Origin of the sequence: Vibrio ouci, from assembly GCF_004551525.1 — a bacterium.
GTDB lineage: Bacteria > Pseudomonadota > Gammaproteobacteria > Enterobacterales > Vibrionaceae > Vibrio > Vibrio ouci.
This window is the reverse complement of sequence record NZ_SATR01000028.1, coordinates 1-57671: the sequence shown is the minus strand read 5'-3', so window position 1 is coordinate 57671 and position 57671 is coordinate 1. Positions and strand designations below refer to the sequence as shown.

Here is a 57671-nt window from a genome sequence, read left to right as displayed (position 1 = left end):
CAGACCCATCTTGTGAGCAGAAAGCGAAAAGCTGCCATTGATCGTGCCGCTATATAGCTCTTCACGCCACTCACCCGGCAGTTCTTGAAAATCATAAACAAACTCCCCGTCATCCGTTCTACGATAGGTAGCTTGCTCAACCAAACTGATATGGTAAGTCAATGAGCGTAGCTGACGAGTGTGGCTATCCACAATGAACTCAAGCTGATCACCAGGCTTAATCGTATCAAGCTGCAAGTGCTCTAGATCTGCAGCAAGCACCTTATGCAGCGTTGTGTAGGGTATGTTCCATGAAGAAAAGATATCACTTAGCGTATCGCCAACTTTGACGAAATAGTGCACGCGTATGACAGAGTCTTTCAGCGGCGCTTCAGGGGCAGGCGTGACGACAATTTTTGGTGGTGGAGTCTGCTCATCGAAGGTTGGTAGGAAGAACGCAGCAGAAAGCGCAACCCCTGCAATGGCAGATAATACTATTCTAAAATGTTTCATCAAATCAGCTAAACTTATAAACAACCGATACGTTATAACATAACATAAATGGCAATTTGTACTATTTAGCTGAAAATTGACTTAAAGGCACTGACATCTTTGCCGGACTAAGCCAGTTATTGTTCACCGTACAGGCTCTTAAGCGTTTCTCTTAGCCATGTAATCTTCGGGTTCTGGTTATTGCGTTTATGCCAAATCATGGTGAAAGGAATCAACAACTTGTATTGATGTTCTTCCGCTATCGGAATTGGCAGAGCAACCAAATTCAGGTGCAACTGCTGACAATAGCTTTGGCAATATTTAGGCGCTGTGGTCAACATGTCATGTCCCGGTTTTTCAGCAATAAATAGAGCTTGCTCAAAGCTGGCCATGGTCGATCTCACATTACGTCGATAACCTTGTTCAATCAGTATCTCATCCAGTGCCCAATCTTCGCTTTTCTCCCAAGTCACGTTGATATGGGCATAGCTTAAAAAAGTCTCCAAGTTCCACTCTTGCTGCAAAGCAGGATGATCTTTGCGTAAGTACACCAAAGGTAGATCAGAGAACAGCACCTCAAAGTTAATGAAGTAGGGCAACAACTCAAGCGACTCTCTAGAGCGAGGATGGCTTTCACGACCAGTGAAACCAATATCAATATCGCCACGGGTAATCGCGTCTATTGAGTCATAATCCCAATTGTTAAACTTCACTTTCGAATCTGGGTAAGTTTGGTGAATTCGGCTGGTTAACTCATCGACTTTGATCAGCGACAGAGGGGATTCAATCGCCAAATTAAACGTCACACCACTTGGCGCTTCATCACCACGACGAGAGATAAGTTGAGTGCCTATTTGAGTCCAATCAGACAAGCTCTCTTCCATACTGGTTGCTAGGGTCGTTGGCTTTAACCCCTGAGGCGTGTTCACAAACAGAGGATCATCAAACCAATCTCGCAGCTTAGCTAACGACTTACTCACTGTAGATGGCGTCACATTGAGCTTCTTCGCAGCTTTGGTGACACTCTGCTCTTGCAGCAGCAATTGCAGAGTGAACAACAAATTTAGGTCAAGACGGGCAAGAGATTTCTTCATGGCATTCACTAATGTGCTGATTTGGCACTAATACTATTAGAGAGAGCCCGATAACGCTACCCATCGCTAATGCAATAAACAGCATCATCACCGCAGAGACACCTAGCAAAGCCATGGCCCAGATGTAAAAAGCAGAACATGAAACCTGCGCAATACCCAGTATCGAACTCGCCAAACCAGCTTTACGCGAGAACAAGCTTAACGCCTGACTCATCGCCACACCGAAACCCATCGAAAAACCCATACTGATCAAGACAAAACCCATCATGTATAGAGTCGAGCTATCGCCATTCAAGTGAGCCGCGAGAATAGCGATAGCCGACATCATAGTTATAACTTGTGACGCTATCAGCAATGTTTTTTGCTTGAAGTAACTCAGTAAGATTGGCGCAGAAAATGAAGTCGACATTCCCACCATGGCAAGTAAAGCCATCGCCGTTGAGTACTCGCCACGAGTAAAATTAAGGGTATCCATCACAATCATTGGCGAAGTGTTCACATAAGAAAGAATCGCCGTTACCGCTAGTGAGGTGAACACCACTCGTGAGACGAAAAACCGGTCGAATAGTGATTCTTGGACGTTAGCTTGTTTATCAGCGTCAGTTCTATTCTGCTTTGGAAGGGTTTCTTTCAAAACCACGGTGGCAAGAAAGCCGACTGCTAACCCCATCAATGCCATAACAGTGAAAAGTACTGGCCAAGGAAACTTAAGCATAATTAGATTACCAATCACCGGAGCCAATACGGGAATCATGCAAGTAATGCCATTGAGCATCGACAAGACTTTAGCTCGCTTTTTATCATCCAAGGTATCGCGCAGAATCGCGAATGCAACCACGTAGCAGCACGCAGCCCCTACCCCTTGGAAAAATCGCATGACGAGAAAGCTGTCACTGGTTTCCGATGCCCCCGCTAACATTGAAGCAATCGAAAAGATCACCGCTCCTGCCATCGCTATCGGTTTTCGGCCAACATGGTCAGCAAGGCGGCCCACAAACAACATAGTCGTCGCCATACCCGCGAGATAAATAGAAAATGCGATATGAAGTTGCGATTCACTTGCCGCTAAATCTTTGGCAATTTGAGGCAACGCGACCAAGTAAAGGTCTATCGCTGTTGGGTAGAGCAGCACAAAGGCAAAGCTGCATAGAAGAAATCGTGACATGTTGTCCTCGCTCACGGTAATCGTTTGCGAGAATCATAGGGCATGGGCTGATGATTGGCGCGTTGCCATTTTGACAACAGGTATTTCCATTTACGACATAGTGGCACTTAAGCAAACGAACCTAGCTTTCTGGTTCATTTTCTTACTGACAAAAGTGCAACTAGATTAATAACATTTTACACAGTGAACATTAATGCATATCATCCAAATGATCTTATCAACACGGAGTACCATAAATGATTATGCGTAGGTTTCTATTTCCACTTTCAGTAATTAGCGTCGCACTTACTGCATCCAGTTTTTCAACGTATGCCAGTACGAGCCTTGCGGAAATACCAATTGACAATGATGAGTACACAGAGGCACTTCATCAGCTCGGATTCAATATTTATTCAGTAGATAAACGACCGTTTGATCCTGTAAATGGTTTGCCAAATTCAAACTATAAGCCACAGGAAACATTTATTACCCCTGTCGTTCAGGATCAGTTAGGCTTTACAAATTTCCCTAAAAGCGAAGAAAACCAAGACTATTTGTTTTACCAAACAGACCCATACGGAGTAAGCGAAAACCAGCTCCCCTTAGAGAGTACGAGTTACATTGATAATCAAAATGACTTATCAGCCGAGCAGTCCCATAGCTTTGGGAAAAGTGTTGTAGGCGGAGAAATTCTGAGATCAAATATTCACAGAGCAACCTTTCTTTATGGACAAGAGTCAAAATTATTTGCGAGTGGTAGTGCGGCCTTAGAGCTAGTAAGATCAGGTGACATTGCTAAACTTCATCTAACATTTGATACACCCCAAGGTAAAGTTTCCAACACACTACATACCGATACAGGCAGTAATTTCCCTATTCCAAGTGACGAAAAGCTTAAGCAGACACATAGACTTGATTCCACTTTCTTAGACATTGATGGGGATGGCTACTCTGAACTACTTGCTGCTTCTTATAACGGCAGGGTATACGTGTTTACTCTCGAAAACCTAACTGATTCTTCAAGTGGTACACTGCTTGCGTCCTATGCACTCCGTCCAGAGTTTTCAAAGGAAGAATACGGTAGTATATCCCTTGCAAAAGGCGAATTTAGAACGGAGCCAGGCGAACAGTTAATATTCCTCAAACGTACATATGCCTACCCTTGGATTCCAGAGGATCCCGCTAAAGAATACCATTGCTTCGAGCGCGAAGTTCACATCGTTAAACTCGGTACGGAGGGTTACAACACTCTCATCAATAATCCATATACCGAGTTATCTGAATATTTCTGCCCTCAAGCAATAGCCAGTGCAAAGATCAACGGACAAAATCGTGATCAGTTAATCTTAGGTGGGGTTCATGTGGACGTTAAACGTACACTTGGTACTCATGTCATTAATATCAACGAAATAGATAGTACGACATACTCTTCAGAGCCTTTCGCTGCCTTTGATTGGAGTGAAAGTAAGTGGAAAGAGGAAAGCTTCTATGCGCAAACATCCATTGCTGCTGCTGATCTACTTGGCATAGGACAAGATTACATTGCCTACGCTAGTAAGATTTTTGTCTTTGATCCATCAAGAGCCAATAAATTATCCAAAGTCGGGCGATGGGACTTAGGTGAGGCGTCAAATGTAACACTCGAGTGGCGAGTTGGTAACTTTGCAGAAGATTTTAGCGAATACCAAACTAAAAACAATTTATTAGCTGCATCGCCATCAGAATCGCAACTAGTCCGATCTGAAGGTGAAGAGCTGATACTGGCAAGAATCAATCGGGACAACGATAAATACTCACTTCGAACAGTACAATTGATCGATGTGGACAATAGTACCTTTGAGGATGTTGTCGATATAAACGGCGGCTTTTACGGATATAAATCAGGCTTGAACAGAGCGTACATTTCACAACCTACATTTTTCCCTACCTCTAGAGTAGAGATCGCAACCAATTATCACTCGGCTTACCCAAGCTTAAATACGGTTGATCCGAACCAAGTATCAATTAATGCTAAGTATGTAGGCGGACACGAGGTCAAAGTGTCAGCGCCTATACTGCTTGAAGCAATGGATCCTGTTCCATATTATGCGAACTTGTTCGAGTCTATGAAACCTAATCAAGAATTTTATCATTCCACTGAAACGGGCGAGTCATATAGCCTGACTTCAACATCTTCTGCGGGGACAAGTTCTGGAATAACGACCCCAGTATTTAGCTATGCAATAAGCTCCACTGTTAGTGAGATTTTTAGTCAGCAACTCTCCGTGACGAAAACCACCTCGAATACAGCAGGCAATACAACCGGAGACGCTTTTCTCCACTTTGAAGTAACTCCATATGACAGCTACGAGTACAAAATACTTTCAGCGCCAAATGAGTTGGCGGATGCTATAGGCACTGCAACGAGATATATGTTCCCTAGAACGCCATTGAGCTCTTATGTAAACCTTTCAACATATAATCAAGTAAATGATGAAACGGGAGGAAAGCTGTTTTCTTATGACCATCTATTTGCGCCCAAAGGTATACCTCTAGAGTATCCAGGAATAAACGATGTTTATGAAAGATATCCAGATGCACAAGAAAGCACGTATCATTCTCCGCCTCCAACACCTGACCAATACTTGGAAGTGGGTATGACTGTAACCACTTATTTAGAAGAAGGTCAGGGGAGTGGGGAATCCCTCTCCCAGACAGCAGAGGTAGGGCTGAATTACAGAAACTTTGGTTTCAGCAACAGCAAATCATATACAAAAGGCTTAGAAACGTTAACCAGCCGTTCATGGAGTGGCTCTCAAGGCTATTATGGTCGAGTCAACGGATTTGAAATCAGCGAAGAGTTCCCTGTCTATGAGTTTGGAATGTACATGGCTACAGACACCAATATAGAAGGCGCAGAAGAAGACTATATAAAAATAGGCTTCTTTATGACGAACACTAACACTTTGAAACATTAACAACACATTACATACTAAACTACACGCCACTCTTTCACACAAAAGTGGCGTCTTCATATCTGGACCCTTTATCTAACTTGTCTTATACACAGCTGGACAGAATCGTGACTCAATCCGAAACATTGCCACAAAGAGTGAAAGCAAGACCTAGCGCCAACAAACCTACCTTTCTAGGTTCACTCTTCGCTCGCTATTGTCGTCATAGAGATGGGCTTGGTTTCTTTCAATAAGTACCATAGCTAACAGAGGATTCAGCGCACGAACCTCACCTTTTGTGTAAGGAACTGGAATATCCCACGGGTTATTCTGGTACATACCTTCTTCATCAAACTGGACAAAAAAATTCATGCTTACCTCCAACCAAAAACGTACGAAGCACCCGTTAATTCTAGTAGGTAATTTACAATTTTATTAGTAACGTCATACCAAGATAAGTGCCGTTTTTAGGATATTCTTTGATACTCAATATCTTACCAACAAGCCCATCCAGCAATAAAAGTCGCAGTTCAGCTCTTACGCGTTTAGATTTGGTTTAGATCTGACAATCCGGAGTATCGAATTCCTGACAAGTGCGCCATTTCACGATTCCACGTCGCAAGATCATTTGGGTTAAACAGACTTAAATCGTTGTGGCCACACGCTCTTGCCATCACGGTCATTAACTCAGTGGACGCTTCAAAGAAGTTCTTTAACTGCATCGAGGCTTTATCAACATTGAGCCTCTGTCTTAAGTCTGCTTTTTGTGTCGCGATCCCTGCTGGACAATTATTGGTGTTACACATTCTTGCCGCAACGCAGCCAATCGACTGCATCGCACTATTGGAAATCGCCACGCCATCAGCGCCCAAGGCCATCGCTTTGACAAAATCCATTGGGACTCGAAGCCCTCCAGTAATAATGAGTGTGACTCGGCCGCTCGCCCCAACCCTATCCAAATAAGCTCTGGCTCTTGCGAGTGCCGGAATGGTCGGCACACTGATGTGGTCACGAAACATTTCTGGCGCAGCGCCCGTACCGCCACCTCGACCATCAAGAATGATGTAATCGGCACTGGCATCCAACGCAAACTGGATATCTTCTTCGATATGATTGGCACTGAGCTTAAAGCCAATCGGAATCCCGCCAGTGACTTCTCGAACCCGATCGGCGAAAGCCTTAAAATCTTCAACGGTATGTAAGTCTTTAAATGTCGGAGGAGAAATCGCTGGCGTGCCGGCTTCAATGCCGCGAACTTCAGAAATTTTGCCAATGTTTTTAGCACCGGGCAGGTGACCTCCGGTACCGGTTTTCGCGCCCTGACCACCTTTAAAGTGGAACGCTTGAACGTTTTTAAGCTTGGACTCATCATAGCCAAACCCAGCACTGGCGAGCTCATAGAAATAGCGTGAATTTGCCGCTTGCTCTTCAGGCAACATGCCCCCTTCACCAGAGCAAATACCCGTCCCTGCCAGTTCAGCCCCTTTGGCTAATGAGACTTTCGCTTCTTCGGACAACGCACCAAAACTCATGTCAGAGACAAACAATGGGATATTGAGTTTAAGAGGCTTTTTCGCTTGCGGTCCGATAATCAGCTCAGTTGAAACAGGCACCTCTTCCATCAGTGGCTTGGTCGCCATTTGCGCCACCATGACTTGAATATCATCCCAGTGCGGCAACAAATACCTTGGTACGCCCATAGAAGTCATTGGCCCGTGATGGCCCATTTTAGATAAACCTTCTCGGGCTAACTGATGAATAAACTCCACCGTAGGCTCTTCTTTGGTTGCATTCGCCGCCGGAGCAACATCAATGGTTTGGATTTGAACCCCTGGCCCCTCTTTGCCGACATCGGCGTCAGTAAACTGTTTATGGGCACCATCACAAAATGGTGGGTTCTGAGTATGTTTACAGCGGCATAGGTAGGCATCGCCACTCTCTTCGGCGGTGAAGGCTTTGGGTTTAAAACCTGTTCCCGCATGAGAGCCATCACAGTAAGGTTGATTGCTAGAACGGCCACAAGTACAGAAGTAATTTTCTTCTCCGGCAGTGAGTTCGACTTTGATTGGTTTGTTTGCTGCTATGACAGGTTTGCTCATCACGTTATCCATTATTATTGGGTTTGTAGTTATGGGATAAAGTAAAGGCACAAAAGTTGGGGATTTCAATTTTGCCAACTCAGCGGCCCGCCACTTTTAGCTACAAGTTGGACTCACAAATGTGCAGCTACCTGAAACAAAAACGCCTCCATCTGATTCAGAATGGAGGCGCTTGAAGGAGCAGTGGGGGTCGTCTTATTACTCGGAAACGAGGGCAACCGCTTCGCGAGTGAGCTTAGCTAGCTCATCCCATTGGCCAGCTTCAATCAGCTTTTTATCAACCATCCATGTGCCGCCACACGCCAGCACTCGTGGTACCGCTAAGTAGTCTTTAATGTTGGCAGGATTGATTCCACCCGTTGGCATTAAGCTCACGTCCGTGTATGGCGCCAGCAGTGCCTTAACCATATTTACGCCACCTGATGCTTCCGCAGGGAAGAACTTGAGTGTGGTTAGGCCCATTTCTAAAGCCGCTTCAATGGTGCTTGGGTTGTTTACGCCCGGCACGATATCAATACCAATCTCTTGGCACGCTTTGACAGTATTTGGGTTAAAGCCCGGTGAGACAATAAACGTTGCGCCCGCTTCTTTCGCTGCGATCGCCTGCTCTTTATTTAGCACAGTACCAGCGCCGATCAGCATGTCAGGTTGCGCTTCACGCAGGAGTCGAATTGCTTCTACTGCCGCTTCAGAGCGAAAGGTAATTTCTGCTGCTGGCAGGCCGTTTTCAGCCAACACTTTACCCAGTGGAATAATGTCTTGTGCATTATCAATCGCAATAACAGGGATAACTTTCAGCGCTTGTAGCTGCTCGTTTAAGTTAGGCATTGTTTTGTTCCTATTTGAATTTATTCTTTGCGGCGTCTGTATGCGCCTTTGAGATGATGGCACCTTTATGCTGAATCACTTCTCCAGCTAGCACATTCTCAATCACAGTCGTTGATACATTATAGGGTTCATTGGCGCCTAATTCCGAGACTAAACACCCGTTAGCACCAAGTTTGATGACTACTATCTTTATACCAAGAGAAGTGAGCCGCTTGCAGGTTTGCAGAGGCGTTTCATATCCCCCCACCGCCACAAAAAAGCGGCTTAGATCAGATAGGGCAGCCCATGATGAGCTGCCCATTGATTTGAGGTGTTTAAGAGTTAAAACTCGTAGTTGACGTTCAGTTCAATTGACTGCTCTGCCCCGTACCAACAATTGTACTTGTCGTAACAAGTGTAGTTATCAGTATCAAATAGGTTGTTGATGATAAGGTTCGCTTGAGCACCGCTTAAAGAGTCGCTCGCATAACCTAAATCGTAGCCAAGAGAAAGATCGACGACCGCGTATGAAGGGACTTTACCTTGGGTATTGCTCGCGTCCATCTGCATTTCACCAACATAACGAGCACCACCACCCAAACGAGCACCATCTAATGCCCCCGAGCTCACGTAGTAGTTAGCCCAAAGCGTCGCCGAATGTTCTGGTACATAAATTGGCGTTGTACCTTGTAGGCCGTTGTCACCATCTTCGGTAATTTCTACATCTAAGTAGGTGTAGCTAGCTAACACATCGACAGTATCTGTTGGGTACCAACGCGCTTCAAACTCAGCACCTTGTGACGTCACTTCACCTACCTGCAACTGACCTTGGTAGTCGGCAGATGATGGGTCAGTGATAACTACATTTTCCTTAACGATGTAGAAAACAGACACCGTCGATTCCACAGCACCGTCTTCAGATTGGTACTTCACACCACCTTCGATTTGGCTGCCTGTTTCTGCTTCAAATGGTTCGTTAAACGAACTTACACCAGCAACTGGTTCAAAGCTGGTCGCATAGTTAATGAACGGCGATAAACCGTTTGATAGCTCATACAATGCGCCAACACGGTAAGAGAATTCACTTTGGTCTGCTTTGGTCTCAAAGCCATTGTAGTTACTGGTTGATTCGTACTGGTCGTAACGACCACCAGCAATCAGTACAAGTGCGTTATAACGCAACTGATCTTGGAAGTAGAAACCTAACTGTTCAACATCCACTTTGTCGTTGCTGACACTGGTTGCTGTCAATTGGCTACGATCAATCATGTTGTTGTTCGGGTTAAAGACATTAAAGCCACTGATTTGACCGAATGTGGTGTATTTCGCATCACCACTTAGCTGTTGGTAATCAAAACCAAACAGTAAGTTATGCTCTACATCACCGGTAACAACTAGCTTGGACAACTGGTTATCAATCACAAAGCCAGTTGAGCTTTCATCGGTGCTGTAGATGTTACGAGTTAACTCGCCAGTCTGAGCATTAAAATCACAGTAACCGCTCGCTTCATCGCAGTAGTGATAGGTGTTTTCTTGATACAAAGACGCATCGGTATAGCGAGCATTTTGTAAGAAGCTCCAGCCACTCTCAAAATCATGGTTAATTTTGTAGCCCAGCATAAGAACTTCACGCTCGAATGTACTCCAGTTCTTGTCTCCTGCTGACGTAGAAGATGAAATCGAACCAACTGGACTGTCAGTCACCATGCCCATCGAAGGCAGGGATGAGTTGATACCCATCGACGGATCATTTTGGTAGTAGAGGTTAAAGTTGATCAACGTACGATCGGTCACTTGCCAATCTAGTGATGGAGCAAATACGTAGCGCTCTTCTTCAGCAAAGTCGACCTGGCTATCTTGCTTACGAGCAAGCGCAATAATACGGTAAGACAAGTTGCTCTCGCCGATTTGCCCTGTGGTATCAATTGACGCTTCCATCAAGTTTCTAGAACCAGTAGCAACGCCAACAGAGGTGCTGTCTTGCAGCTGTGGACTCTTGGCGATGATATTAACCATACCACCCGGTGGCATTGCACCATAAAGAACTGATGTTGGGCCTTTAAATACTTCAATCTGCTGAATCGCAATCGGATCAATTTGTGGCTGTAGGTTCCAACCGTTTAAGTACTGAAGAGCCAAGCCATCGTAGTAGTTAACGTTCTTGTTATCGAAACCACGAATCGAATAGTTGTCATACATGGTCACTGACGCACCTTTTTGCTCAGTGACTACCCCCGGCGCATAGCGAAGCGCTTGAGATACTGATTTCACGCCACGCTGTTCAAGCAACTCACCATCAAGAACAGTAATGCCTTGCGGCGTTTCTTCTGGTTCTAGTGCGGTTTTGGTTGCGGTATTTCGATACGCCTTACCCAGCACAGTAATGGTTTCAAGTTGAGTGGTATCCGTGTCGTTTTGATCGGCTGCTAAAATGGGAGCTGAAAATGTCGCTAGCAACGCGAGCGCTACGGCTGAGCGCTTAAATGTCATCGTATTATCCATGTTGTTCTTCTATACCAACGCTTTTCTTTATTGAGAATAAATATCATTTGCATGATATAGGCAGGCGGAAATTAAAGTTAACAATTTGGTGCAAGTTAACTAGAAAGTAGCAATGGTGGGGATTTATCAAACAGCTTAAACCTTGGAGATCGGCACCCAATACTCCATCTCAGCATCTGGAGAATCCGCTTGATAGTGTTGTGGGTAAACTTCCAGCTCATAACCATCAATACCGCTATAATCGGAATTCGGTAACCAATGTAAAATGAACCACTCTAAGGTTTTTGGCAAAGTCTCAATCGGACCTTTATGTTTTACCGCAGCGTAAGTCTGCTGGGAAACATTCAAGATATCTAACTTGTCAGAAACCACGCTAGGCAATTCTGGCATTGGCGTGTTCTGGTGCAACTCAAGCCCAGCCCAATAGAAAAGATTGCTGCCATCAAAAGCCGCTTTTGTCACATCCACGACCCCAAGTAGCTGGCCTTGAGGCGCTGGGGAAAGATGAGCAGTCGCCTCTAACTGCTGCCAAAGCTTTGGAACCACATAGGAAAAATCAGGAAATAGAGAGAAAAGCCCTTTAATCTCGCCTTTTACCCCTTTAAGAATAAAGGCCTCTTTGGTGTCAATTTGGACTTCTACAAACGCAAGCTCATTAGCACCATTGATACTTACTTCAGACACTTCAATCGGCTTTTTCAGCCCTACGCGTTGGGCATTGTTGCGATACGTCCTTGGACTATGGCCAAAGAACTGCTTAAACGCGCGGCTAAAGGCAATTTCAGAATTGAAGCCCAGTGCGATAGCAATGTCGATCACTCTCTGATCAGAATCCAATAACAACTCGGCTGCTGCACTAAGTTTTAATTCGCGGACATAGTTGGCTACCGTCAATCCTGTTTCTGCCTGAAAGACGCGTTGTAATTGCCAGCGAGACCAACAGCTCTGCTCCGCGATATCTTCAAGTGAAAGCGGCGTATCCAGATGACTGTGAATAAAGGATAAAACCTTACTAATACGATTAAACGTCGCTACCGCCTTCGCTGTATTAGATGCCTTTGCCACAATGCCCCCGATGAGTTAATGATATTTCTAACACTATTAAGATCGATATTGTACCAACGGTCATATAAAAATGATAATTATTTGCAAAATGACCAAGAAAATGCCACCGCTTAGGGAGCGTTAACTTTACTCACTTCACTGAAATCCATCCATGGGTTAGGTACACTCAACTAATCGCTCAAAGACATGATATGAATAGATGGAAAACGTACTTTCAAAGGAATGGAAAAACATTGAGTGGGTCTTGACGGATGTCGACGATACGCTGACTTGGCAAGGCAAACTTCCGCCAGAAACACTGATTGCTCTCAGTGCTCTTAAGCAACAAGGCATCAAGATTGTTGCTGTAACTGGCGCATGCGCAGGTTGGTGTGATCATATCGCCCAACTTTGGCCAGTCGATGCAGTACTGGGAGAAAACGGGGCGTTTACCTTAGAAAAGGGGGAACGTGGGATTAGCTTAACAAGCAGTGTTCCGCTCGAAACCATGCGCGCCCAACAAGCAGAACTCAAGAACCAAATCGAACAACTGCTAAGCCAATACTCGGATGTAAACTTAACTCTCGATCAAGCGTACCGCTTATGTGAAGTCGCCATCGATATTGGTCAAAACCGCGAACCACTTGATCCCACGTTAATTGAACAACTTGTCGCTCAAATCCATCAGCTAGGCGCCCATGCGACAGCGAGCTCTATTCACATCAACGCCTGGTATGGCGAACACTCTAAGCGCAACAGCGTCTTTGCTTACCTGAAAAGCAAAGGGCTTAGCCAACAAGATGTTTTAGATAAGTGCTGCTATGTGGGTGATTCACTCAACGATCAGCAAATATTTGAGACATTGCCGATGACGGTCGGTGTTAAGAACATTGAGCATTATTGGCACAAATTGAGCCATAAACCGAGCCTTGTCATGAGCCAACCAGGCGGCTTTGGCTTTGCCGAATTTAGCCAGCAGTTGCTCGCACTCAAAAACTAAAATTAATACCCTACCAACCTCTCACTTTGAGTAATCACTGTGGGCCTTCGCCTCCGGGTAGTTCACGACTCACTATACTTTAAATAGGACGTCGTGATTCCAAGGAGGCAAGCCATGGACTTTACGGAAAAACTCAGACTAAGAGGCAAAGCGGAAGAGGACCTTTACTTCGCCCACTTAGATCAAGAGCTAATAGAAGCGATACATAACAACCCGCATTGGTTGGAAGAGCACCAAACTCCCCATCCTGATGATGAGCCAAATCTTGTCGACACTTTAAGTAAGTAACCTTTTGACAAGATGCCAAGCTGAAAGGGATTGATAATAGATTAATTGAAAAAGGCAGAGTCCCCCCTGCCTTTTTGTTTTTGCTGTTAACGGCTTAAGCTTAAATTAGCTTCTTACGTACATGTACGACCAATGCTTCAGCCAATACAACCACAGCGAAAATGCTCACTAGTACCATCGATACTTTCTGCCACTCAAACAGGTTTTGAGCATCATTTAGAACCACACCGATACCACCTGCACCAACCAAACCGAGTACTGCAGACTCACGCACGTTGATATCCCAACGGAACAGTACAATCGAATAAAATGCAGGCATCACTTGTGGCCAATAGCCTTTCATCAAGATGCTTGCCCAAGAGGCCCCTGTCGCTTTTAGCGCCTCGATGGTTCCCATATTGACTTCGGCAATCGCCTCCGCCAATAGCTTACCGACAAAACCCACACTGCGAATCGCAATCGCCATAATGCCCGCCAGCACCCCAGGGCCAAACAATGCAATGAAAAGCAAAGCCCAAACTAGTGAGTTTACCGAGCGCGATGAGACCAAAAAGAACTGCGCAATCCAGTTTAGTGTCTTATTTGGCGTGATATTTGGTGCATTCAGCAGTGCCAGTGGAATCGCCAATATCAAGGTAAATAACGTACCTAACGTTGCGATGTGTAAGGTTTCAATCAACGCGTCATGAATGGTTGTCGGATAGAAACCATAATCGAGTGGCACCATGCGACCAAACATATCAGCAAACTGTGCTGGCGCGTCATAGAGAAACTCAGGGATGATCTCTACCGTTTGCCAAGACCACACTATGGCAGAAACAAAACATAGGTAAGCCGCAAATCTTGCAAGACGCTCATTAAAGGTAAAGCGTTGCCATTCTCTATCAATAGAAGCTGTCGTCATTAGAAGATTCTCCTTACTACATTAGACAAGAACTCACCCACTAGAATCAGCGCGATAATCGTAATCAGAATCGCCGCAACAAAATCGTAATCAAAACGTTGGAATGCTGAGAATAATGTCCCGCCTAAACCACCAGCTCCGACAATGCCGACCATGGTCGAGTTACGCAGGTTTGAATCCAGCTGGTAACTTGCAAAGCCGATAAAACGGGTAAATACCTGTGGCATGACCGCAAACAGAATCACGCTGATAAAGCTCGCGCCCGTTGCTCGAATCGCTTCAACTTGTTTAAAAGAGATCTCTTCAATCGCTTCAGCAAACAGCTTGGCGATAAAGCCGATAGAAGCAAAAATTAGCGTCAGAATCCCTGCGAGTGCACCAAAGCCCACCGCTTTTACAAACAAGATTGCGATGATGACTGGGTGGAATGAGCGGCACAATGCGATAAAGCCGCGCACCGGCGTCGACACAATTGATGGCATCATATTACGCGCTGCCAATAGACCTAAGAACAGCGAAATCACGATCCCGAAGAAGCTAGAGATAATCGCTATTTGTAAGCTTTCCGCTAAGCCACTTAACAGCAGGTTGGAGCGAGAAAAGTCAGGTGGAAACATACGAGAAAGTAAGCGTTCGCTTTCACCAAAACCAATAATTAATCTATCCAGCGTTAAATCTAAAGTTGAAAAGCTGTAGAACAAATAAGCCACGACAACAGCGACACCTAAACGGCTTGCCCATGACGCTTTAAATGGGTTTTCGACATTGATTGACGCAGAAGATGAGGAGCTTAATCCAGCCATGACTCACCTCCGTAAATGATCTTGAGATCTTCTTCACTGATGCCTTCCGGGCTACCATCGTAGTGAACCTTGCCGTTGCACATACCGATGATGCGGTTAGCAAAGCGCTTAGCTAAGTTCACGTCATGAATGTTCACCAACACTGGGATCTGTTTTTCTTTGGCGAAGGTTTCCATCAGCTCCATAATCTCAACCGCGGTTTTCGGGTCGAGTGAAGAAGTTGGTTCGTCGGCCAATAAGATATATGGGTCTTGCATAACTGCACGGGCAATACCCACGCGCTGACGTTGACCACCAGAAAGGCTGTCTGCACGCTGATTAGCAAAATCTTGCAAGCCTACGAACTCCAAAAGTTCGAACGCTTTCTGCAAATCTTCTTTTGAGTAGTTACGACGCCAAGCATTCCATGAAGACATGTAACCCAAACGGCCGCTTAAGACGTTTTCAATCACGGTTAGGCGTTCAACTAAGTTGTACTCTTGGAAAACCATACCGATATGACGACGCTGTTTGCGTAGAGCCTGACCATTCAGTTTCGTTAGGTCTTCCCCTTCAAATAGGATCTCACCACTGGTTGGGTCATTGAGGCGATTGATACAACGAAGCAAAGTACTTTTACCTGTGCCCGATGGACCAATGATGGCAATAATGCCCGGTTGGTCGATATCAATATCAATACCTTTAAGGATTGGCTTACCTGCCACGTACTCGTGAAAAAGGTTGTTGATCTTTATTCCGTCATACTTAGTTCTGTCACAGCTTGCTACAGCCATACTACTCTTCCTTTTTAATATCTTGAGCCTGAATTTAGGGCGTACGATGCCCTGAGCCCTACACAAAGGACACCGTACTTATTGGTTATTTATTGGAGAATTATTGGTTGGTCGCTTGCTTTGCTAGCTCTGCCGCTTTTTTCTTAGCGCGCTTCGCAGCATCCTTTTCAGCAAGTTTCTTCAGGCCCGCTTTGGTGTAAGCCGTCCCTGTTGCGTGTGCGATATCACGGATAACCGCCCACTCTTCTTGATAGCTAATTGGTGAGAAACGATCAGCACCTTTAAAGGCATCGCTCATTTCTTGAGTAAAGCGGTAGCTAAAGAAAGCTTCGTTAATCTTCTCAGCCAGTTCAGGTTTTAGGTTGTAAGCATAGCCAAATGCAGATGTTGGGAAACGAGGGCTGCGGTAAATGATTTTCAGCTCAGAATCGTCAACACGACCGGCTGCAACCATACGGTCATACACGTCTGATGCAACTGGCGCTGCGTCGTAGTCACCGTTGTATACGCCTAAGATAGATTGGTCATGCTTACCAGAGTAAAGCACTTTGTAGTCTTGATCTGGCACTAGACCTTGAGCTGGGAATAGCGCACGTGGAGCTAGGTTACCTGAGTTAGAAGAGGCTGAAGTATGAGCGACTCGTTTACCTTTAAGATCCGCCATCTCGTTGATGCCGCTGTCTTTACGTACGATGGTCACAAGGTTGTAGCCTTGAAAGCCTGATTCGTCACCTTTTACTGCGATTGGTACGTAACCCGCTAAGTTAACGGCATAACCCGTAGGACCAGTAGAGAAGCCAGCAACGTGAAGACGACCTGAGCGCATTGCTTCAACCTGCGCTGAGTTTGAGTGAACAGTGTAGTAGATAACTTTTTTGCCCGTGACCTTGCTTAGGTGCGCTTGGAAATCAGCAAAAGCATCTTTATAAAGTGCTGGGTCTTCTACTGGCGTATACGTAAACACCAAGGTACTTGGGTCGATCCACTCGTTGGCATCCTTTGGCGCATCTGCCACTAAATCTTGGTTTTCATCACAGTATCTATCATCCAAAACCCCACGAGTAGCACACTCACTTGCCATCGCCAGAGAAGGTAGCAGCAAAGAGCCAGCGATTAACAATCCATTTACACTGTTTTTCATATTAGAACCTTATATTCACGTTATTGTTGATGTTCCCTTTCCATATAGCAGGTGGCGTGCCAATATTTTAGTTGTTATTTTTCAATTACTTATTACCAAACCCAAATAACCAAAAACAGTTTGGGTCATTGGTGTCCAACGTCAGATAGCGTATTTGGGTCATTTATGTCCCATCAATTTTACTCGGTGAAGCGACTCTTCCTACTAGTTAATAAGAGTGTGATAACAAGCTAGCTAGATATTATCTGAATAAAACCTAATCACACCGAAAAATGCCGAGCCAGTTTGGTAGCGAGATCATAGAGTGAATGAATAATTCGATATGATTATCTGCTCTGTTCACATAAATCGATCACCTGTTGTAGCCTGCGCATAAATATGTACCCACTCCTGTTAGATAAGTAATTGCTCAACTCTATTATTCTTTTGCTATCAAACAGTTATTTGGCATATAAATTCAACCTTTTGGCCTTAATCTACTTTGAAATCAATGTTTCAATTTGAAGCATTTCACACTAATAAGCCGTGCAGCGTGATAGCCTTTGCCTGCTCCCTAAAATAGGCAGCTCAAACCTATAAATCGCAACTATATGTTTACTCGAATATTTTTGATAAGCGGTAAACACTGCTCCTGATAGTTCTAAGGATCGATTATGAAAAAGACCCTCCTATGCTCCGCACTCTTCACATTGAGTGTGTCTGGATACAGCTTCGCAACCGACGCACCTGCTACAACAGACTACAGTGATAAAGCGATCGAATACCTAGCTCAAATTGCCGATGGCAGTGATGGGATCGGGGCTCGCCCAGCAAGCTCGGCCAAAGAAATCGAGACTGGCGAATGGATCAAAAATAAACTCACACAAGTGGGTTACGACGTAATAACCCAGCCTTTCAGCTACGAGAAGAACGGTAAAACTAAGGCTTCAAACAACTACATTGTCGAAAAAGCAGGACTTTCATCAGACACCATCGTCCTTGTCGCACACTACGACTCAACTGGCGACGATCATGGCTCACTAGGTGCGACGGATAATGGCGCAGGACTAGCAGCTGCGACAGCTATTGCAGAAGCCCTTCATGCGGCGCAAGAGATCCCTTATACCGTTAGAGTGATATTTGTCGGTGCTGAAGAAAATGGTCTCAACGGCTCTAAACACTATGTCACCGAAGCGCTTAACAACGGCCAATTAGACAATGTTATTGCCATGATTAACTATGACACTGTCGGCGGCGGCGATATTGTTTATGTTCACGCTGCCCATTCGGACTACAAACAATACCAAAAGGCTTGTGAAGCAATTGGCCTTAGCGATAAAGCCTACAGTAACGAAACTTGGGTTCGTGATGGGATGCTCGCAGCTTCGATCGATAGAATCGGTGAAAATGAAAAGTATGTCGTCCACCCTGGCTTCCCGGGTTACCCAGCAGGAGAAACGGGCTCTTGGTCTGATCACGCGCCGTTTGCCTGCGCAGGAATTCCAATCGCCTATGTAGAATCGACCAACTTTAATATCAATGGCGAAGAGGGCTATGACGGCTACTCACAGACGGAAAATCCAATGATGTGGGACTGCTACGACGCTGAGAACAAAACCGCTTGTGACCGCAAAACTGAAACCAAGTGGGGTAAAATTTGGCATACCGAATTTGACCGCCTCGATAAACTAGAGCAAGCCTTCCCTGGGCGGGTAAACAAGCAAACCAAAAACAACGTCGAAATTGTCGTCGAGTACTTAACCAACAGTAAATACTTCAAGCAATCCTAGCGATTACTACGACACAAAAAAGCCCGAGTTAGCTCGGGCTTCTTTATTAGTGACGATAGAATTAGATATCCATACAGTTCGCGTAGTACGTAACCGTTGATGGCCAATCACTGAACACACCAAGTACACCAACATCTTTCGCTAGTACATCTAGCACTTTCATCATGTCGCCATCTTGATTGATCTGCTCTGTCACCGTTTGGTAGTACCAACCGCCACCTTGAGCTAGAGGACCTGAGCGCTCTAGTGTCCAAGCGATAATATCGAGATCCGCTTGCTTAGCTAACTTAGCGTACTCTGACGCCACAATCGCATTCTTATCATCAAGCTGAATTAGCGCATACAGAGGTGGTGCGATGATTTGCACGCCCTCTTTCGATAGCTCCTTCATGTTTTCCAACGTCGCAGTAAAGCCTTCTAGGTTGTAAACACGGTCATCTAAGTAGACCGCTTGTTTACCAAACTCTGGCTCGTTGTTAATCCAGTATTTCACATCATCCAGATTAAACGACTGCACGTAAGCATCTTTCGCTGAGAAGCCTGCTGCTTTAAGCTCATCAACCAGTTTCTGAGCGTAATCTTGCTGGCTAAAACCTTTGTATGGCATTTCGACTGCCGCTGATTTCAGCTCAGGCGTCACCTTCACACCATGCTTTTTGAAAAGCTCTGCACTTTCAGCATGGGTCATCAAAGTCCCTGTTTGCGAGTAAAGATCGGTACGCCAACCTGGAGTGCCGTTCATGTACTCTTCAATCGTGGTTGCTTTCGGGTTCGCACCATCCATTTTGCCTTTAAGGGTCTTAAACTCCGCTAAAGTGAAATCTGATGTGCGACATTCCACTTGCGCATCTTCACCTGTCGCTGGGTTGGCAGGCTTGAACGGCACAGAACACTTCTTGGCTAGCTCCGGGTGAGCCAGAACGTCGGTTGTGGTATGCAAATCGCTTTGTGAATGACGACAGACCAACTGCTTATCTTTAGTGAACGTGACGTCACACTCTAGAACGCCAGCGCCCATCGCAATCGCTGCTAGGTAAGACTCTTTAGTATGCTCAGGAAACTGCATTGCAGCGCCGCGGTGGCCGATAGAAAAGTCACTACGATAAAATGGGCCGGCCTCGCAGCTTTCCAATTTGGTTTTCAGTGGTCCCTCTTCCATATCACTGACTAGATATAATGGTCGAGGCCCGACTTGAGCAGGTTCATTGCCAGCCATAGCGACTGAACTAACACCTAGCAAGAGTGCGATACCACTGGTTAAGATTTGCTTCATCTGTTGATTCTCCTTGCAGCAAAATAGTTTTGTTTATTATCTGGCTCAGTTTGTTGAAGTTGTGATTCGCCTGCGACGAAACATTCCCTAACTTCTAACCAAGCCAATTGTCTAAATAGCACGCAACGTGCCAAAAACTTTTCGCTTATAATTCAAACAGATAAATATAATACTTTTATTAAGCTTCTATGATGGGTCAATTATGTCTTGTTGTTTATGCTTTAAAGTTCTCTTTATCGAGTTGATGCTTTTTCATCTTACGATAGAGGGTCTTACGTGGCAGATTGAGTCGCAGTGATACCTCATTGATGTTGCCTGACATTTCGATTAATGCCTCGGTCAACACGTTGCGCTCATACTGCTCCATTTGTTGCTCAAAGGCGAACGCGTCACTCCCTTGAGTCGAAGGCGCTTGCAGATCAAAGCCTTCCCCAACAATCCCGAGCACAAAACGGTCGGCGACATTTCTCAGTTCACGAACATTTCCGGGCCAATCATGACGGCACAGTTGCTGAATTTGCTCAGAATAGAGCGTTGATGGGCGGGTTTTATACTTCTGACTCGCTTGCACGACAAAGTGGCGAAACAGAGATTGAATATCTTCTTTGCGTTGTCTTAGCGGCGGCAGATTTAAGCTGGCAATGTTCAAACGATAGAAGAGGTCAGCACGAAACTCACCTTGCTTACTTAGCTCGGCTAAATCGGCTTTACTCGCGGCGACCACCACAATATCGACCGGAATTAAGCTGTTACCGCCGACACGCTCGATAACGCGCTCTTGGATCACACGCAGCAATTTAATCTGTACGGCAATTGGCATACTTTCTATTTCATCAAGGAACAAGGTCCCGCCATGCGCTTGCTCTATCTTGCCGATGCGTTTTTTATTTGCGCTGGTAAATGAGCCCGCTTCATGACCAAACAGCTCACTTTCAATGATGCTTTCTGTCATCCCGCCGCAGTTAATTGCGACAAAAGGTTTGTCTCGGCGCTCAGAATATTGATGCAAAGCGCGAGCAATCACCTCTTTGCCTGTGCCCGTTTCACCATTGATGATGGTATCAACCCCAGTATGTGCAAGGGCGAGCACTTGAGTTCGCACCATCTCCATTTGGTTAGAGACGCCAATCACCACTTCTTCGATCGGAAATTGCGTAGACTGCGTAGCCATCTCAGGCATATTGCGAATATGAGTCGCCGCCAAGTCGAGCTTTTCGATCAACTCATCGCTTTGCAAAGGCTTCTCGATAAAATCAAATGCGCCAAGCTTCATCGCTTCAATTGCCATTGGAATGTCACCATGACCACTCATGAGTATCACTTGGCACTTTGGTGCGCGACTTTGAATCGCATCGAGCATGGCTAAACCATCAAGGTTAGGCATGCGAACGTCACACAGCACCACTTGCTTGCTATCAAGGGATAAAGATTTCAGACCGAGCTTAGGATCGGTAAAGCTCGTCACACTGAACCCTTCGAGCTCTAGCATCTCGCTCACCGCTTCAACCACATCTAATTCATCATCAATGAGGGTAATGTTCTTTTGCATAACCATGGTTATCTGCCTTGTTCTAGATGTACAACAAACTCACTGCCGACATTAAGCTGCGAGTTAACTCGAATCGAACCACCAAAATCCTTGATGATGTTAAATGCGATGGAGAGACCTAATCCTAGGCCTTTACCCACCTCTTTCTGGGTGTAAAACGGGTCAAATATATGTGGGATATCTTCAGCCACAATCCCTTTGCCATTGTCCTTCACTGCGATAGTCACTTCGTTATCCGCACACTCTACACAAACAACGATTAATGGCTCAGAGCACTGCTCTACGGCATCAATCGCGTTACTGATGAGATTAACCAGCACTTGCTCCAAACGTATTGGATTCGCTCGCACGCTCGCCTTTGATGACAGGGAGCAATCTAATACGATCGGAATCTGTTTGTTGGCAAAAAGCTCGATTGCATCATTCACCACAGGCATTACGGCAACCGAAGAAATTTTGCCATCACTCTTGCGCGAAAAGGCTTTAAGGTGATGAGTCAACGCCGCCACCTTGCCCAATAAGGTTTCAATCTTATTTAAGTTCTGCATCGCTTTATCGGCGCGATCTTGCTCTAGCCATTTCTGTGCACTGCGAGTATGACTGCTGATCGCGGTCAACGGTTGATTTATTTCATGGGTAATGCCCACACTTAACTGACCTAATGCGGCGAGTTTACCCGCTTGCACTAACTCGTCTTGGGTCACTCTTAATCGCTCTTCAGCCATGCGGCGCTCTTCGACCTCTGCTTCGAGCTTTTGATTGGTCTTTTTCACCACTTTAGCGGTCGCTTGGAACACCTGTAGAGACTTCGCCATTTGGGTAACTTCGTCATGCCCTTTAAGCTCTATTTGGGTATCTAAATGCCCCGTTGAAATGGCGAACATGTCGTCTCTTAAGTTGAGCAATCTCTCCAAGATATTTTTGCGTACATAGAACCAAGCAACCGCTGCCGCCGCAAAGAGACTGAACACAGATAACACCAGCGAGAAAGTACGATTCGAGGCGAGAGACTTTTGAACTTGAGCGATAGATGAGTCAATTTCAAGGTTAACGTTGGAGGTGTTACGCTCAATTTGAACCGACAGTTGATGCAAATATTTACGGCTATTTTCCAGCAAAAACTCTTGTTGATAATAGTGCTCCAACGCCTGATTTTTTAGCTGGACTAATCGGCTCGAACGAGAAGCCAAAGTGTAGATAACCGAAAGTTTTTCATCTAACGCAGGCAGTGATTCAGCCAGGCCACTTGCCAGCCACAGGCTAAACCACTCTTGGCCAAGTTGTTCCAAACGATAAGTGGTGTAATCCAACTCATTGAAGCTGCCATCGTTATACAGTTTTTCGACTAGACCTAATTGATAGAACAGCAATGCTTTGAGTTGGCTATATTGAAGACGAGATTTCTGGCTCTCTGGCAGGTTATCAAGCTCCTCACTGACTTGCTGCAATAACGGATAAAAACCTTCCAGTAAGTTACGCAGCTCTTTATTTAATTGGCGGGACTCTTCACCACTTTGGTAGAGCAAACTTAAGCTGTTACTCACCTGCATGATCAAATCTTTAAAATAGGCGTGGTATTCAGGAAAATGGGCCAGAACCAGATTCATACCATTGATGCTTTCTTCAATGCGTACCATCGCTTGACGGCGTTCTAAGTTAGAGTCTGCGGCAACCAGCTGAGAGGCATCAGTGATCACTAGGCGCACCATGTCATTAAGGCGCGCCGCTTGTTCTAATGCCGGGATCTCTTTTTCTTTTAGGTCGACCAACGCCAGTTCTAACTTGTCGTAGGTGGTCGAGCTATACAATGCCAGCAGCAAGGTCGTCATCGAGAGCATCGCAAGCGCTAAGCCAAGGCGAACTTCAATACCGCGCCACTTGAATTTGCTACGCGGACTATTCTTTCCGATTGGTTGAGTGCTACGCACCTCGGGGGTTTGGCTAGCTATCTGATTCACAAGGATATTCTCTACAACTAAAGCAAGAGCACGACTTTGCCCTGAGCCTTTTAACAAACCCTATAAAACATCACTACATTTTATTAATAAAGTCATGAGTATCAGATTTGTGGATTCAGTAGTGAGAAATTCTATAAACCTTGAAGTTGAGTCTGAGATAGCCTGGCTAGAAAACGCCTGAAATGACCTGTGGCTTAACAGTTAGTATTTTCAACACGAACGGTGCAAACACAACCTTCTGCAGGACAGACACCCGACGCCCCCCTTCCACCGAAAGAGTCATAAATCACGTAGCAACCCGCAGGTAGGGTGGTAATGTTGGTGCTATTAAGCTCTGCGGTTGAAAATGAATGTTCAAAGCCAATAACAGTATGTCGATTGCCGATTGCGCTTGTCAGATCGTCAGTAGTGCCTAATGTCATAAAATCGAGCATGGTGAGTGCATCACCAGACTCACCGACACTTTCTGGACATAACGTCGCCCAATCCACCTCAACGGTACCAATCCCGAAATCGATTATGTAGTCGTCTTGATTACCGGGGTTGGAGAGACTTGGAGTTAGCCCAGCAATAAAAGCTTTGGCGTTAACCTGAGTAATAACGCCTTCCATCGCTCCAGCTATCCCCTCAAGGGTAGCCTCACGAGCAGACTCTTGAAGATTAAGAAATCGAGGCGCAGCGACAACAGCCAATACACCCAAGATAACAATAACTACAACTAACTCAATGAGAGTAAAACCTGCTTTTCTATTCACTGTTCAACACGCCTATAATCCATCACATAGCTACCACTTAGCATGCTTACATTGCGTTACATTTATAAACTAACATCAATTATGGTCAAAATGCACGCAACAAGTCAGTGACAGATCATCCAATAACGTAACGGCATTCAACGTACAGCAACAAAAAAAGCCACTCGAAAATCGAGTGGCCAATCAAAAATAAACAGGCAGTGGATTGTTTATTTTTTCACAGTAGAGCTCAAATTGAGTTCCAAGCTTCTTCTCTGTATCTGTACGAAGCGTTAATACGTTTCGAACACACCTGAATTGTAATCTTGAATAGCTTGCTCTATCTCTTGCATGCTATTCATCACAAAAGGACCATAATGCACGACGGGTTCATCAATCGGTTGACCTGAGAAGATCAGCGCACCACTTTGTGCTTGCGCCTCCAATATTACGCGCTCACCTTTGCTCAGTAACGCTAATTCGCCTTGCTTTAAACGCTGCTCACCAATTACCAGCTCCCCTTTATAAGCATAAACCATAACGTTGAATTGCTCCTGAAGTTCTAGGCTTGTCGTTTGGCCTTGATTCGCTCGCCAGTCAGTTACGCTGAGCTCAACTCCGGTTTTATCAAGTGGCCCATGCAAAACTAGGTCATTGGCAATAATCGAACCCGCTAGCACTCGCAGCAAGCCAACTTGCTCTGATAAATGCTCGGTGATCGCCTCAGGCTGAAAATCGAAGTATTGTGCTGGCTTCATTTTGTCGCGCGCAGGCTGATTAATCCAAATTTGAAAGCCGTGCAATTCGCCTTCTTCCATAATTGGCATTTCGCTATGAATCACGCCACGGCCTGCAGCCATCCACTGCGCCCCGCCTGAACGAAGCTCACCGACATTGCCCATATGGTCTTTATGCTGGAAGTGCCCTTTCATCATATAAGTCAGCGTTTCAATGCCACGGTGAGGATGCGGGGGAAAACCACCCACGTAATCAGCTCGTTGATCCGATTTAAGCTCATCAACCATCAAAAATGGCGAAAATTGGGCGTTATTGAAGCCTGCTACTCGTTGGATTTTTACGCCGTCACCATCAGAAGTCGCATGCGCTCGGATGATTTGATTAATTGTTCTCACATTGCTCATAACAAAGCTCCTTGATGTCACTCTTGACTGAATGAACTCAGTTTAGCGCTTTGATTGAGCAATATGAGCGGAGGGATTAGAGCTAGTCGTTCGAAAAAACTGAATAAGTAAAAACTAGCCAGTCACTAAAGTATTTAACGATCTTGGTACGATCACTTTATGTACTGGCGCAACGAAAAACATATACACCTTGCCAAAGGTATTTTTCACATGCACCACTGTGGTGGCATGTAACGTCACGCGATTGCCATCGGGTACTAGCAAGAATGACAAGCGTACATTGAGGTGCTTATCGCAATCTTCCACCACGATTTCATTATGACGCAAACTGACTATCGAGAAGATCCCGACCTGATCGCCAACTTTGTACTCTTCAATGGGTTTGTTTTTATCAAGATCTGCCATCCGACCTAAGTGTTTTAAGCCAAGTTTCGACACGATGCGATTACGTAAATCCATTAAGCAATTAACCCATTTAGGTGTGCGATTGACCATCTCGAAATAGATTTCTAACGCCGACTCTCCTTGATAAGGAAGCTCGATTGAGTAGCTGTCAGCAAAATAGGCGTGGGAAAGATACGGGTGAATATCAGCATCAGCAGGCAGGTCCATTGGCATTCTTTACTCCATTTATCGTCGTTCAATCCAGCTTATTGATTAACACCGATAAAACAATGGCGAGGTGATTAAATCCCTCGTTTTGTCTCACCAATAATACGTGCTAGTGACCTAATGGAGCATCCCCCCACTACGCCGTAACTCCTACTCAACTCAGAATGAACTGACTTGTTGCATTGGGCATTTTTTGAAAGGATCCGTTTGAAAAAAGATAAATAACAAACATATCAGTTAGCAATTAAGGCATTGAAATATCATCGCTTGTCCACTGCTAACTCTGCAAGTATCGGTTAAATATTCCGTTTTCTACCTTCAATTTCTTGCCCCAAATTCAGGTTCAATTAAATGCAAATTAGGACTGTTTTCTCGACTCTCTTTTGCCTGTTATCGTTAACAGGTTGCGATTTCGCTCAAGAATCAAATGAAGAACCAAAAGCAACTGTCACTGAGATAACATTTAGTGAAAAAGAGCTCTCATTACCATTGGGCGTCAGACATGCCTTAAAGGTAAACGCCGTCTTATCAGATGGGCGTATTGACGACATCCCCGGCTCCCCAGAGGTAAAGTTTACCGTTGACGATACCCAACTTGCATACTTGGACAATGACGAAAGCAACGTCGTAGTTGGACAGACGATTGGCAAAACCTCAATTACGGCCCGCACCAGGCTCAACTCAACTGAACATCAAAGTAGCATGACGTTGGTCGTGACGCCTCCCGTTATACAAGAACTTTCTGTGCAATCAGACTCCACAGCAATCACTGCCGGAATCCCCCTCATACTGCAAGTTATCGCCACAATGAGCGATGGCTCTCAAGTGAAGATTACAGACAGCTCAATTCTAGAGTGGGAGTTTGATAAAAGTGGTATCGCAGAGATCACTTCATCAGAAGATGGGATAGTGGTTACCGGAATTGAAAAAGGTGAAATCAAACTTTCAGTTAGCGCTGGCTCTTTCCGGTCTACAGTTGTTACCAACAAAACGTTTACCGTGATCCCCAAAGACTATGCGATTAAGCTGAAGAAGGATGCTCTATCTCCTCTCACTCGCTCTGTTTTTGCAGGCTATGACATCGATGATGTGAAAGTTCGACATAACGGTTCTACAAGTTTTGATTTGTTGAATGCAACACCGCGCTATCTGAACAATCCATTAGTCACCGTAAATCATCAGCACTTTCGAATTGATGCGGTAATCCCTCCATTTCAGAGTGTGCATTTCGACTTACCTACATGGTTCGATGAGCCAATCACCTCTGCGTATTTTGTTGATGAACAACCTTTGTTTAAAGCTCATGTGCGCTCTTATGCGGATGTAAAGCCAAGTGATGATAAGTACGCGCAACCAACAGCAGAAAACGTCTATCAATATGAAAAGGAGTTGCGCGGCTTCAAGCAGTTAATGAACAACTACGACTATAACCATCGATTTATTGGTTTCATCCAGAACTACATGAATTCCAGAACGCGCATGGTGCGACATGAAGATCATTGGTGTGAAGTAGAAACGCTATTGACCACAACTCGTTCACTCGATAGTAGCTCTAATGACTTTGCCAAATTCAGAGGCAATGACAGTTCACCACATACATTGAAGCATGTGAGTCTGATTGCGAATAAGCCAAGTGCAACCTATACGATGTTGACCCGAGATGCCAACGGGGTGGCAACCATTGGCGATGGATGGCTAAGTGTACGCCAACATAGGTTGTTTACTGAAGGCGCGACATCACCTAAAACAACCTACCTGCACGAGAAGATGCATAACCACGGTTTTGGTCACTCTGGCGGCATGACTTATGGCTATCCCTCTGAAACGGGTACATTTGTAAATCGCTATTGGGAGCGCTTTTATGAAGATGGTGCCGTGGAAGCCTCGACACCAACACTTGCGAGCCGATACGAGCTCAAAGATCTTGGTGAACAATTTAGGTTAGAAATTTCCTTTTTGGATAAGAGCTCATCAGGTCCATCAAATAAAGGTATTGATAAGTTCATCTTACTTACCACCTCATTGCCTGAGTTGAAAAATAGCTATGTGATCGATCATCAAAACAACGCCAGAGAATTTTTCCCACAGATCCATTCTGGTTATGAGCATACGTATCTGTTCAATGATATCGCAAACATCAAACCTCAAAATATCAGTGAGGCCAACGCTAAACCTGTTGTATCAAAGCTGGCGTTTATTTTTGATAAGCCACAACAAGCAAGCACAAATAATATCCCCGCGTCGATTATCTTTATCGGTGGTAGCGAGGCCGATACCAAGCAGCAAGCCAATCTGGTGATCAATTATTCCGGCTCAGGAGGTTTTGTAAGCGAGAGTGGGCAATACATCTACCTAGTTAAAAAGTGGAACAAAAATGACAGTAACGTGTTCGTCAATGAGGCAAATACCTACTCTCCTGCTGAAGCTGAACAGATTTGTAGTGATAGGGGACTCACACTAGGAACCCTAAAGCCGTATCGCTCAGATGAGATGATCGCTTTTCAAACCAAATATCAGAAATACGGCACTCAGGTGGGGCTTTCTTATGAAACAGGCACGCCAATAGCTATCTTGGTTCCCACAACTTATCGCCCCAGCACCATCAAAGAAGTAGAAAAAGGCGCGGTCATTGTGTGCAGTAAATGATCTCTCACCTACTAGCTATCGAATGCTCTGCTGCCAATAGTCGTATAAGCCATCGATATCAGCACTGCTCAGCAGCTTCATCGCTCCGGCGAGCTGTTCATCAGACCATTGCCACCACTGCATTTCAATCAGCTTGTCGATCTGCTCTGGAGAAAAGCGAAACTTGATATGCTTGGCTGGGTTAGAACCGACAACCTCATAGGGCTGAACATCTTTGGTCACCACAGCTCGGCTGGCAATGATCGCCCCGTCACCGATGGTCACTCCGGCCATGATCATCGCCTCTGAGCCTATCCAGACATCATTACCGATTACAGTATCGCCTGAGCGCTGAAAGCCATCTTCCGCGCCCGCAAAATGTTCGTTATTTTGATAGAAAAATGGGAACGTGGTTACCCAATTAGAGCGGTGGCCTTGGTTACCCGCCATCATAAATACCGCACCAGAGCCAATTGAACAGAAGTTGCCAATGATGAGTTTATCGACATCATCTCTGTCTGGAGTCAAGTAGCGAGCGCAGTCATCAAAGCTGTGGCCGTGATAATAGCCCGAGTAGTAACTGTGGCGTCCGACAATAATATTAGAGTTGGTTACTTGCTCAACCAAAGATTTGCCAGCAAATGGCGATTCAAAGTAGTTCATAGTTTCATTCTTTTAGTTAGTATCTTTGAGGTCTAGCGACCTAGCCTGTTTAGGATATGCCTAAATTTGATGCTCGTCACTCTACTTTCTCTGCCTCTGCACCAAGCCCGCACAACATAAACTTACGTTGGTCTCGGTATGTCATCAGGTTAAGATAAGCCGTCTAATAGTCATGGAAGTTAAAACATAATAATGAACGCTCAAGAATTTATTGATGCGGGAGTTAAATACACCCCGCACACTTTCCAGTTGCCGCTGGACTATAAAAACAAAGATGCCGCTACCATTGAAGTGTTTGCCCGCGAGCTGTCGCTGGTTGCCGATGGTGAGAGCAACAAGCCTTGGTTGGTCTACTTTCAAGGTGGCCCAGGCTTTCCGTCACCGCGCCAAAATGGCCATAGTGGCTGGGTAAAACGTGCTCTGCAAGAATACCGAGTATTGCTACTCGACCAACGTGGTACGGGTAATAGCAGTGTCATCAACCATCAAACACTGGCTCATCTAACTGCCGAGCAACAGGCTGAATATTTAATCCATTTCCGCGCGGATAACATCGTGCGTGATGCCGAAGAAATTCGTAAGCAGTTTGGCGTTGAGCAGTGGTCTATTTTAGGCCAAAGCTATGGCGGCTTTTGCTCGCTAACCTACCTCTCGCTGTTTCCTCAAAGTCTGGCGCGTAGCTTCATTACCGGCGGTGTACCTTCAACGACTCGCCATCCCGATGATGTGTACCAAGCGACATTTAAACGCACGCTACAAAAGAACCAAGCGTTCTTTCAGCAATTTCCAAAAGCGCAGCAGCTATGTAAGCGGATTGCCGACCATCTGATTGAGAATGAAGAGTTGCTGCCAAACGGCCAGCGCTTCACGGTTGAGCAATTCCAACAAATCGGCATTAACTTCGGTATGAGTGATACCTTCTTGCCGACCTACTACGCGCTTGAAAACGCCTTGATTGATGTGAACGGTAAACCTCAACTGAACTATGAGTTTCTCAATAACATGCTGATGGAGCAAAGCTTTCAGACCAATCCTATCTACGCGATTTTGCATGAGTCGATTTACTGCCAAGGCTTCGCCTCTAACTGGAGTGCGCACCGCGCCCGTCAAGACAACCCAGCCTTCAACTATGACTCAAGTAAGCCATTCTTGTTTACTGGTGAAATGGTCTTCCCGTGGATGTTTGACCAATACCAATGCTTGAAGCCGCTTAAAGAGGCCGCTGAATTACTGGCAGCAAAAGAAGATTGGACACCGCTATACGACGACAGCGTGCTTGCGCAAAACAAAGTGCCTGTTAGCTGCGCCGTCTACGCCGATGATATGTTTGTTGAGATGGACATTAGCCGCGAAACGCTAACAAAAATTCCAAACTCAAAAGCATGGATCACTAACGAATATGAGCACAACGGCCTACGCGCTGACGGCGAACGTATTCTCGATAAGTTGATCGCAATGGGTAATCAAACTGCGGTGACTTTGGCATAAATAAACGCCCTCCGAAATGCAAAAGCCCTGAACTTGATTCAGGGCTTTTTTGTATGTGCTGCTCACTCAGGGTTAATCACCAGTGATCGGTCGCGAAGATGCCAAAAGTAATCATATTCAATGTGTCGGTCACGCTCTCAATCGACTTAATCACTTGCTTGGTCGGCTCATTATTAAGCAAGTAATGGCTTTTTTCACTAGCCGATTTGCTGTGAATATCCTTATTTTGATTCCCTATTACTTGGTCAGTTTCGACGAGTGGATGTTTTGTCTGAACGTTTGTATTTAAGTCATCATTTGCACTAAGGATCGTATTGGAATCATCGTCAGATAAAGGCTCCGAATCTGCCGTTAAGTTAGGCTGAATTTCTACACCTTGCGGTACCTCGCCTTCGTTGCTCAACCTCTTCTCATTCTGCTGAACTTCATTATTTGCAGAACAAGCAGTTAGCGATAAAAGACAAACCAAAAATATGATTCTACTTCTCATCATATTGATTACTTATGAATTAATAAAACACCGTTCGATTGTAATTTGCTTGTCTTTAAAGATCCAGTGGTAAGAAGAATAAACTCAAGGCTCCCTTGTTGAGATTCCCTACTCGCTCCTGCGTCACTCTATGGAATGACTAGAAATGAAAAAAACCTGCACTAGATCACCGTCATCCCCGAGAGGGAGGTACGACAGAGTTGGGGATCTCTAATAGCAAGTGGTCACCTAGGTATTTGGGATGGCTTAAAAGTAGGTATACAAAACAATCCGCCAGCTCTTATCCCACTCCAGAAAAGAGCCGACAGATTAATTGAAATATTGAGGGATTATTGGAAGTTAGGCCATCGAATGAAGGCCAATCATGTTGCCTTCGGTATCAGAGACCATTGAGACAAAACCATGCTCGCCGATTGAGAATTTAGGGTGGACGACTTTACCGCCCGCACCTTCTTTCTACTCGCCCTTGCTCCACTTCGCAGTCTTGACAAGAGAAGTAAACCAGCGTGCTATTGCCACCAGGTGCGACTCCTTCCATTTTAGATAACGCTCCTGCCGCGCCGTATTGCTCCATGGATGATGGAAAGCCCCACATATCAATATCCATCGTCGCTTCGCCACCAATCTTCTCTAACGTGGTGTCAAATACGGTTTGATAGAACCCTTTAGCGCGGTCCATATCCTCAACGTAAATTTCAAACCAACCTACTGGATTCGTCTGCATCACCTAGCCTCCTTTATTGCCACATTTAGTGATAATAGAAAGCTAGTTCACATGGAGCATTCTTGCGCAGTTAAAACCTAATTTTCGTTTGGCGTCTCAATGCTGATTCAATTTAATCGCTTGTGCGCTGGTAAGTGGTTTGCACAATCGCATCTAAATGAACTTGGCTTTCCACTAATTTGAAAGATTGCATCGTATCTAGCTCACCAAACAGCGGTGAACCACCACCCAGTAACACTGGAATCGTAGTAATGGACATTTCATCAATCAAATCTTCCTTCAAGAAGCTCTGAATCGTCTTACCGCCATCAATGTAGAGATCCTTATAGCCCTGCTCATTAAGATTCTGAACGACCTCTTTAAGTTCGCCTTTAACTAGAAAGACTTTATCTTCATAGCCTGCAGGTACTTGAGTCAGGGTGTTGCTTAGCACAAACACTGGTTTGGAATATGGCCATTCAACACCGAAGCTGAGCACAACCTCTAACGTATTGCGTCCCATCACTAAGGCATCGACTCGCTCCATTAACGGCCCAAAGCCCATATCGATATTGTCTGGGTTTGGCACCGACTGTAACCAATCTAAACCACCATTTTTGTCAGCAATGTAGCCATCTAAACTGGTTGCAATAAATACGATATTCGCCATCAGGAACTCCTCACATTGAGTATTTGGACTTGGAACAAAACTGGGTTACAATTTAATTCTACACTGTAGAATTTATATTATTAGCTTAAAGAGGATCAACAATGTCTGTCAAGGAAAAGCGTCGCGGTCGACCAAAAGGCAGCCAAGTGCAGCTCAGCGCAGAAGCGATCTTAAGCCAAGCCAAAAATATGATGCTTGAACTAGGTAAAATGCCGAGTGTACGTGCCCTTGCCACAGCCTTAGAGGTTGATGCAATGGCGATCTATCATTACTTTGCCAACAAAAATGCGCTACAAGAAGCAATGGTTGTTTCCCTGATTGAAGAGATTTATCAGCCGCAAGATAAAGGCCAGTGGCAGCAAGAACTCAGCCAACTGTGCTTTAGTTATGTCTCGCTGCTTCATCAATATCCGGGGTTGCTGGAAACGCTATTGAAGATGGAAACAAGCGGGCCTGCAGAAGTATTCATCGAACGCTTTGATCAGATTGTCGCTCCGCTTTCATTAGCGAGTGAAACCAAGAAAAGTGCCATTGATTTGCTCGCAGACTACCTGCACGGTTTCGTATTAGCACTCAACTGTCAGCCCGGATGTGAATTAACCCTTGAGATGATGCAAAAGCCACTCAATTTTTACTTCCAAGCATTTCAGCCCGCGCAGAAAAGCTAAATCGTTTACAATAGTGACGAGACAAACATAGAGTTATTACAATGCTGAAGATTTCAAATACCGTTACCCTGCAAGCGTGGGAGATCCAACTCACGGCAATTCGAGCTCAAGGGGCCGGCGGACAAAACGTCAATAAGGTCTCTTCAGCGATCCACTTACAATTCGATGTAAAGCACTCAACATTGCCGGCTATCTACAAAGAACGTATCTTGGCGCTGAAAGATTCACGCATCTCAAAAGACGGTGTTATCACCATTAAGGCGCAGCAGTTTCGCACTCAAGAGCAAAATAAAGAAGATGCGTTAAACCGCCTAGCTGAGATGATCCAAGCAGCGATGGTGGTGCAGAAAAAGCGCCGAGAGACGAAACCTACCCGAGCCTCTAAGGAACGCCGTTTAAAAGGTAAGAGCATCAAATCTCAAACAAAATCTTTACGTGGTAGAGTCAGCCACTGACTGTTTTTAATCATCAATTTGTATATGCTAGAGATAAGGATGATTTCAAGATAGGAATGGAAATGACGAACTTAGGGAAAAGTGCGTTAGTGATAGGGTTAGTCACTTCATTACCCATTTGGGCGGACACCTTTACGGGCTGGCAGTTTGAAGGGGATAACGACGGTATTTCAATTTACTCTCGTGAGCACAGTGACGGGCTTGTCGAAGTGCGGGCTCAAATGTTCACTCCCACCAGCTACGGCGCGTTTCTGACCTTGCTTGAAGACAGCGAAAATGTACCGAACTGGATTGATAACGTCAGTCATAGTCGCGTTGTCACTCAGCTTTCCGCCAATGAAAACATCGTTTATACCCAATTTGCTGCGCCTTGGCCTGCCCTCGACCGAGATATGGTCACCTACTCCAAGTACACAATCGATGAGATCGGATTTACACTGCAAATTGAAGATGCGCCCAGCTCTGCTCTGCCCGAGCAAGATGGCTACATTCGGATTCGCAACGTTGACGCGACTTGGTCTCTACAAAAGCTCACTAATGGCACCACGTTAATTGAATATACCGCTTTCGCTAACCCCGGCGGTATTCTTCCCGATTGGATCATCAATAACCTGACCAAAGAAAGCGCGCGTAGTACGTTTGAAAACCTGCGCCAGCAACTTCCTCAGTATCAGCAATTTGACCACCCGAACATCAGTGAATAATCGCGATAACAACGGTTTCAGCCAAAGAAAAAGGCCAGCATATTCGATGCTGGCCTTTTCTATTGGGTGGAAACTAGATCGCTACTTGAGCTTGTAGAATACCGTTGCCAATGGCGGTAGGCTTAGTGATAGCGACTGGCTTAGCCCTTCACTTTCAACCTGCTGTGATTCAACAGCTGCATGTACAGAGTAACCACTGCCGTTGTATTTGCTGTCATCGGTATTGAGCAATAGCTCATAGCTGCCCGCTAGAGGTACACCAAGACGGAAGTCATCATGCGGTACAGGCGTAAAATTGCTCACAATTAAAATACGTTCGCCATTATCACTCAAACGCTCATGGGCAAGAATTGATGCTTCTGCAGCATCTTGCAGTCGCCATTCAAAACCGCGTGGCTCACAATCTAACTCATGCATCGCCTTTTCTGAGCTGTAGAGCTTGTTCAAGTCACGAGTCAGCGATTGCACACCTTGGTGGCGTTCAAAATCAAGCAAGAACCACTGCAGTTGATCGTCATGATTCCACTCAGCCGTTTGACCGAACTCAGCCCCCATAAAGTTAAGCTTTTTACCCGGCTGCGCGTACATGTAGCCTAAGTAAGCACGTAAGTTAGCCGTTTGCTGCCACTCATCGCCCGGCATCTTGTTATGGATAGAGCCTTTGCCATACACCACTTCATCATGGGAAAGCGACAATACGTAGTTCTCACTGTGTGCATAAACCAGTGGGAAGGTAATGGTGTCGTGGTGGTATTTACGATGCACAGGATCTTCTTGAATGTACGACAATGAGTCATGCATCCAGCCCATATTCCACTTAAAGCCAAAGCCTAAACCGCCCATAAAGGTCGGCGCTGAAACACCTGGGAAAGCGGTTGATTCTTCCGCAATGGTCATCGCATTCGGGAAGTGTTTGTAAACCTCTTCGTTCATCCACTTCAATGTCGCAATCGCATCGTAGTTTTCATTCCCGCCGTCAACGTTCGGGATCCATTGGTCATGGCTGCGCGAGTAATCGAGGTACAACATGGAAGCCACCGCGTCGACGCGAATACCATCAATATGGAATTGTTCAAACCAATACAGGGCGTTCGATACAAGGAAACGACGTACATGTTCACGACCTAGATCGTAAATGTATGAGTTCCAATCTTGATGCCAACCACGACGTGGGTCTGGGTCATGGAATAGCGGTGTACCATCGAAGTTAGCCAAGCCGTGATCATCCGACGGGAAGTGCGCTGGCACCCAATCAAGTACCACGCCAAGACCGGCTTGGTGACATTGGTCGACGAAGAATTTGAAATCATCTGGCGAGCCAAAACGGCTGGTTGGCGCAAATAGGCCTACAGGTTGATAGCCCCACGAACCATAGAATGGGTGCTCGGAGACTGGCATCAATTCAATGTGGGTGTAGCCCATATCGACTAGATAAGGGATCAGCTGCTCTGCCAGCTCACGGTAGTTAAGGAAATCACCGTTTTCATTACGACGCCAAGAACCTGCGTGTAACTCATAGAACGACAGCGCTTGTTTGCCTTTCTCGGTGACTGGGCGTGTTTGCCACTTGGAATCTTGCCACTGGTAGCGGCTGTGATCGTAAGTCACCGAAGAGAATGAAGGGTATTGCTCAGCGTAAGCACCCCACGGGTCGGCTTTATGTGGTAAGCCTTCGCCATTTGGCCCTTTCAGTTCAAATTTGTATTGTGTGCCTTCTGGCAAGTTCGGGATGAAGATACCCCAGATACCATAATCCAAGCGCTGCATTGGTGTGCGGCGGCCATCCCACTGGTTAAACTCACCTACTAAACTACAGGCAGTAGCGTGTGGCGCGTAGACTAAGAAGCGCGTACCGGAGATTAACTTACCACCACGTTCAAAGGTCATGAACTGAGCGCCCATCTGCTTGTACATCTCTTTTGGCGTATGCAGATCATCATACTCAGCGTAGATAGTGTGGTACTGATATGGGTCATCCACTAGCTGCTCAGTGTCACCCCAGTTAACCGATAGCAAGTAATGAGTAAGGTGTAGATCTTGGCCCTGCTTTAAGATGAAGCCCGATGCGTCTTCACGCTCAAGTTCAATACGCTCATCATCAATAACTAGCTCGACACTTTCTGCTCCCGGCATCCAAACACGCAGCGCGCCTTGCTTAGGATCGATAAATGGACCAATAAAGGAAAATGGGTCAGCAAATGAAGCGTGTGAAAGTTGGTTATATGTCTGTGTTGCCTTATCTAACGTTTTGGTTTTCAAGTTAATTCTCTCCCTAACCTAACTTTCGATAGTCCGATTTTCTCGGTTGTTATGATTCCAACTTAAACCACTATTTGACTTAGTTGGTATAGAGGCCAATGACCCCAAAAGCCCGCAATGTGCGGGCTTAAACAGTATTGAGTAAGTTTACCGAATTCCGGTTCTACTTAGAGTGACCAATTCGATCATTTTCTATGTATACCATGCAACTTGATGTTTACTTACTCACCTTAGCACGAACCTCGGTCAACTTATGTGCAATACGGTTAACGCCCGTATGAGCAAAGACTTCATCAAGGTTCATCGACAGTTTACGACGCCAGTTTGGATACTCATCAACGGTGCCTGGAATGTTGACTGGTTGATCCATCTCTAGCCAGTCTTCAAGCTGTACACTAAGCAGTGTCGAAGAGCCCGCTGCAACATGCATTTGCAGCGCTTCTGCAAGGTATGAGTCCATTGGAACATATTGAGCATCACGGCCAACGCCTTCAGGTAGGTGACCATGCCAAGCAACAGAGTCCAAAATGCCTTGCTTCGATTCAAGACGATCGGCAAACAGGCCTTTTAACTGCTCCGGATCAGGGTAAAGGCCAAGCTCTTCACCCATTTTCAGGTCATCACAATGCCAGAAACCACGCAGTGTCGGCATATCGTGAGTACACAGTGCAGACATGGATTGATCCGCGTAATGTTTTGGTGAGATGTAACCACCGTCATCTTCCGATGTTTCGAAGAAGAACACCTTGTATGAGTGAACGCCCGCATCACGCAGAATATCGACAATTTCGTCAGGCACTGTACCTAAATCTTCACCGATAACACTACATTGATGACGATGAGACTCTAGCGCTAAGATCGCTAGCATATCCTCGACTGGATAGTAGATGTAAGCGCCTTTAGTGGCGTTTTCGCCTTTTGGAATCCACCATAAACGCAGCAAACCAAGCACGTGGTCAATACGCAGTGCACCACAATGCTTCATGTTAGCACGCAGTAGTTTGATGTACGCATCGTAACCCGTTGCTTGGAGCACTTGCGGGTTAAGCGGTGGCAGCCCCCAGTTTTGACCTAGCGGACCAAGTACATCCGGCGGAGCACCAATGCTCGCGTCCATAATTAGGTTACCATCATCAGCCCATGTTTCTGAACCTGAGTCAGCCACGCCAACCGCAAGGTCACGGTATAGGCCAACCGACATGCCTTTCTCTTCGGCTAATGCCTGTGCTTCTTTGATTTGCACATCAGCCAGCCACTGCAGGTACATGTAGAGATGAACTTTATCTTGGTTCTGCTCGATAAACTTCTGTACTGCACTAGAGTCGAAACGACGGAACTCTTCTGGGAATACAGGCCAGCCCCAGACACTAGAGTCTTCAGCGTGTAGTGCCGTGTGTAGAGCATCAAATGCTGCTTGGTGCACTAAGCTTTCGCCACCTTCTTCAACAAAAGCAAGGAATGCTTGAGCGCGCTCAGTATTCTTATCCAAGTGACGCTTTTTAAACTCTTCGAACAACTGCGGTAATACGCTTAGCTTAAGGTCTGCCACTTCACTGTAATTTACCCAGTGTGACTCACGCGCTTTTTGTAGACGTTGCTGGAACTCTGCACTGCCCACTTTTTGCTGCGCTTCAATGCTCAAAGCAAATTCAGGTACTGAGCTGACATCAATGTAAAGAATGTTCAACCAACGACGTGAAGATGGGCTGTACGGGCTCGCCCCTTCCGGGTTCGCAGGGAACAGTGAGTGAATCGGGTTCAAACCAACAAAGTCGCCGCCGCGCGATGCGATATCAGCCACTAGCTGTTTTAGGTCACCAAAGTCACCAATACCCCAGTTATGCTGGGTACGCAGTGTGTAAAGCTGGACACTTGGACCCCACATCTTTTTGCCATTTAAGATGCCATCTTGCTTGTAACACGCTTGCGGCGTCACGATCAGAGTCATCTCATAAGGCGCTTTACGACGCTTACGGGTAATCGTCAGTTTGTGGTAACCCCAAGCAATATCACTTGGTAATGCAAACACTAAAGGGCCACCCTCTTTGCGCTCATCTCGGACGATTTGCGACTGAAGATAGCCTTCAAGTACCTCTCCCTGTTCGGTATCTAAACGCCAGTTGAACTCACTTTCGCGAGCGCTTGCGCCAAGGTTCAGTGCAATTTCAACAGGCTCTCCGTCTCGAACCACCAGTACAGGATCCAGCACGTCTTTTTTATGCTTTTTCTCTGCTGACTTAAGAAGAGTTTCATCATTGGTTGTGTCATAGCCTAAAGACGCAAGTAAGTGACGGATTGTTTCGTCTTCTACTTTAGCTTCATCTCCCCACGCGCTAACGTAGCTGTCGGCAATTTTCGCCATTTCTGCGACTTGTTTTAATGCGTTATTCTCTTTCATCGCTCTCTCCGAAGGACTGCAATACCTTCAAAATAGTAGGGTTTTAATTGGTTCTTAAAGTATTGAGCCAAGACCCGAAGGCCTTGGCTATTTATCATGAAATTAGCGTTTAACTGTCTCTAATTTCCAAATGTTGTTTACATAATCTCGAATTGAGCGGTCCGATGTAAACTTGCCAACCAAGGCAGTATTAAGAATGGCTTTCTTAGCCCAACCTGCTTGGTCTTGGTACTGCTTGCTCATATCTTCGTGAGCTTGAACATACGAAGCAAAGTCAGCCAAACATAGGTATGGATCACCACCATCAAGCAAGCTATCAAACGTTGCTCGTAGTAGACCCGGTTGACCCGGTGTAAACTCATCACCCAATAGAAGGTCCAGTGACGCTTTCAGTAGTGGATCTGAATGGTAGTAATCGTATGGGTTGTAGCCTTGTGCTTTCAGCGCTTGTACACCGTCAACGTCTAGACCGAAGATGTAGATGTTCTCATCACCCACTTCTTCACGGATCTCTACGTTTGCACCATCCATCGTACCGATAGTCAATGCACCGTTTAGCGCCATCTTCATGTTACCTGTACCCGATGCTTCTTTACCCGCTAGCGAGATTTGCTGAGAAACGTCTGCCGCAGGAATGATGATTTCTGCCATGCTTACACGGTAGTCAGGAATGAAGACCACTTTCAGCTTATTGCCGATGCGTGGGTCGTTGTTGATTTTCTCTGCAACCTTGTTCACCGCGAAGATGATCTCTTTCGCTAGGTGGTAGCCCGGCGCTGCTTTCGCTGCGAAGAAACATACGCGAGGCGTGCATTCGAACTCAGGCTCATTAATGATGCGGTAGTACAAAGAAAGAATGTGTAGCAAGTCTAGGTGCTGACGCTTGTACTCGTGTAGACGTTTGATTTGCACGTCAAAGATAGCGTTAGTATCTAGCTCGATACCCATGTTCTCTTGAACCCAATCAGCTAAGCGCTGTTTATTCTGCTTCTTAACTGCCATGAATTCTTTTTGGAATTTCGCGTCAGTTGCAAACTGAGAGATACCTTCTAGCTGCTCTAGTTTTGCCGGCCATTCTGTACCAATCTTGTCTGAGATTAGGTTTGATAGGCCCGGGTTACAGAACTTTAACCAACGACGTGGCGTAATACCGTTTGTTACGTTGGTCAGCTTACCTGGGAAGATTTCATTGAATTCAGGGAAAAGATCTTTCTTAACCAATTGAGAGTGAAGCGCCGCAACACCATTCACCTTGTAAGAACCAATCACACATAGGTTAGCCATGCGAACCATGCGGTTGAAGCCTTCTTGGATGATAGACAGCTTAGCTTGTTTCTCACCATCGCCCGGCCACATCTTACGAACTTCTTGTAGGAAGCGGTGGTTGATTTCAAAGATGATTTCCATATGACGAGGCAGTAGACGCTGGATTAGCGACTCAGGCCAAGTCTCTAGCGCTTCTGGTAGTAGCGTGTGGTTCGTGTAAGCAAAGGTATTTGCACTGATTTCCCACGCTTTATCCCAAGATAGACCTTTCTCATCGATTAGGATGCGCATTAATTCAGGAATGGCAATCGTTGGGTGAGTATCGTTAAGCTGAATCGTTTCTTGTTTTGGAAGATCGGCTAACGAGTAACCTGCTGCTTCATGACGACGTAGAATATCGCGTACCGATGCTGCTGAGTGGAAGTACTGCTGCATTAAACGCAGAGTTTTACCTTTCTCGTGGTTGTCATTCGGGTAAAGAACTTTAGTAATGTTGCCAGCATCGATTAGCGAGTGCTGCGCTTCAAAGTAATCACCATTGTTAAAGCTTGCGAGTGAGAATGGTGCAATTGCCTGACATTCCCATAGACGTAGCGGGTAAACCGTGTCTGATTCGTAACCCACGATTGGTAGATCCCAAGGCATCGCTTTTACTGTCATGCCTGGTACCCATTTGCGTACTTCTTTGCCGTTAACGTATTCAACGTCAACATGACCGTAGAAGCCAATCTCTTGAGCCAGTTCAGGACGAGCCACTTCCCATGGGTAGCCTTCAACACCGCGCCATGCGTCAGGGGCTTCTTTCTGGCGACTTTGTTCGAAAGATTGCTTAAATAGGCCGTACTCATAGTGCAGACCGTAACCCACTGTTGGGAATTCTTGCGCGGCACATGAGTCCATAAAACACGCCGCTAGACGACCTAGACCACCGTTACCCAGTGATGGGTCGCGCTCTTCTTCTAATAGGTCAGTTAAGTTGTGACCTAGTTCTTCCATCGCCTGAGTGATTTGCTCGTACAAACCCATGCTAATTAGGTTGTTACCTGTTAGGCGACCGATAAGGAATTCTAAAGATAAGTAGTTAACGCTTTTTGCGCTTTGAACTTTAGGATCTTGTTCAGTCTTGAGAAGGTCTAATGTTGTTAGCTCAGCCAGTGCGCGGCCCATTGCTAAGTACCAATCACGCGGCGTTGCGGTTGCTTCTGTCTTCGCGTAAGTAGTCGATAAGTGCTGCTTTACACTTTCTTGGAATGCAGCTTTATCAAATTTTTTCTGTTGCGTAGGTTTCATCAGAGAAATCTCACTTATTAGTTCTAATCCATCTGTGACATATCGTGCATGGATATAATCTTCGAAACATCCTCCTACCTAGACGGCGTATTGGGAGGAGGACACAGGGCGTAGAAGGCGTACTACCCAAGACTCAGTGATCTAACTCTCATTAAATTTTTAACAAGCCTGAGCCCGGGTGATTGAGATCACACCGCCAACGAATTTACCCTACAACTGATGTATTAAACTTCCGTGTCTTACAAAATACTCAATTGATGAATATGCATACTCGATCACATTAAGATTCACGTTCTAATGAAAATTTCATAACTTTTGGTGCAAACAGGTGTTTAAACCCCATTCTCACCCATTATATTAAGTGATGAAAATCACATTTATGGGGCGTAGTTCAGCACAAAGTGTGAATCAACCAAAAATCCCACCCTTGGCCGATAACCTAGGCTTGGCTTCTCAAGTAACATTCCTACCCATCAGCGATTACGGTCGTTTTTTGTACACTATGGTGGAATAGGGAATAGAAATATGTGGATTCCTTCGAAATTGACGCGTCCTGGACGACTGCATAACGCAATTGTTCGCCCAAGAGTTTTAGACCTACTGCAACAAGCGCCTTGTTATAAGCTCGTACTGTTCCGCTCTCCTGCGGGCTACGGTAAAACGACCATGGCGGCTCAGTGGTTATCTGATAAGTCACATGTTGGTTGGTACAGTATTGATGAAAGCGACAACGATTCGTTCCGCTTTATGAATTACCTGCTACAAGCGCTCAATAAGGCAACGGATGGTAGCTGTCCGAACTCTCAGAAACTTGCCGAAAAGCGTCAGTTCTCATCCCTTCATTCTCTATTCGGTGAAGTCTTTACCGAAATATCTAGCTTCCACCACGAGTGCTACCTAGTGCTGGATGACTACCATCTGATTAGTGATGATGAAATCCATGAGGCGATGCGCTTTTTCTTAAAGCACATGCCTGACAATTTAACCTTGGTTGTGACGAGCCGTGCTGCACCGCCATTGGGCACCGCTAACCTGCGTGTACGCGATCTGATGATCGAAATTGGTGACGAGTTACTGGCATTTGATACCGAAGAAACGACTCGATTTTTCAACCAGCGAGTCGCCGATGGCATTGATGACACCACCGCAACTAACTTACGTAACTATGTTGAAGGCTGGCCTTCTGCACTGCAATTAATCGCCCTGCAAGCGCAGCATCAACATAAAACCTTAGCGCAATCTGCTGAGTCGTTCTCTGAGTTCAACCACGCTCACCTTTGGGATTACTTAGTCGAAGAAGTATTTGATTTACTCGATCAAGAAACACGTCAGTTTTTACTTCAGTGCTCGGTGCTCGACCACTTTAATGATCATCTGGTCTCAGAGCTCACTAAGCGTGAAGATGCGCTGAGCATGATTGAATCATTAAACCGCTTTGGTCTGTTTATTCACCCGCTTGAAGGCGAGCACAACTGGTATCGCTTCCATAATCTATTTGCAGAATTCTTAGCGCATGAACGTATAGCTCGTATTCCACAACAAGAGACTCAACTGCATCAGTCTGCGGCTAAGGCATGGCTGAAACTGTCATCGCCACATCAAGCATTACGTCATGCGCAAGAAGCCAAAGATAGCCAACTAACGGCGGACATCTTGACTCAGTATGGCTGGAAGATGTTTAACGGTGGCGAGCTGCAATCACTTGAAAAAGGCATCAATACACTGACGCCAGAGCAGCTTTATAGCGAACCTAAGCTGTGTATGCTGCAAGCATGGTTAGCGCAAAGCCAACACAGATATAACGATGTCGGCGACTTGCTATCAAAAGCTGACGAGCAGATGTCCAAGTTTAATGTCCTCTTGAGCACCAAAGAGCAAGGGGAATTTAATGCCCTGCGCGCGCAAGTGGCGATTAACCAAAATGAACCGGAGAAAGCATTAGAGTTAGCAGAGTTGGCCTTAAGCCAAGTTGATAGTACGGTTTATCGTAGCCGCATTGTCGCCACTTCCGTTGTTGGCGAGGTTAACCACGTGCTTGGTCATCTGAGCCGCGCGCTACCTATGATGCAGCAGACCGAAAAACTGGCGCGCCAGTATCAAGTTTACCATCAGGCGCTTTGGGCGATGCTGCAACAAAGCGAAATTTTGATTGCTCAAGGCTACGTGCAAGCGGCGTTTGAGATTCAAGATAACGCCTTTAAATTGATTGAAGAACAGCAATTACAGCAAGTTCCGCTGCATGAGTTCCTGCTACGTGTTCGCGCACAGATTTTATGGTGTTGGAACCGCCTAGATGAAGCAGAAGAGTGTGCTTACAAAGGGTTAGACATTCTCGGCAATCATAGCCCAAGTAAACACCTTCACAGCTATTCAATGCTGGCTCGCATTGCGATTGGCCGTGGAGAGCTCGATAAAGCGGGTAAGTTCATCGAACAGATCACCCACTTGCTCAAGCAGTCGACCTACCACGTTGACTGGACAGCCAACGCGTCACTGTCATTAATCTTGTTCTGGCAAGCGCGTGGCGAACATGATGAAATTGCACAGTGGCTGGAAACCACGGTTCGCCCAGAGCAAGCTTGCAATCACTTTACTCAGCTTCAATGGCGCAATATTGCCCGTGCTCAAATCGCACTCGGAAACTACGCCGAAGCGAAACAAACCCTGACGTTTTTACAGCAACAAGCTAGAGAGAATGAACTGGTAACAGACACTAACCGTAACCTGATTGTTGAAGCCGTTTTGGCGACCTCGCAACAAGATGATGCATCTGCTCATCACTATCTCAAAGAAGCAATCTCTCTGACTAATCAGACCGGTATCATTGGTAACTTCTTGGTGGATGGTAACAAGGTCGGCCATATCTTAGAGTCACTCAGTAAGAGTAATGAGCTCAGCGATTTAGAGCGTCATCGCACCCAGCAACTACTGAAAGATATCTCTACAACGCAGCGCAGTAGTTCTGTCCATTTTGATGAAGAGTTTATTGAAAAACTGGTCAATCACCCGAATATTCCTGAACTCGTGCGCACCAGTCCACTGACTCAGCGTGAATGGCAAGTGTTAGGTCTTATCTACTCTGGCTTCAGCAATGAGCAAATAGCACAAGAGCTAGATGTCGCTGGCACGACCATCAAAACTCATATTCGTAACCTATATCAAAAGCTCAATATTGCCAATCGAAAAGAAGCAGTTAAGACCGCTGAAAATCTGATTCAATTAATGGGTTACTAACTTTTCAATCAAGCTAATTAGACCTCAAATGCGCTCTTGATAACTCAGGAGCGCACTCTATTAGCGATATAAACTCACCAAGCCTTGTGCTTGATTTCGCTCTAAACCCAGCATGGTTTCCTCCATCGGCGCGCTCAGTTGCCATATTTTTCGCTCAATCAGATCCCAAATCACCGATACCACGTCTTCACCAGTGGTTGTTTCAATCCCTTCAATGCCCGGCGCAGTATTTACTTCCATCACCACAGGGCCTTTAGAGGTCTGTAGAATATCTACACCGCACACATTAAGCTCAATCGCCTTCGCAGCCTGAATCGCAACACGTCGCTCTTGTTCAGTAAGTTCTACGGTTTCAGCGTGGCCACCACGGTGTAAGTTAGAACGAAACTCACCAGCAGATGCCTGTCGCTTCATCGCCGCAACAACTTGGTTGCCGACAACAAAACAGCGAATGTCCGCCCCTTTTGCGTCAGACAAAAACTCTTGAACTAAGATATTGCAATTCTGGTTGTGGAACGCTTCTACAATACTTTGCGCTGAGATATCACTGTCGGCTAGCACCACACCAATACCTTGGTCGCCTTCAAGTAACTTGACCACCAACGGCGCACCGCCAACTCGGCTGACTAAGTCATGGGCGAGATCGGAGTGGCTGGCGTAGCCAGTGTTCGGCACTGGTACTCCTGCTTGAGCAAGCATCTGTAACGACTGATATTTGTCGCGCGCGCTTCGAATCGCGGTGGCACCGTTTACGCAAAGCGTACCTGCTTGTTCAAACTGGCGCACCACGGCAACCCCGTAGGCTGTTAAAGCAGCACCGAATCTAGGAATGATGGCGTCATAATGGGGTAATTCGACACCACGGACAATAATGGTTGGTTGATTGTTGGTGATACACAGGTGGCAATCTAGGGGGTTAAGAATATCCACTCGATGCCCTCTAAGTTCACCTATCATTTTTAGTCGTTGTGAGGAATACAGGGCCCCATCTCCCGATAAGATTGCAATACGTATATTTTTATTCCTTCAAAAATACAGAGGCGAATTATCCGCCCACGTTGATCACTCACTAACGATACTAGCCAGACAATGTAAATTACTCGTTAGCGAAGTGTAATATTTTCAACTTACTCAATAACGCTCAATACACGCTGAGTTAAAAAGGAATAGGTCGATGGAGCGAAAAAAACTCGTAGCGGCACTACGAGTTTATTAAAAGAGCAGCTGGTTGTTTACAACTTGGTTTTGAATATCGTCTTATATTGCAAAACGTTTTCAGGACAAACATCAATGCAGCGACCACAACTCATGCAGTTCTGATCCATAACTCGCCTATCGCCTTCTTTGAGTGGCTGGCGCAGCACCACAGGCTCTGGGCAAACGTTGTAGCAGTCCATGCACTTGGTGCATGCTTCTCGGTTGGTGGCAGTAATGCGAATCACGCTCTTACGCCCGATTACCCCGTAAGTCGCGCCGAGTGGGCATAAGTGTCCACACCAACCATGATCAACCAACAGCAAATCAACAACAAACACTAGCAGGATAAGAATCCAACCAGCGCCCATACCAAAAAGAATCCCTCTGTGCAGCGCAGCAACAGGGTCAATCCAACTCCACAGTACGGTACCGGAAGCGGCACTACCAATCAGCAAAGCCAGCAGCAACCAGTAACGCAACTGCGGATTCCAACGAAAGCTCGCTTTGATCTCTAGCTTGCGTTTGAGCCAAGCGGCAAAGTCGGTCACGACATTCATCGGACACACCCAACCGCAGAAGGCTCTAGGGCTGATTACGGCGTAGAAAAGCACCACAATCGCCACGCCAATAATGGCACTCAGCTCCGGCATATGTCCAGTAAAGACAATCTGCATAAAGATAAGAGGATCGGTCAGCGGCACGGTATCAAGCAGAAGGCTAGATGAAAGGTTGCCTTTTAGAATCCCAATCGTTGGACCAAGTAGAAACAGCCCAATCACGCCAAACTGACACAAGCGGCGCAAAATCAAAAAGCGATGAGCATGCCACCAGCCAAGTTTATGCCTTGCCTCTTTACCCGCGTCTTTCGCTAAATTCTTCGCCATTACTTGCTCCCCCCTAAGGTTTCTAATGCCCCGGATGGAATCACCCTATCCGGTTCACTATTGCCAAGAGGCTTAGTCACTTCTTCCCAACCCAATTGGTAGTGCGAACCCATTTTGCCCTTTGCAAGTTCAGTGGGAATAATCTTAATCGCCGCCACTTCCGTGACGCAGGCCTGCTCGCATTTACCACAACCGGTACATTTATCGGAGTGAACAGTAGGGATGAGCTTGGCATGATAACCAGTACGCTCATTGCGAATATGCTCTAACGTTATTGCCTCATCGACCAGTGGACAGACTCGATAGCAGACGTCGCAGCGCAATCCTTGCCAATTTAGACAAGCCTCATGGTCAATGAGCACGGCCGTACCCATGCGTGCATCATCAATATCCGTCAAAGCAGGATCGAGGGCACCACTTGGGCAGGCAACGACGCAAGGAATGTCTTCACACATCTCGCAAGGGATATCGCGGGCATTAAAGTAAGGTGTTCCTGACTCTACCGATGATAATAACGTCGCGAGCTTTAGCGTGTCATAAGGGCAAGCTTGAACACACAGTCCGCAACGCGTGCAGGCTTTTTCAAACTCTCCTTTAGCCAATGCTCCAGGCGGCCTAACGGGCACACCGCTGCCGTCTCTCGCTTGTGTTTGTACTGACTGTAAACCCAAGATGGTTGCTGCGGCGCCTACACCTGCAGCCGTGCGCGCCGTATCGCGTAGAAATCGTCGACGGCTTTCAGAAGTTGTCGTTTTAGGCTTGCTCATCACATTGTCCTAGTGAGATGGTGTTCTAAGAGAGTCACTCTCTCAGCTCCACTTCTTATGCGTATAACCATGTTAATTGTAGTTGTTTACGCTCTAGTTTATGTGAGTTGTCATGATATTCGTCCACCCCAAAAGAGGTAGTCACAAGCTTGATTGCGTTAGATCAAAAATAGGAGTGGTTAGCGGTCACAAACAGATAAAACTGACACAAAAAAGCGGCCAAGTTGGCCGCTTTAACTAAGTCGTATTACTTCACACGTTAATCGTTATTACCAAGTAACTACTCCTAAATCACGAGCTTTGTTCAGGGTAATTTTTTCACTAATCACGCTGCTAAGCGCCGCTTCTGAAATAAGTAAAACGTTTTCTGCTGAATTGGGAGCATCGACATGTATCGCTAATCTTTGATCAGGTTGATATTGTGACCAGAGCTGGCTATCGACCAGATAAATATAAGTTCCAGACGGTAGATTCGGGTTTCTTTCTACCATCAAGTTTAACCACCAGCTCGCCCTGCGTAGACCTTGCCCACCTTTCAATCGTTGTGGCGCCTCAATCAGTTGCCCTCGTATCGCCTGTTGAGTAGCAATCGCAACATCCAACGAGCCCGGATAACTCTCAGAGAAGGGGTTAGTAAACTGCCCATCATACGAGCAAGCCCAACTGATTGGGCTTGCCATGGCGGAGAAGGCAGCAACAAGCAAACATATGCCTTGCTTCATACTGCACTCCGTGATTAAGGGGTAACGATGTTGAACCAGAAGTTAAACGTATCCAGCATACCGACAAAGTCTTTGAACACCTCTTTGTCTCCATTAAGCTCAATATCACCGTTGGCGATGGCTTGCTCTAACGTCACATTGCCCAGTTGAACATCATCCAATGCGTCTTTGGTCAGCGTTAACGACACATCCGGCTTATCCGCCTGCTTCCTTGTATGGTTGAGTACTGAGTTCTCAACATACAGCGTGTATTTCTCATCAAGATCGGTGAAGTTAATATTGATTGAGAAATCTTTGCCTGCTGCTTTCTCCGGTAAAATACGAACCGCTAAGTAATCAAACAGCATCTCTGGTGGCATATTTTTAATGATGTCAGGAGAAGCTGTATTCGTCCCGCCCGCAGAAGGCGTGCCATTTCTTAGCTCAAATGCGCCTTGCAAATAGACTGAGCGCCATGGACCGGACTCAGATTGATAACCCAACTGCTCATAGGTATCAGCAAGCAGCGCTTTACCTTTCTTGCTTTGCGGGTTGGCAAACACAACATGCTTGAGCACTTCAGCAACCCAACGGTATTTACCCGCATCAAAATCCGCTTGCGCTTTTTTGATCACTTCGCTTTCACCGCCCATATACTCAACATACTTAACCGCTGCATTGGTTGGTGGCAAATTGTTCAGATCAGAAGGGTTGCCGCTGTACCAGCCCATATAACGCTGGTACACCGCTCGGCTGTTGTGACGCAACGTGCCGTAGTAGCCGCGCGTGCTCCAATTGTTTTCGATCTCATCTGGGAATTGGATAATCTCTGAGATTTCCGAACCAATATAGCCTTGGTTCATCAAACGTACCGTTTGATCGTGAGTATATTTGTACATATCACGCTGCTTCTTAAAGTAGTCGTTGATATCTTCTTGCCCCCACATCGGCCAGTGGTGGCTTTGGAACTTCACTTCAACCTCATCGCCCCACATTTCGATTGTTTCTTGCAAGTAGCTCGACCATTTCAGCGCATCACGGACTTGCGCACCGCGTAGCGTCAAGATGTTGTGCATAGTATTGGTTGAGTTTTCCGCCATCCACAACGCTTTTTTGTCAGGGAAGTAAGTATTGATTTCGGTTGGCGCTTCAGAGCCTGGGGTGTATTGGAACACCATTTTCACACCATCAATCGTGCGCTCTTCACCGGTTTTCTCAATCATATCCGTCGGTTTAATCAGAGTGGCGAGACCCGTAGAGGTTGTCTGCCCTAAACCGCCGTTCACGCCACCACGTTCATTTCGTGGTAGCAGTGCACCATACATATACACTGCGCGACGCCCCATCGCATTACCAGCGATAACGTTCTCAGACACTGCGTGCTCGGTAAAGCCATGTGACGCGATGATCTCGACCTTACCATCAAGAACATCTTGCTCATCAACAATGCCGCGAACACCACCAAAGTGGTCAATATGACTGTGGCTATAAACGACAGCAACCACAGGGCGCTCACCGAGCTCAGCATTGACAAACTCGAGTGCTGCTTTGGCTGTTTCTTGAGAGATCAACGGGTCAAAGACGATCCAGCCAGTATCCCCTTTGACGAAAGTAATGTTAGAAAGGTCATAACCGCGTACTTGATAGATACCATCCGTCACCTCAAATAAACCGTTGATCATATTTAGCTGGGCATTACGCCAAAGGCTAGGGTTGACGCTATCCGGCGCCTCACTATCTAAGGTAATGTATTTTTTATACGCTTCGAGATCCCAAACAACGTCACCATTTTCATTAGTGATCGTGACGGTATCTTGCTTGGCAATAAAGCCGCGCTGAGCATCTTTAAAATCTTGTTTGTCTTTGAATGGTAAGGTTTGAGCCACTTTATCGTTGGCCGAAATAGTGGCTTGCGTGGCAGGCTTTGACTCGCCCGCACTAACAGAAGATGAGGCTAAAATGGCTATGACTATCGCCGCGATTGGCTTCATGATTTACTCCCTTAAATACATATAGATAAGCCATTCGAGTGTAGGAGTAATTTACGCGGAATAACAAATTAACATTTTAATTTAATAGCAGAATTCCAGATTTGATAAACCCGTATCAGTCGTAAACATTTCTGTGTGAGATCCAACTAGATACTAAGTAGAAAATTAAAAAGCGGCCAGGTTGGCCGCTTTTTTTAAGCAAGAGTGAGCATGGGTTTAAACTCAAACATGTCATCGAAGGTACAGAACTCGACTGCACGATGTTTTAAGATGCCAAATGACTGAGAAATACGCTCTGCAATACGGTCTGTGGTTGCTTTAAGCTCAGCCTTTTCGTGCTCTTCAAGCTCAATCACGCGGTAGCTCAAGGTGATATGGAAATGGTAGTCGTCGAAATCAGGCATACTAATTCCAGTTGCTTTTCTTAGCTCTTCTCGGCAGTGAGCAAGTGCTTGCTTAGTTTCTTCGTTTGCTGGCTTAATTCGAATCGCTGAACCGCCAATTTGGCAGTTGTGTACATAGTCATACACCATCTCAAAACCTTGGTGAGCGCCAAGATTACTTACTGCCTTAGCAAAGTAGTCTGTTGTTTCAGATAGTGGTACATCAAGGGCGAGGTTTGATGTCCATTTTTCCGCTAAACGAATCTGGTCACAAACACCTTCAAATACTGTCATGTGCATAGACTCAATCGGCAAGTATGAGAACTTAAAGCCGCACTTCATCGCCTTTAATTGCTCTTGCGCCCATGCTAACTCATTAATCAAATCCAGAGATGGATCGACATGGCAAATAAAGGTGTTTCCAGGAAAACGGCGGACAGAGCCATCCTCGTGGAACTTAACGCCCACGCTCGGTGCAAATTTCATAATGTGATGTTCCAGTGATGTTTTATTAAATACCTAGTGTGCGGAATACCGGGTACATACACGCCCCATAAGTATTCAGCGACATTCCAACTTTGGTTGGAGAGAGACGCGCGATGGGATAGTCACGTTCAAACTGAGCCCATTCGTGTTTAAGATTCATTTCATCGATAATGGTTTGGCTTAGGTGCTCTGGGCATTCGCCAGCAATAATCACGCAATCGGGATCAAGCCAGCCAATAGTTAACATAACCAACGGACGTAACTGATAAACGGCATTATCAAGCCAAGCGCGGACAATTGGGTTGGAGCTATCTGGGATCTGAACTGGATCACTGACCGAGTAACCCGCTTCATTCAACTGCTTCAATAGCGTGCGAATGGTTGGCTTCTTCTCTTCACCGATGATGCTGAAGTAGGTACCAATTTCCCCGGCATTTTGGCGACTGCCACGGTAGAGCTTACCGTTGATGATTGCTCCGCCACCGACACCGTGACCTAATTCGATCAAAACCATGTTCTTCACGCCCGGCCACTTACCCGAATAAAACTCACCAACGACGGCCGACTTACAGTCATTGTCTATCCAAACCGGCCAATCAAAGTAAGCGCCAAACTTGTCGGCTAGCGGTTCGTCACGCCAATGAGACAAAGCTTCTACCGTATAGACACTCTTACGATCACCTTTCGTTGGCCCAGGTAAAGAAACACCAATTCCCAAAATACGCGCATGCTGTAGCTTTTGTTTCTCAATCAAGGCCATAATTTCTTGATGAATTTGGCGCAGTACCACATCAATCGCGGTGTCTTCTTGATAGGGAATCGTGACTTTATCGACCAAGGTGCCACAAAAGTTGGCTAAACCAATGTCGATACGCTGAATATGAAAAGCGATACCAAATGAGAAAGCGGCATAAGGGTTGAGCTCTAAAGGAATAATTGGCTGTCCTCGCCCAATACGAACCCGAGCGCCCTCCTTGATTAAGTTCATCGCCAGTAGCTCTTTCGAAATACTGGTAACGCTACCGCTGCGCAGCCCTGTTAGTTCAACGATTTTGGCACGCGATACCAAACCTTCTTGGCGACAAGTCGCTAGAATTTTCTTTTGGCCCGGAGTTAACTCCAATTGAACAGGTTTAATAGGGTGTAACATGGGTAGATGCTTCCTTAAATGGCTTTCATGCCAGCTTCATTGATCAAATCTTTCAGCATGTCGATGTCATCATGACTCAACATGTCAATCAGCCCACTACGTATCCATTCGATGATTTCACTGTGAACATCGTAGCCATAATACTGATTAAACCACTGAGTCGTCACGATATTCTCGCCTTTATTCGGCAAATATAAGCGAACCGACAAACCAGCCTCTTTATATCCCTGCAAGATTTCTCTTGAGGCATAGGGATACTCGACACACACGCTGTCTGCATTGGACGCCAGCACTGCTGCCACTTGATGATGATATTTGGCGAATGTAACGACCTGAATTTTTAGCTCAGGCAATAAGGCTTTTGCTCGGTTGATCAATGAATGGTCAAAGCCCAACAGTAAAATATGGTCGAGACTGTTTGGCGTCTTTTTGAGTAGCTCAACCAATGCCTCGCAAAATGCTTGATGGCGGCGCCTTTGTTTTGCTTCCACCACCAAGCCAATATTGTTTTCTATCGCCCAATCGAGCACTTCAGCTAGCGTCGAAATCTTGGTATTGCGAAAGCGTTCGTCAAACCACAAGCCAAAGTCGAGATCATGTATCTCAGCAAAGGTCATTTGCTCAACATATCCAATCCCATTTGATGTGCGCATGACGCTAGGGTCATGAATAACGACAATTTGGTCATCACGAGTCATCGCAATATCTATTTCAATACAGCTTGTCCCTTTATCTAGGGCACCTTGAAACGCAGACATCGTATTTTCAGGAAAGCAAAGGCAATCACCTCGATGCGGATTGACCAAAACATTACCCTGATGAGAGACATTAAACTCAAACGCCATTTCCGCACCAATTAAACTATCCAAAAAAGTTTAATAGAGATTAATCGCCTATAGGCATAGTTGTCAACTGAGTTGATAGAGAAAATTAAAATCATAAAATAATTATATTTATCAGTATATTAGAGATTTACATGTGATCGAAGCGTGATTTTTAAGCAAATTTCGTCGCCAAGTAATATTTTTGAAATAAACTGAAAATAGTCTTAACGGAAACATTAAACTTTTTAAAAAAGGTTAATATGAACATTTTAGAACTGCGCTCAATTACCAAAAGCTACGGTGATTTTTATGCATCAAAAGACGTCTCCTTTTCAGTGAAGAAAGGAGAGTTTGTCACCCTGCTTGGGCCAAGTGGTTGCGGAAAAACAACACTATTAAAAATGATTGGTGGCTTTCAGATCCCGACAGAAGGCGACATCTTGATCAACGATCGCGTTGCAACCAAGATCCCACCAGAAAAGCGCGAAACGGCAATGTGTTTCCAATCTTACGCTCTCTTTCCTCATCTGAGTGTTTCGCACAATATCTGCTTTGGTATGGAGCAGCAAAAAATCGACAAGCGTGAACAGCACAGACGTCTGGCAGAGATTCTCGAACAAGTCGGTCTAATTGAGCACAAAGACAAGCTGCCTGGTCAGCTATCGGGTGGTCAGCAGCAGCGAGTGGCGCTAGCGAGGGCAATGGTGACGCGACCAGACATCATCCTATTCGATGAACCACTGTCTAACCTTGACGCTAAGATGCGTGAAGGTGTGCGTTTTGAAATTAAAGAACTGCAACGTCAGCACAACCTAACTTCAATTTACGTCACTCACGATCAAGCCGAAGCGTTAGCCATGAGCGATCGCATTGTAGTGCTAAACCGTGGGCAGATTGAACAAATCGGCACTCCCGAAGAGATCTACTACCAACCAAATAGCCGCTTTGTTGCTGACTTTATTGGCGCAGCCAACATTCACAGTGCTTTTGTTGAATCCACAGACGATAACAGCCGATATAACGTCAGCTGTAATTTGGGGGACCTCAGTGTCGAGTCAGATACTCAACCACGCGGCCAGCACGTTTATATATGCTGGCGACCAGAAGATGCCGAGCTGTGCGAAGCCGGTACTGCTAACAGTTTTGAAGTCACCGTCGATTCGACGGCCTTCCAAGGCAATAACCTGGATGTGTTTGGTTGGATCGGTAACTTACAAGATCAGAAAATACGTTTGCAACTCAGTGGCCGTGTCAGTGCACACCGCGGTGATGTGATCAACGTTCGTATTCCTGCTCATGCTATCCGCTTTTTAGAAGAGGTCGAAGCATGAAGCTAAAGCCTTATCTGTTACTTATACCCGGTGTAGGAACGATAGCGCTGCTGATGGGAAGTGCGCTCTATGTCGTCGTTGCACAAAGCTTTGGTATGTTCAGCTTAACGGGGGAAACCAACCCAACACTTGAATACTGGCAAACCACACTCAACGACCCTGTGCTTTGGCGCTCGGTGGGTTACTCATTACGAACTTCTATTTTAGGTACGCTCGGCGCAGTCGCTTTTGCCTACCCTATTGCACTGTGGTTACAAAAAGAGGTACCGGGAAAACCTGCAATTATCGGTGTCCTACGTGCACCTATGTTTGTGCCCGGCCTTGTTGCTGCCTTTCTACTGATGAACGTTATCGCCTATCACGGCATTTTCAATGAGCTATTACTCCTGATGGGCATCATCGATAAGCCAATGCGTTTGGCCAACGACCAATTTGGCTGGAGCATTGTCGTACTGCAGATTTGGAAGAACCTGCCTTTCGCTCTGATTCTGATCACTGGTTCTATCGCGAGCATTCGTACCGATCTATTAGATGCCGCATTAGACTTAGGCGCATCACGTTGGTCTCGCTTTAAAAACATCATTTTTCCATTGACGATTCCAGCACTGCAAGCCGCTTCAATTTTAGTTTTCATTGGCGCATTAGGTGACTTCTCGTTTGCCGCAGTTGCGGGCTCTCGCAGCAGCTACTCACTAGCAATGCTGATGAACATTACAGCAACCCAATACTACGAATGGGAAAACTCTGCCGTCATCGCTATGGTGATTATGATCTTAGCGGCGATTTCTGCAGTCATCCTAACGCTCCTCACCCAACCCTTTGCCACCCGTAAGAAACCGGTGATCACTTTGGAGGCATCAAAATGAATCGCTTCAAACAGATGTCTAACACTCAGCTGGTCATGACGATCTCAATCGGCTTCTTTATTCTGGTTAACTTGGTTTGGCTTGGGATTCCATTTGCGATGGCAGTCTTGTGGTCGCTAGTTGACCCAGCGCATCCGTGGAGCTATCCAGACCTGCTGCCACAAGTGCTCTCTTTTGGTCGTTGGGCTGAGGTGTGGAACAACACTTCCCTACCAGAAGCATTGCGTAACAGTTATAGCGTGGCACCAGCGGTGGCGATTTTGACCATCATCCTTGCTCTGCCTACCGCGTATGCATTTGGTCGCTTTGAATTTAAAGGTAAGAAGATTGCCGAAATGGTATCGCTATTACCTATGGTTATGCCTTCGATGATTCTGGCTGTCTTCTTTAGTTCAATGCTGTTAGAGCTTGGCTTAAATGACCCTTATATCAATATCGTCATCGCCCATACGGTTCTTGCTCTGCCTTACGCAATCCGTATTTTGTCAGCAGGATTCAAAGCAATCCCACAAGATTTGATCGATGCATGTGCCGATATGGGCGCAGGTAAGATTGGCACCTTTAAACACGCATTTTTACCAATGCTAAAGCCAAGCCTACTTGCATCAACCATTTTCTGTCTGGTCATCAGTATTGAAGAGTTCAATATGGCCTTCGTACTTGGTGCGCCCGACTTTATTACCGTCCCTACCATACTCTATTCGTTCTTGGGTTATTCATTCATCCGCCCAGATGCTGCCGTGGTGTCGCTTATTTTGGTGATTCCAAACGTATTGCTGATGTTACTCATTGAACGATTATTAAAAGGAAACTACCTGTCCCAATCTACAGGTAAAGCATAATTCAGAGGATACTATGAAAAAAACACTCTTATCTGCCCTTATCGCAGCAAGCTCTTTTTCCGCCATGGCGTACGACGTCAACACCATGAGCTGGGAGCAAATCGAAGCTCAAGCGAAAGAAGAAGGTTCGGTCACTTTTTCTGTGTGGTACTTACAACCAGCGTGGCGCAAGTTCGTAAAACCATTCGAAGAGCAGACTGGTATTAAAGTACGTATCCCTGAAGGCACACATGACGGCAACCGTAACAAGCTTCAGGCAGAAAGCCGCCGTGACAAAGGCTCTATGGATATTGTGGCGCTTGGCCCTACCGCTCTAAAAACATTCAAAGTTGATAGCACCTTGATGCCACTTACCGTACTACCTGAGTTTAATAAGCTCAATAAGTCTGCTGAAGGCGTCGACAGCCAAGGCTATGGCGTGACGTTCTGGGGCAATCAGACCGGTATCGCTTATGACTCTGGCCGAATTTCTGAGTCTGAGCTACCACAAACATTCAATGATATTGAGAAATACATTGCGTCCAACCCGATGAACTTCGGTGTGAACGATCCGAACGGTGGCGGTGCGGGTCAGCGCTTTATTGAGGCGACGATTCGCCACGTGAACGGCGACTTTGAAATGACGGAAAAAGTGGATTCCAAAGTAGTGAAGTCTTGGGCTGAAACCTGGGATTGGTACCAAGGCAATAAACAAGACATCTTGATCACCGCTTCAAACGCCGACAGCTTAACGCGCATCAATGATGGCGAGATCATCATGGCGCCAGCATGGGAAGACCACCTAGCAGGGCTACAGAAACGTGGCGCTCTCACTGATCGCATCAAGTTCTATATCCCTGAGTTTGGCATGTCTGGTGGCGGTAACTTTGTAACTATCGCTAAAAATAGCCAACATAAAGCGGCTTCGCTGGTCTTCATCAACTGGCTAACATCAGCTGAGACTCAGTCAGCGATCAATGCTGAGTTTGGCTCTGCGCCACAGCACCCAGACGCAGACAGCTCAAACTCGCTACTGCCGCAAGAGATGCGCGCCAATGCAACTGTTCCATTTAACTCGGAATACAGCGCGGTACTGAAAAAGCAGTTTACTCGTAACGTGTTAATGCGCTAATTAATCGCCGCTAGGAATAGCAAAGGGGCTCTAATAATAGCTGTCTCTTATACACAAATCCCCAAGCCACAGCTTGGGGATTTTTTTTGAACTAATTGCATGTTCCATGATCTGATCATCTAAGCAATGACAAGGATGATTACCATGACTTATATAGAGCCAACTCTTTGGGCGCAAAAGCAATT

At 45.8% G+C, this 57671-nt stretch carries 46 protein-coding genes and 1 pseudogene (1 of these 47 running past the window's edge); 14 read left to right on the top strand and 33 right to left on the bottom strand.

Features of this window, described 5'->3' with window-relative positions; genetic code table 11:
• The 3 genes from ELS82_RS16940 to ELS82_RS16930 all read right to left on the bottom strand — a co-directional run.
• Positions 1-492 carry the beginning of a peptidoglycan DD-metalloendopeptidase family protein gene (locus tag ELS82_RS16940; protein WP_134836524.1) on the bottom strand. 729 nt of this gene lie to the left of the window's left edge, so only the first 492 of its 1221 coding nucleotides appear in the window; its start codon is at positions 490-492; the stop codon falls past the left edge of the window.
• 116 nt (positions 493-608) lie between these two features.
• Positions 609-1565 (bottom strand): HTH-type transcriptional regulator YidZ, encoded by a 957-nt coding sequence (gene yidZ / locus ELS82_RS16935; RefSeq protein ID WP_134836523.1) that lies wholly within the window; start codon positions 1563-1565, stop codon positions 609-611.
• The gene (locus ELS82_RS16930) at positions 1540-2730 is read right to left on the bottom strand and encodes an MFS transporter (protein WP_134836522.1); all 1191 of its coding nucleotides are present in this window, start codon (positions 2728-2730) and stop codon (positions 1540-1542) included. Before ELS82_RS16930 ends, yidZ begins: the two co-directional genes overlap by 26 nt.
• A 236-nt stretch (positions 2731-2966) precedes the next feature.
• On the opposite strand from ELS82_RS16930, the gene ELS82_RS16925 reads away from it, so the two are divergent.
• On the top strand, positions 2967-5666 hold the full coding sequence (locus ELS82_RS16925) for a hypothetical protein (RefSeq protein ID WP_134836521.1): 2700 nt from the start codon (positions 2967-2969) through the stop codon (positions 5664-5666).
• A 162-nt stretch (positions 5667-5828) separates the two neighbouring features.
• Here the strand turns inward: ELS82_RS16925 and ELS82_RS16920 are convergent, their stop codons facing one another.
• The 5 genes from ELS82_RS16920 to ELS82_RS16900 form a co-directional block, all read right to left on the bottom strand.
• On the bottom strand, positions 5829-6014 hold the full coding sequence (locus ELS82_RS16920) for a hypothetical protein (protein WP_134836520.1): 186 nt from the start codon (positions 6012-6014) through the stop codon (positions 5829-5831).
• 173 nt (positions 6015-6187) lie between these two features.
• Positions 6188-7741, bottom strand: a complete 1554-nt coding sequence (locus ELS82_RS16915) for a glutamate synthase-related protein (protein WP_134836519.1) — start codon at positions 7739-7741, stop codon at positions 6188-6190.
• A 198-nt stretch (positions 7742-7939) separates the two neighbouring features.
• Positions 7940-8569 (bottom strand): bifunctional 4-hydroxy-2-oxoglutarate aldolase/2-dehydro-3-deoxy-phosphogluconate aldolase, encoded by a 630-nt coding sequence (locus ELS82_RS16910; protein ID WP_126572570.1) that lies wholly within the window; start codon positions 8567-8569, stop codon positions 7940-7942.
• A gap of 321 nt (positions 8570-8890) precedes the next feature.
• Positions 8891-11050 carry a TonB-dependent siderophore receptor gene (locus ELS82_RS16905; protein ID WP_134836518.1) on the bottom strand — a complete coding sequence of 720 codons (2160 nt, stop codon included), beginning with the start codon at positions 11048-11050 and terminating at the stop codon, positions 8891-8893.
• Between the two features lie 135 nt (positions 11051-11185).
• Positions 11186-12115 carry an AraC family transcriptional regulator gene (locus tag ELS82_RS16900; protein ID WP_134836517.1) on the bottom strand — a complete coding sequence of 310 codons (930 nt, stop codon included), beginning with the start codon at positions 12113-12115 and terminating at the stop codon, positions 11186-11188.
• 199 nt (positions 12116-12314) lie between these two features.
• Between ELS82_RS16900 and ELS82_RS16895 the strand changes: the two genes are divergently transcribed.
• Positions 12315-13094, top strand: a complete 780-nt coding sequence (locus tag ELS82_RS16895; protein WP_134836516.1) for an HAD-IIB family hydrolase — start codon at positions 12315-12317, stop codon at positions 13092-13094.
• A 114-nt stretch (positions 13095-13208) separates the two neighbouring features.
• Complete coding sequence (locus ELS82_RS26345; RefSeq protein WP_167489352.1) at positions 13209-13382, top strand: hypothetical protein; 174 nt, start codon at positions 13209-13211, stop codon at positions 13380-13382.
• A 100-nt stretch (positions 13383-13482) separates the two neighbouring features.
• Here the strand turns inward: ELS82_RS26345 and phnE (ELS82_RS16890) are convergent, their stop codons facing one another.
• From phnE (ELS82_RS16890) to phnD, 4 genes are all read right to left on the bottom strand, one after another.
• A complete protein-coding gene (phnE, locus tag ELS82_RS16890; protein ID WP_134836515.1) occupies positions 13483-14286 on the bottom strand; it encodes a phosphonate ABC transporter, permease protein PhnE in 804 nt (267 codons plus the stop codon).
• The gene (phnE, locus tag ELS82_RS16885) at positions 14286-15089 is read right to left on the bottom strand and encodes a phosphonate ABC transporter, permease protein PhnE (RefSeq protein ID WP_134836514.1); all 804 of its coding nucleotides are present in this window, start codon (positions 15087-15089) and stop codon (positions 14286-14288) included. The genes phnE (ELS82_RS16890) and phnE (ELS82_RS16885) overlap by 1 nt, the downstream gene beginning before the upstream one ends.
• Positions 15077-15862, bottom strand: coding sequence for a phosphonate ABC transporter ATP-binding protein (gene phnC, locus ELS82_RS16880; protein WP_053439427.1), 786 nt, complete (start codon positions 15860-15862; stop codon positions 15077-15079). The genes phnE (ELS82_RS16885) and phnC overlap by 13 nt, the downstream gene beginning before the upstream one ends.
• Before the next feature lie 100 nt (positions 15863-15962).
• Positions 15963-17003: a phosphate/phosphite/phosphonate ABC transporter substrate-binding protein gene (phnD, locus tag ELS82_RS16875; RefSeq protein ID WP_134836513.1), complete on the bottom strand. Its 1041-nt coding sequence runs from the start codon at positions 17001-17003 to the stop codon at positions 15963-15965.
• Positions 17004-17656: 653 nt separating this feature from the next.
• On the opposite strand from phnD, the gene ELS82_RS16870 reads away from it, so the two are divergent.
• The gene (locus ELS82_RS16870; RefSeq protein ID WP_134836512.1) at positions 17657-18772 is read left to right on the top strand and encodes a M28 family metallopeptidase; all 1116 of its coding nucleotides are present in this window, start codon (positions 17657-17659) and stop codon (positions 18770-18772) included.
• Between the two features lie 61 nt (positions 18773-18833).
• On the opposite strand, the gene ELS82_RS16865 is transcribed toward ELS82_RS16870, so the two are convergent.
• From ELS82_RS16865 to ELS82_RS16840, 6 genes are all read right to left on the bottom strand, one after another.
• Complete coding sequence (locus ELS82_RS16865; protein ID WP_134836511.1) at positions 18834-20045, bottom strand: glycerophosphodiester phosphodiesterase family protein; 1212 nt, start codon at positions 20043-20045, stop codon at positions 18834-18836.
• A 214-nt stretch (positions 20046-20259) separates the two neighbouring features.
• Positions 20260-21600, bottom strand: coding sequence for a sigma-54-dependent transcriptional regulator (locus ELS82_RS16860; protein WP_134836510.1), 1341 nt, complete (start codon positions 21598-21600; stop codon positions 20260-20262).
• A 2-nt stretch (positions 21601-21602) separates the two neighbouring features.
• Positions 21603-23552, bottom strand: coding sequence for an ATP-binding protein (locus ELS82_RS16855; RefSeq protein WP_134836509.1), 1950 nt, complete (start codon positions 23550-23552; stop codon positions 21603-21605).
• Positions 23553-23746: 194 nt separating this feature from the next.
• Positions 23747-24307, bottom strand: coding sequence for a type II secretion system protein (locus tag ELS82_RS16850; protein WP_134836508.1), 561 nt, complete (start codon positions 24305-24307; stop codon positions 23747-23749).
• A gap of 272 nt (positions 24308-24579) precedes the next feature.
• Positions 24580-25428 (bottom strand): pirin family protein, encoded by an 849-nt coding sequence (locus tag ELS82_RS16845; RefSeq protein ID WP_134836507.1) that lies wholly within the window; start codon positions 25426-25428, stop codon positions 24580-24582.
• 114 nt (positions 25429-25542) lie between these two features.
• A complete protein-coding gene (locus tag ELS82_RS16840) occupies positions 25543-26040 on the bottom strand; it encodes a DUF2867 domain-containing protein (RefSeq protein ID WP_167489356.1) in 498 nt (165 codons plus the stop codon).
• A gap of 351 nt (positions 26041-26391) precedes the next feature.
• Between ELS82_RS16840 and ELS82_RS16835 the strand changes: the two genes are divergently transcribed.
• A complete protein-coding gene (locus ELS82_RS16835; RefSeq protein ID WP_244230797.1) occupies positions 26392-28686 on the top strand; it encodes a hypothetical protein in 2295 nt (764 codons plus the stop codon).
• A gap of 15 nt (positions 28687-28701) precedes the next feature.
• Here the strand turns inward: ELS82_RS16835 and catB are convergent, their stop codons facing one another.
• Complete coding sequence (gene catB / locus ELS82_RS16830; RefSeq protein WP_134836505.1) at positions 28702-29328, bottom strand: type B chloramphenicol O-acetyltransferase; 627 nt, start codon at positions 29326-29328, stop codon at positions 28702-28704.
• A gap of 192 nt (positions 29329-29520) precedes the next feature.
• On the opposite strand from catB, the gene ELS82_RS16825 reads away from it, so the two are divergent.
• On the top strand, positions 29521-30816 hold the full coding sequence (locus ELS82_RS16825; protein WP_134836504.1) for an alpha/beta fold hydrolase: 1296 nt from the start codon (positions 29521-29523) through the stop codon (positions 30814-30816).
• A 76-nt stretch (positions 30817-30892) separates the two neighbouring features.
• Here ELS82_RS16825 and ELS82_RS16820 read toward each other — a convergent pair whose 3' ends face one another.
• The 3 genes and pseudogenes from ELS82_RS16820 to ELS82_RS16810 all read right to left on the bottom strand — a co-directional run bounded on the left by ELS82_RS16820 (position 30893) and on the right by ELS82_RS16810 (position 32679).
• On the bottom strand, positions 30893-31219 hold the full coding sequence (locus ELS82_RS16820) for a hypothetical protein (protein WP_244230796.1): 327 nt from the start codon (positions 31217-31219) through the stop codon (positions 30893-30895).
• Between the two features lie 426 nt (positions 31220-31645).
• Positions 31646-32030, bottom strand: a pseudogene (locus tag ELS82_RS16815) (VOC family protein).
• A gap of 112 nt (positions 32031-32142) precedes the next feature.
• Positions 32143-32679, bottom strand: coding sequence for a dihydrofolate reductase family protein (locus ELS82_RS16810; protein WP_134836503.1), 537 nt, complete (start codon positions 32677-32679; stop codon positions 32143-32145).
• A gap of 101 nt (positions 32680-32780) precedes the next feature.
• Between ELS82_RS16810 and ELS82_RS16805 the strand changes: the two genes are divergently transcribed.
• The 3 genes from ELS82_RS16805 (at position 32781) to ELS82_RS16795 (ending at position 34506) form a co-directional block, all read left to right on the top strand.
• Positions 32781-33347 (top strand): TetR/AcrR family transcriptional regulator, encoded by a 567-nt coding sequence (locus ELS82_RS16805; RefSeq protein ID WP_134836502.1) that lies wholly within the window; start codon positions 32781-32783, stop codon positions 33345-33347.
• A 41-nt stretch (positions 33348-33388) separates the two neighbouring features.
• Complete coding sequence (gene arfB, locus ELS82_RS16800) at positions 33389-33802, top strand: alternative ribosome rescue aminoacyl-tRNA hydrolase ArfB (protein ID WP_134836501.1); 414 nt, start codon at positions 33389-33391, stop codon at positions 33800-33802.
• Between the two features lie 62 nt (positions 33803-33864).
• Positions 33865-34506, top strand: coding sequence for an START domain-containing protein (locus tag ELS82_RS16795; protein WP_134836500.1), 642 nt, complete (start codon positions 33865-33867; stop codon positions 34504-34506).
• 81 nt (positions 34507-34587) lie between these two features.
• Here ELS82_RS16795 and glgB read toward each other — a convergent pair whose 3' ends face one another.
• The 3 genes from glgB to ELS82_RS16780 form a co-directional block, all read right to left on the bottom strand.
• Positions 34588-36765, bottom strand: a complete 2178-nt coding sequence (gene glgB / locus ELS82_RS16790; protein ID WP_134836499.1) for a 1,4-alpha-glucan branching protein GlgB — start codon at positions 36763-36765, stop codon at positions 34588-34590.
• Positions 36766-36982: 217 nt separating this feature from the next.
• Entirely contained in the window at positions 36983-39163 is a 2181-nt protein-coding gene (gene malQ / locus ELS82_RS16785) for a 4-alpha-glucanotransferase (protein ID WP_134836498.1), read from the bottom strand.
• Positions 39164-39265: 102 nt separating this feature from the next.
• On the bottom strand, positions 39266-41719 hold the full coding sequence (locus ELS82_RS16780; protein ID WP_134836497.1) for a glycogen/starch/alpha-glucan phosphorylase: 2454 nt from the start codon (positions 41717-41719) through the stop codon (positions 39266-39268).
• Positions 41720-42244: 525 nt separating this feature from the next.
• Between ELS82_RS16780 and malT the strand changes: the two genes are divergently transcribed.
• Positions 42245-44953 carry an HTH-type transcriptional regulator MalT gene (gene malT, locus ELS82_RS16775; protein ID WP_134836496.1) on the top strand — a complete coding sequence of 903 codons (2709 nt, stop codon included), beginning with the start codon at positions 42245-42247 and terminating at the stop codon, positions 44951-44953.
• A gap of 60 nt (positions 44954-45013) precedes the next feature.
• Here the strand turns inward: malT and rimK are convergent, their stop codons facing one another.
• The 8 genes from rimK to ELS82_RS16735 all read right to left on the bottom strand — a co-directional run bounded on the left by rimK (position 45014) and on the right by ELS82_RS16735 (position 53357).
• The gene (gene rimK / locus ELS82_RS16770; protein ID WP_134836495.1) at positions 45014-45967 is read right to left on the bottom strand and encodes a 30S ribosomal protein S6--L-glutamate ligase; all 954 of its coding nucleotides are present in this window, start codon (positions 45965-45967) and stop codon (positions 45014-45016) included.
• A 218-nt stretch (positions 45968-46185) separates the two neighbouring features.
• A complete protein-coding gene (gene napH, locus ELS82_RS16765; protein WP_134836494.1) occupies positions 46186-47034 on the bottom strand; it encodes a quinol dehydrogenase ferredoxin subunit NapH in 849 nt (282 codons plus the stop codon).
• Positions 47034-47801 (bottom strand): ferredoxin-type protein NapG, encoded by a 768-nt coding sequence (gene napG / locus ELS82_RS16760; RefSeq protein ID WP_053439400.1) that lies wholly within the window; start codon positions 47799-47801, stop codon positions 47034-47036. The genes napH and napG overlap by 1 nt, the downstream gene beginning before the upstream one ends.
• Before the next feature lie 269 nt (positions 47802-48070).
• Positions 48071-48523 (bottom strand): hypothetical protein, encoded by a 453-nt coding sequence (locus tag ELS82_RS16755; protein ID WP_134836493.1) that lies wholly within the window; start codon positions 48521-48523, stop codon positions 48071-48073.
• Between the two features lie 14 nt (positions 48524-48537).
• On the bottom strand, positions 48538-50493 hold the full coding sequence (locus ELS82_RS16750) for an alkyl/aryl-sulfatase (protein ID WP_134836492.1): 1956 nt from the start codon (positions 50491-50493) through the stop codon (positions 48538-48540).
• A gap of 194 nt (positions 50494-50687) precedes the next feature.
• On the bottom strand, positions 50688-51362 hold the full coding sequence (locus tag ELS82_RS16745) for a DUF1868 domain-containing protein (protein ID WP_134836491.1): 675 nt from the start codon (positions 51360-51362) through the stop codon (positions 50688-50690).
• A 25-nt stretch (positions 51363-51387) separates the two neighbouring features.
• Complete coding sequence (locus tag ELS82_RS16740) at positions 51388-52512, bottom strand: ROK family transcriptional regulator (RefSeq protein WP_134836490.1); 1125 nt, start codon at positions 52510-52512, stop codon at positions 51388-51390.
• Positions 52513-52526: 14 nt separating this feature from the next.
• Complete coding sequence (locus tag ELS82_RS16735; protein ID WP_134836489.1) at positions 52527-53357, bottom strand: glycerophosphodiester phosphodiesterase; 831 nt, start codon at positions 53355-53357, stop codon at positions 52527-52529.
• Between the two features lie 239 nt (positions 53358-53596).
• On the opposite strand from ELS82_RS16735, the gene ELS82_RS16730 reads away from it, so the two are divergent.
• From ELS82_RS16730 to ELS82_RS16715, 4 genes are read left to right on the top strand one after another with little or no spacing between them, the layout of a single operon-like run.
• Complete coding sequence (locus tag ELS82_RS16730; RefSeq protein WP_134836488.1) at positions 53597-54667, top strand: ABC transporter ATP-binding protein; 1071 nt, start codon at positions 53597-53599, stop codon at positions 54665-54667.
• Positions 54664-55533, top strand: coding sequence for an ABC transporter permease (locus tag ELS82_RS16725; protein ID WP_134836487.1), 870 nt, complete (start codon positions 54664-54666; stop codon positions 55531-55533). Before ELS82_RS16730 ends, ELS82_RS16725 begins: the two co-directional genes overlap by 4 nt.
• Positions 55530-56375, top strand: coding sequence for an ABC transporter permease (locus tag ELS82_RS16720; RefSeq protein ID WP_134836486.1), 846 nt, complete (start codon positions 55530-55532; stop codon positions 56373-56375). Before ELS82_RS16725 ends, ELS82_RS16720 begins: the two co-directional genes overlap by 4 nt.
• A 13-nt stretch (positions 56376-56388) precedes the next feature.
• Positions 56389-57486 (top strand): extracellular solute-binding protein, encoded by a 1098-nt coding sequence (locus ELS82_RS16715; protein WP_134836485.1) that lies wholly within the window; start codon positions 56389-56391, stop codon positions 57484-57486.
• The last annotated feature ends 185 nt before the right edge of the window (positions 57487-57671 follow it).

Excerpts from the sequence above, each read along its gene's own strand:
- yidZ (WP_134836523.1), bottom strand. The coding sequence starts at position 1,565 with ATGAAGAAATCTCTTGCCCGTCTTGACCTAAATTTGTTGTTCACTCTG.
- ELS82_RS16930 (WP_134836522.1), bottom strand. The coding sequence starts at position 2,730 with ATGTCACGATTTCTTCTATGCAGCTTTGCCTTTGTGCTGCTCTACCCA.
- ELS82_RS16925 (WP_134836521.1), top strand. The coding sequence starts at position 2,967 with ATGATTATGCGTAGGTTTCTATTTCCACTTTCAGTAATTAGCGTCGCA.
- ELS82_RS16920 (WP_134836520.1), bottom strand. The coding sequence starts at position 6,014 with ATGAATTTTTTTGTCCAGTTTGATGAAGAAGGTATGTACCAGAATAAC.
- ELS82_RS16915 (WP_134836519.1), bottom strand. The coding sequence starts at position 7,741 with ATGAGCAAACCTGTCATAGCAGCAAACAAACCAATCAAAGTCGAACTC.
- ELS82_RS16910 (WP_126572570.1), bottom strand. The coding sequence starts at position 8,569 with ATGCCTAACTTAAACGAGCAGCTACAAGCGCTGAAAGTTATCCCTGTT.
- ELS82_RS16905 (WP_134836518.1), bottom strand. The coding sequence starts at position 11,050 with ATGGATAATACGATGACATTTAAGCGCTCAGCCGTAGCGCTCGCGTTG.
- ELS82_RS16895 (WP_134836516.1), top strand. The coding sequence starts at position 12,315 with ATGGAAAACGTACTTTCAAAGGAATGGAAAAACATTGAGTGGGTCTTG.
- ELS82_RS26345 (WP_167489352.1), top strand. The coding sequence starts at position 13,209 with ATGGACTTTACGGAAAAACTCAGACTAAGAGGCAAAGCGGAAGAGGAC.
- phnE (WP_134836515.1), bottom strand. The coding sequence starts at position 14,286 with ATGACGACAGCTTCTATTGATAGAGAATGGCAACGCTTTACCTTTAAT.
- phnE (WP_134836514.1), bottom strand. The coding sequence starts at position 15,089 with ATGGCTGGATTAAGCTCCTCATCTTCTGCGTCAATCAATGTCGAAAAC.
- phnC (WP_053439427.1), bottom strand. The coding sequence starts at position 15,862 with ATGGCTGTAGCAAGCTGTGACAGAACTAAGTATGACGGAATAAAGATC.
- phnD (WP_134836513.1), bottom strand. The coding sequence starts at position 17,003 with ATGAAAAACAGTGTAAATGGATTGTTAATCGCTGGCTCTTTGCTGCTA.
- ELS82_RS16870 (WP_134836512.1), top strand. The coding sequence starts at position 17,657 with ATGAAAAAGACCCTCCTATGCTCCGCACTCTTCACATTGAGTGTGTCT.
- ELS82_RS16865 (WP_134836511.1), bottom strand. The coding sequence starts at position 20,045 with ATGAAGCAAATCTTAACCAGTGGTATCGCACTCTTGCTAGGTGTTAGT.
- ELS82_RS16860 (WP_134836510.1), bottom strand. The coding sequence starts at position 21,600 with ATGGTTATGCAAAAGAACATTACCCTCATTGATGATGAATTAGATGTG.
- ELS82_RS16845 (WP_134836507.1), bottom strand. The coding sequence starts at position 25,428 with ATGAGCAATGTGAGAACAATTAATCAAATCATCCGAGCGCATGCGACT.
- ELS82_RS16840 (WP_167489356.1), bottom strand. The coding sequence starts at position 26,040 with ATGGACCTGCCTGCTGATGCTGATATTCACCCGTATCTTTCCCACGCC.
- ELS82_RS16835 (WP_244230797.1), top strand. The coding sequence starts at position 26,392 with ATGCAAATTAGGACTGTTTTCTCGACTCTCTTTTGCCTGTTATCGTTA.
- catB (WP_134836505.1), bottom strand. The coding sequence starts at position 29,328 with ATGAACTACTTTGAATCGCCATTTGCTGGCAAATCTTTGGTTGAGCAA.
- ELS82_RS16825 (WP_134836504.1), top strand. The coding sequence starts at position 29,521 with ATGAACGCTCAAGAATTTATTGATGCGGGAGTTAAATACACCCCGCAC.
- ELS82_RS16810 (WP_134836503.1), bottom strand. The coding sequence starts at position 32,679 with ATGGCGAATATCGTATTTATTGCAACCAGTTTAGATGGCTACATTGCT.
- ELS82_RS16805 (WP_134836502.1), top strand. The coding sequence starts at position 32,781 with ATGTCTGTCAAGGAAAAGCGTCGCGGTCGACCAAAAGGCAGCCAAGTG.
- arfB (WP_134836501.1), top strand. The coding sequence starts at position 33,389 with ATGCTGAAGATTTCAAATACCGTTACCCTGCAAGCGTGGGAGATCCAA.
- ELS82_RS16795 (WP_134836500.1), top strand. The coding sequence starts at position 33,865 with ATGACGAACTTAGGGAAAAGTGCGTTAGTGATAGGGTTAGTCACTTCA.
- malQ (WP_134836498.1), bottom strand. The coding sequence starts at position 39,163 with ATGAAAGAGAATAACGCATTAAAACAAGTCGCAGAAATGGCGAAAATT.
- ELS82_RS16780 (WP_134836497.1), bottom strand. The coding sequence starts at position 41,719 with ATGAAACCTACGCAACAGAAAAAATTTGATAAAGCTGCATTCCAAGAA.
- malT (WP_134836496.1), top strand. The coding sequence starts at position 42,245 with ATGTGGATTCCTTCGAAATTGACGCGTCCTGGACGACTGCATAACGCA.
- napH (WP_134836494.1), bottom strand. The coding sequence starts at position 47,034 with ATGGCGAAGAATTTAGCGAAAGACGCGGGTAAAGAGGCAAGGCATAAA.
- napG (WP_053439400.1), bottom strand. The coding sequence starts at position 47,801 with ATGAGCAAGCCTAAAACGACAACTTCTGAAAGCCGTCGACGATTTCTA.
- ELS82_RS16755 (WP_134836493.1), bottom strand. The coding sequence starts at position 48,523 with ATGAAGCAAGGCATATGTTTGCTTGTTGCTGCCTTCTCCGCCATGGCA.
- ELS82_RS16750 (WP_134836492.1), bottom strand. The coding sequence starts at position 50,493 with ATGAAGCCAATCGCGGCGATAGTCATAGCCATTTTAGCCTCATCTTCT.
- ELS82_RS16745 (WP_134836491.1), bottom strand. The coding sequence starts at position 51,362 with ATGAAATTTGCACCGAGCGTGGGCGTTAAGTTCCACGAGGATGGCTCT.
- ELS82_RS16740 (WP_134836490.1), bottom strand. The coding sequence starts at position 52,512 with ATGTTACACCCTATTAAACCTGTTCAATTGGAGTTAACTCCGGGCCAA.
- ELS82_RS16735 (WP_134836489.1), bottom strand. The coding sequence starts at position 53,357 with ATGGCGTTTGAGTTTAATGTCTCTCATCAGGGTAATGTTTTGGTCAAT.
- ELS82_RS16730 (WP_134836488.1), top strand. The coding sequence starts at position 53,597 with ATGAACATTTTAGAACTGCGCTCAATTACCAAAAGCTACGGTGATTTT.
- ELS82_RS16725 (WP_134836487.1), top strand. The coding sequence starts at position 54,664 with ATGAAGCTAAAGCCTTATCTGTTACTTATACCCGGTGTAGGAACGATA.
- ELS82_RS16720 (WP_134836486.1), top strand. The coding sequence starts at position 55,530 with ATGAATCGCTTCAAACAGATGTCTAACACTCAGCTGGTCATGACGATC.
- ELS82_RS16715 (WP_134836485.1), top strand. The coding sequence starts at position 56,389 with ATGAAAAAAACACTCTTATCTGCCCTTATCGCAGCAAGCTCTTTTTCC.